At 50.7% G+C, this 55,558-nt stretch carries 60 protein-coding genes (2 of these 60 only partly in view); 25 read left to right on the forward strand and 35 right to left on the reverse strand.

Features of this window, described 5'->3' with window-relative positions:
* The 4 genes from lpdA to RNAN_RS00285 form a co-directional block, all read left to right on the forward strand.
* On the forward strand, positions 1–1,189 hold the 3' portion of the coding sequence (lpdA, locus tag RNAN_RS00270) for a dihydrolipoyl dehydrogenase (RefSeq protein WP_008217546.1). It extends 224 nt beyond the left edge of the window; 1,189 of the gene's 1,413 nt are visible here — the last part of the coding sequence; its start codon lies beyond the left edge, outside the window; it ends in the stop codon at positions 1,187–1,189.
* 182 nt (positions 1,190–1,371) lie between these two features.
* On the forward strand, positions 1,372–1,893 hold the full coding sequence (locus RNAN_RS00275) for a hypothetical protein (protein WP_008217548.1): 522 nt from the start codon (positions 1,372–1,374) through the stop codon (positions 1,891–1,893).
* A 170-nt stretch (positions 1,894–2,063) separates the two neighbouring features.
* A complete protein-coding gene (locus RNAN_RS00280; RefSeq protein WP_040551342.1) occupies positions 2,064–2,429 on the forward strand; it encodes a hypothetical protein in 366 nt (121 codons plus the stop codon).
* A gap of 112 nt (positions 2,430–2,541) precedes the next feature.
* Positions 2,542–2,871, forward strand: coding sequence for a T6SS amidase immunity protein Tai4 family protein (locus tag RNAN_RS00285; RefSeq protein ID WP_008217552.1), 330 nt, complete (start codon positions 2,542–2,544; stop codon positions 2,869–2,871).
* A 75-nt stretch (positions 2,872–2,946) separates the two neighbouring features.
* Here RNAN_RS00285 and RNAN_RS00290 read toward each other — a convergent pair whose 3' ends face one another.
* Positions 2,947–5,313, reverse strand: coding sequence for an SIR2 family protein (locus tag RNAN_RS00290; protein ID WP_008217554.1), 2,367 nt, complete (start codon positions 5,311–5,313; stop codon positions 2,947–2,949).
* A 230-nt stretch (positions 5,314–5,543) separates the two neighbouring features.
* Between RNAN_RS00290 and RNAN_RS18565 the strand changes: the two genes are divergently transcribed.
* The gene (locus RNAN_RS18565; RefSeq protein WP_008217556.1) at positions 5,544–6,587 is read left to right on the forward strand and encodes a nuclease-related domain-containing protein; all 1,044 of its coding nucleotides are present in this window, start codon (positions 5,544–5,546) and stop codon (positions 6,585–6,587) included.
* 55 nt (positions 6,588–6,642) lie between these two features.
* Here RNAN_RS18565 and RNAN_RS00300 read toward each other — a convergent pair whose 3' ends face one another.
* The 8 genes from RNAN_RS00300 to RNAN_RS00330 all read right to left on the reverse strand — a co-directional run bounded on the left by RNAN_RS00300 (position 6,643) and on the right by RNAN_RS00330 (position 11,026).
* Positions 6,643–7,233, reverse strand: coding sequence for a Fic/DOC family protein (locus tag RNAN_RS00300; RefSeq protein WP_008217558.1), 591 nt, complete (start codon positions 7,231–7,233; stop codon positions 6,643–6,645).
* Positions 7,223–7,381 (reverse strand): hypothetical protein, encoded by a 159-nt coding sequence (locus RNAN_RS19305; protein WP_008217560.1) that lies wholly within the window; start codon positions 7,379–7,381, stop codon positions 7,223–7,225. Before RNAN_RS19305 ends, RNAN_RS00300 begins: the two co-directional genes overlap by 11 nt.
* 111 nt (positions 7,382–7,492) lie before the next feature.
* On the reverse strand, positions 7,493–7,924 hold the full coding sequence (locus tag RNAN_RS00305) for a hypothetical protein (RefSeq protein ID WP_008217562.1): 432 nt from the start codon (positions 7,922–7,924) through the stop codon (positions 7,493–7,495).
* Between the two features lie 172 nt (positions 7,925–8,096).
* Positions 8,097–8,618, reverse strand: coding sequence for a hypothetical protein (locus RNAN_RS00310; RefSeq protein WP_008217565.1), 522 nt, complete (start codon positions 8,616–8,618; stop codon positions 8,097–8,099).
* A complete protein-coding gene (locus RNAN_RS00315; protein ID WP_008217566.1) occupies positions 8,618–9,493 on the reverse strand; it encodes a hypothetical protein in 876 nt (291 codons plus the stop codon). The genes RNAN_RS00310 and RNAN_RS00315 overlap by 1 nt, the downstream gene beginning before the upstream one ends.
* 206 nt (positions 9,494–9,699) lie before the next feature.
* Complete coding sequence (locus RNAN_RS00320) at positions 9,700–9,945, reverse strand: Rho-binding antiterminator (protein ID WP_008217567.1); 246 nt, start codon at positions 9,943–9,945, stop codon at positions 9,700–9,702.
* Between the two features lie 11 nt (positions 9,946–9,956).
* The gene (locus RNAN_RS00325) at positions 9,957–10,700 is read right to left on the reverse strand and encodes a PepSY domain-containing protein (protein WP_008217569.1); all 744 of its coding nucleotides are present in this window, start codon (positions 10,698–10,700) and stop codon (positions 9,957–9,959) included.
* Positions 10,701–10,804: 104 nt separating this feature from the next.
* Positions 10,805–11,026, reverse strand: coding sequence for a hypothetical protein (locus tag RNAN_RS00330; RefSeq protein WP_008217571.1), 222 nt, complete (start codon positions 11,024–11,026; stop codon positions 10,805–10,807).
* Positions 11,027–11,297: 271 nt separating this feature from the next.
* Between RNAN_RS00330 and RNAN_RS00335 the strand changes: the two genes are divergently transcribed.
* Positions 11,298–12,485 (forward strand): nuclease-related domain-containing protein, encoded by a 1,188-nt coding sequence (locus RNAN_RS00335; RefSeq protein ID WP_040551345.1) that lies wholly within the window; start codon positions 11,298–11,300, stop codon positions 12,483–12,485.
* Between the two features lie 19 nt (positions 12,486–12,504).
* Here the strand turns inward: RNAN_RS00335 and RNAN_RS00340 are convergent, their stop codons facing one another.
* From RNAN_RS00340 to RNAN_RS00360, 5 genes are all read right to left on the reverse strand, one after another.
* Positions 12,505–13,191 (reverse strand): hypothetical protein, encoded by a 687-nt coding sequence (locus tag RNAN_RS00340; protein ID WP_008217574.1) that lies wholly within the window; start codon positions 13,189–13,191, stop codon positions 12,505–12,507.
* 90 nt (positions 13,192–13,281) lie between these two features.
* On the reverse strand, positions 13,282–14,205 hold the full coding sequence (gene ctlX, locus RNAN_RS00345; protein WP_008217577.1) for a citrulline utilization hydrolase CtlX: 924 nt from the start codon (positions 14,203–14,205) through the stop codon (positions 13,282–13,284).
* 41 nt (positions 14,206–14,246) lie between these two features.
* On the reverse strand, positions 14,247–14,618 hold the full coding sequence (locus tag RNAN_RS00350) for a VOC family protein (RefSeq protein ID WP_008217579.1): 372 nt from the start codon (positions 14,616–14,618) through the stop codon (positions 14,247–14,249).
* Between the two features lie 94 nt (positions 14,619–14,712).
* Positions 14,713–15,213, reverse strand: a complete 501-nt coding sequence (locus tag RNAN_RS00355) for an LURP-one-related/scramblase family protein (RefSeq protein WP_008217581.1) — start codon at positions 15,211–15,213, stop codon at positions 14,713–14,715.
* Between the two features lie 131 nt (positions 15,214–15,344).
* Positions 15,345–15,860, reverse strand: coding sequence for an aldolase/citrate lyase/malate synthase family protein (locus tag RNAN_RS00360; RefSeq protein WP_008217582.1), 516 nt, complete (start codon positions 15,858–15,860; stop codon positions 15,345–15,347).
* Positions 15,861–16,054: 194 nt separating this feature from the next.
* On the opposite strand from RNAN_RS00360, the gene RNAN_RS00365 reads away from it, so the two are divergent.
* On the forward strand, positions 16,055–17,557 hold the full coding sequence (locus RNAN_RS00365) for a DUF3612 domain-containing protein (RefSeq protein ID WP_008217584.1): 1,503 nt from the start codon (positions 16,055–16,057) through the stop codon (positions 17,555–17,557).
* A 135-nt stretch (positions 17,558–17,692) separates the two neighbouring features.
* Here the strand turns inward: RNAN_RS00365 and RNAN_RS00370 are convergent, their stop codons facing one another.
* From RNAN_RS00370 to RNAN_RS00380, 3 genes are read right to left on the reverse strand one after another with little or no spacing between them, the layout of a single operon-like run.
* Positions 17,693–18,187 carry a GDYXXLXY domain-containing protein gene (locus RNAN_RS00370; protein WP_008217585.1) on the reverse strand — a complete coding sequence of 165 codons (495 nt, stop codon included), beginning with the start codon at positions 18,185–18,187 and terminating at the stop codon, positions 17,693–17,695.
* The gene (locus RNAN_RS00375; RefSeq protein WP_008217587.1) at positions 18,184–19,221 is read right to left on the reverse strand and encodes a DUF4401 domain-containing protein; all 1,038 of its coding nucleotides are present in this window, start codon (positions 19,219–19,221) and stop codon (positions 18,184–18,186) included. Before RNAN_RS00375 ends, RNAN_RS00370 begins: the two co-directional genes overlap by 4 nt.
* Positions 19,211–20,173 carry a DUF2157 domain-containing protein gene (locus RNAN_RS00380; RefSeq protein ID WP_008217589.1) on the reverse strand — a complete coding sequence of 321 codons (963 nt, stop codon included), beginning with the start codon at positions 20,171–20,173 and terminating at the stop codon, positions 19,211–19,213. Before RNAN_RS00380 ends, RNAN_RS00375 begins: the two co-directional genes overlap by 11 nt.
* A gap of 148 nt (positions 20,174–20,321) precedes the next feature.
* On the opposite strand from RNAN_RS00380, the gene RNAN_RS00385 reads away from it, so the two are divergent.
* The 3 genes from RNAN_RS00385 to RNAN_RS00395 all read left to right on the forward strand — a co-directional run bounded on the left by RNAN_RS00385 (position 20,322) and on the right by RNAN_RS00395 (position 26,132).
* The gene (locus RNAN_RS00385; RefSeq protein WP_008217591.1) at positions 20,322–22,400 is read left to right on the forward strand and encodes a M13 family metallopeptidase; all 2,079 of its coding nucleotides are present in this window, start codon (positions 20,322–20,324) and stop codon (positions 22,398–22,400) included.
* Between the two features lie 412 nt (positions 22,401–22,812).
* A complete protein-coding gene (gene acnB, locus RNAN_RS00390; protein WP_008217592.1) occupies positions 22,813–25,410 on the forward strand; it encodes a bifunctional aconitate hydratase 2/2-methylisocitrate dehydratase in 2,598 nt (865 codons plus the stop codon).
* A 332-nt stretch (positions 25,411–25,742) separates the two neighbouring features.
* A complete protein-coding gene (locus tag RNAN_RS00395) occupies positions 25,743–26,132 on the forward strand; it encodes a YacL family protein (RefSeq protein WP_008217594.1) in 390 nt (129 codons plus the stop codon).
* On the opposite strand, the gene RNAN_RS00400 is transcribed toward RNAN_RS00395, so the two are convergent.
* Together RNAN_RS00400 and RNAN_RS00405 are read right to left on the reverse strand one after the other, a co-directional pair.
* The gene (locus RNAN_RS00400) at positions 26,129–28,786 is read right to left on the reverse strand and encodes a sensor histidine kinase (protein ID WP_148275618.1); all 2,658 of its coding nucleotides are present in this window, start codon (positions 28,784–28,786) and stop codon (positions 26,129–26,131) included. The two genes, RNAN_RS00395 and RNAN_RS00400, sit on opposite strands and share 4 nt — an antisense overlap.
* Before the next feature lie 60 nt (positions 28,787–28,846).
* Complete coding sequence (locus RNAN_RS00405) at positions 28,847–29,479, reverse strand: ligand-binding sensor domain-containing protein (RefSeq protein WP_008217598.1); 633 nt, start codon at positions 29,477–29,479, stop codon at positions 28,847–28,849.
* Positions 29,480–29,742: 263 nt separating this feature from the next.
* Here RNAN_RS00405 and glnK point away from each other — a divergent pair, with 263 nt between their 5' ends.
* Both glnK and RNAN_RS00415 read left to right on the forward strand, forming a co-directional pair.
* Positions 29,743–30,081: a P-II family nitrogen regulator gene (glnK, locus tag RNAN_RS00410; protein ID WP_008217600.1), complete on the forward strand. Its 339-nt coding sequence runs from the start codon at positions 29,743–29,745 to the stop codon at positions 30,079–30,081.
* Between the two features lie 12 nt (positions 30,082–30,093).
* On the forward strand, positions 30,094–31,365 hold the full coding sequence (locus tag RNAN_RS00415; RefSeq protein WP_008217602.1) for an ammonium transporter: 1,272 nt from the start codon (positions 30,094–30,096) through the stop codon (positions 31,363–31,365).
* Between the two features lie 192 nt (positions 31,366–31,557).
* Here RNAN_RS00415 and RNAN_RS00420 read toward each other — a convergent pair whose 3' ends face one another.
* Positions 31,558–32,427: a MurR/RpiR family transcriptional regulator gene (locus RNAN_RS00420; protein WP_008217604.1), complete on the reverse strand. Its 870-nt coding sequence runs from the start codon at positions 32,425–32,427 to the stop codon at positions 31,558–31,560.
* Positions 32,428–32,580: 153 nt separating this feature from the next.
* Between RNAN_RS00420 and RNAN_RS00425 the strand changes: the two genes are divergently transcribed.
* Positions 32,581–33,783, forward strand: coding sequence for an anhydro-N-acetylmuramic acid kinase (locus RNAN_RS00425; protein WP_008217606.1), 1,203 nt, complete (start codon positions 32,581–32,583; stop codon positions 33,781–33,783).
* Here the strand turns inward: RNAN_RS00425 and RNAN_RS00430 are convergent.
* Positions 33,780–34,025 carry an EF-hand domain-containing protein gene (locus tag RNAN_RS00430; protein ID WP_008217608.1) on the reverse strand — a complete coding sequence of 82 codons (246 nt, stop codon included), beginning with the start codon at positions 34,023–34,025 and terminating at the stop codon, positions 33,780–33,782. The genes RNAN_RS00425 and RNAN_RS00430 overlap by 4 nt on opposite strands.
* A 175-nt stretch (positions 34,026–34,200) precedes the next feature.
* On the opposite strand from RNAN_RS00430, the gene RNAN_RS00435 reads away from it, so the two are divergent.
* Positions 34,201–35,397: an alpha/beta hydrolase gene (locus tag RNAN_RS00435; RefSeq protein WP_148275619.1), complete on the forward strand. Its 1,197-nt coding sequence runs from the start codon at positions 34,201–34,203 to the stop codon at positions 35,395–35,397.
* 32 nt (positions 35,398–35,429) lie between these two features.
* Here RNAN_RS00435 and ycaC read toward each other — a convergent pair whose 3' ends face one another.
* Both ycaC and RNAN_RS00445 read right to left on the reverse strand, forming a co-directional pair.
* A complete protein-coding gene (ycaC, locus tag RNAN_RS00440) occupies positions 35,430–36,056 on the reverse strand; it encodes an isochorismate family cysteine hydrolase YcaC (protein WP_008217611.1) in 627 nt (208 codons plus the stop codon).
* 61 nt (positions 36,057–36,117) lie between these two features.
* A complete protein-coding gene (locus RNAN_RS00445; RefSeq protein ID WP_008217613.1) occupies positions 36,118–36,978 on the reverse strand; it encodes a pirin family protein in 861 nt (286 codons plus the stop codon).
* Between the two features lie 112 nt (positions 36,979–37,090).
* Here RNAN_RS00445 and RNAN_RS00450 point away from each other — a divergent pair, with 112 nt between their 5' ends.
* The 8 genes from RNAN_RS00450 (at position 37,091) to RNAN_RS00485 (ending at position 42,746) form a co-directional block, all read left to right on the forward strand.
* Positions 37,091–37,996 (forward strand): LysR family transcriptional regulator, encoded by a 906-nt coding sequence (locus RNAN_RS00450; RefSeq protein WP_008217614.1) that lies wholly within the window; start codon positions 37,091–37,093, stop codon positions 37,994–37,996.
* Between the two features lie 178 nt (positions 37,997–38,174).
* Positions 38,175–38,978, forward strand: a complete 804-nt coding sequence (locus RNAN_RS00455; RefSeq protein WP_040551346.1) for an Ivy family c-type lysozyme inhibitor — start codon at positions 38,175–38,177, stop codon at positions 38,976–38,978.
* Positions 38,979–39,137: 159 nt separating this feature from the next.
* Positions 39,138–39,413, forward strand: coding sequence for a type II toxin-antitoxin system Phd/YefM family antitoxin (locus RNAN_RS00460; RefSeq protein ID WP_008217619.1), 276 nt, complete (start codon positions 39,138–39,140; stop codon positions 39,411–39,413).
* On the forward strand, positions 39,413–39,739 hold the full coding sequence (locus RNAN_RS00465; protein ID WP_008217622.1) for a type II toxin-antitoxin system RelE/ParE family toxin: 327 nt from the start codon (positions 39,413–39,415) through the stop codon (positions 39,737–39,739). The genes RNAN_RS00460 and RNAN_RS00465 overlap by 1 nt, the downstream gene beginning before the upstream one ends.
* Before the next feature lie 488 nt (positions 39,740–40,227).
* Positions 40,228–40,908, forward strand: coding sequence for an HhH-GDP family DNA glycosylase (locus RNAN_RS00470; RefSeq protein ID WP_040551347.1), 681 nt, complete (start codon positions 40,228–40,230; stop codon positions 40,906–40,908).
* Between the two features lie 90 nt (positions 40,909–40,998).
* Entirely contained in the window at positions 40,999–41,877 is an 879-nt protein-coding gene (locus RNAN_RS00475; protein WP_008217627.1) for a hypothetical protein, read from the forward strand.
* A gap of 169 nt (positions 41,878–42,046) precedes the next feature.
* Positions 42,047–42,382, forward strand: a complete 336-nt coding sequence (locus RNAN_RS00480) for a hypothetical protein (protein ID WP_008217630.1) — start codon at positions 42,047–42,049, stop codon at positions 42,380–42,382.
* A gap of 22 nt (positions 42,383–42,404) precedes the next feature.
* Positions 42,405–42,746 (forward strand): hypothetical protein, encoded by a 342-nt coding sequence (locus tag RNAN_RS00485; protein ID WP_040551349.1) that lies wholly within the window; start codon positions 42,405–42,407, stop codon positions 42,744–42,746.
* Positions 42,747–42,912: 166 nt separating this feature from the next.
* Here the strand turns inward: RNAN_RS00485 and RNAN_RS00490 are convergent, their stop codons facing one another.
* Genes RNAN_RS00490 through RNAN_RS19345 form a run of 3 tightly spaced genes read right to left on the reverse strand, consistent with a single transcriptional unit; the run spans position 42,913 to position 44,757 of the window.
* Entirely contained in the window at positions 42,913–43,293 is a 381-nt protein-coding gene (locus RNAN_RS00490) for a hypothetical protein (RefSeq protein WP_040551351.1), read from the reverse strand.
* Positions 43,278–43,706, reverse strand: a complete 429-nt coding sequence (locus tag RNAN_RS00495) for a hypothetical protein (protein ID WP_040551352.1) — start codon at positions 43,704–43,706, stop codon at positions 43,278–43,280. Before RNAN_RS00495 ends, RNAN_RS00490 begins: the two co-directional genes overlap by 16 nt.
* A 10-nt stretch (positions 43,707–43,716) precedes the next feature.
* Positions 43,717–44,757 carry a hypothetical protein gene (locus RNAN_RS19345; RefSeq protein ID WP_237739864.1) on the reverse strand — a complete coding sequence of 347 codons (1,041 nt, stop codon included), beginning with the start codon at positions 44,755–44,757 and terminating at the stop codon, positions 43,717–43,719.
* A gap of 137 nt (positions 44,758–44,894) precedes the next feature.
* Between RNAN_RS19345 and RNAN_RS00510 the strand changes: the two genes are divergently transcribed.
* Both RNAN_RS00510 and RNAN_RS00515 read left to right on the forward strand, forming a co-directional pair.
* Positions 44,895–45,506 carry a LysE family translocator gene (locus RNAN_RS00510; RefSeq protein ID WP_008217642.1) on the forward strand — a complete coding sequence of 204 codons (612 nt, stop codon included), beginning with the start codon at positions 44,895–44,897 and terminating at the stop codon, positions 45,504–45,506.
* A 19-nt stretch (positions 45,507–45,525) separates the two neighbouring features.
* A complete protein-coding gene (locus RNAN_RS00515; RefSeq protein ID WP_008217644.1) occupies positions 45,526–46,974 on the forward strand; it encodes an aminotransferase-like domain-containing protein in 1,449 nt (482 codons plus the stop codon).
* On the opposite strand, the gene RNAN_RS00520 is transcribed toward RNAN_RS00515, so the two are convergent.
* The 9 genes from RNAN_RS00520 to RNAN_RS00555 all read right to left on the reverse strand — a co-directional run bounded on the left by RNAN_RS00520 (position 46,971) and on the right by RNAN_RS00555 (position 55,070).
* The gene (locus RNAN_RS00520; protein ID WP_008217646.1) at positions 46,971–48,389 is read right to left on the reverse strand and encodes an NAD(P)(+) transhydrogenase (Re/Si-specific) subunit beta; all 1,419 of its coding nucleotides are present in this window, start codon (positions 48,387–48,389) and stop codon (positions 46,971–46,973) included. The two genes, RNAN_RS00515 and RNAN_RS00520, sit on opposite strands and share 4 nt — an antisense overlap.
* Before the next feature lie 3 nt (positions 48,390–48,392).
* Positions 48,393–48,707: an NAD(P) transhydrogenase subunit alpha part 2 gene (locus RNAN_RS00525; protein WP_008217647.1), complete on the reverse strand. Its 315-nt coding sequence runs from the start codon at positions 48,705–48,707 to the stop codon at positions 48,393–48,395.
* Between the two features lie 31 nt (positions 48,708–48,738).
* Positions 48,739–49,866 (reverse strand): NAD(P) transhydrogenase subunit alpha, encoded by a 1,128-nt coding sequence (locus tag RNAN_RS00530; protein WP_008217649.1) that lies wholly within the window; start codon positions 49,864–49,866, stop codon positions 48,739–48,741.
* Positions 49,867–49,969: 103 nt separating this feature from the next.
* Positions 49,970–50,929 carry a tRNA dihydrouridine(16) synthase DusC gene (gene dusC / locus RNAN_RS00535; protein ID WP_008217650.1) on the reverse strand — a complete coding sequence of 320 codons (960 nt, stop codon included), beginning with the start codon at positions 50,927–50,929 and terminating at the stop codon, positions 49,970–49,972.
* Positions 50,926–51,084: a DUF2256 domain-containing protein gene (locus RNAN_RS18805; RefSeq protein ID WP_008217651.1), complete on the reverse strand. Its 159-nt coding sequence runs from the start codon at positions 51,082–51,084 to the stop codon at positions 50,926–50,928. The genes dusC and RNAN_RS18805 overlap by 4 nt, the downstream gene beginning before the upstream one ends.
* A gap of 2 nt (positions 51,085–51,086) precedes the next feature.
* Positions 51,087–51,959 (reverse strand): HDOD domain-containing protein, encoded by an 873-nt coding sequence (locus tag RNAN_RS00540; RefSeq protein WP_008217652.1) that lies wholly within the window; start codon positions 51,957–51,959, stop codon positions 51,087–51,089.
* A 97-nt stretch (positions 51,960–52,056) separates the two neighbouring features.
* Positions 52,057–52,521 carry a hypothetical protein gene (locus tag RNAN_RS00545; RefSeq protein ID WP_008217653.1) on the reverse strand — a complete coding sequence of 155 codons (465 nt, stop codon included), beginning with the start codon at positions 52,519–52,521 and terminating at the stop codon, positions 52,057–52,059.
* A gap of 92 nt (positions 52,522–52,613) precedes the next feature.
* Complete coding sequence (locus RNAN_RS00550; protein WP_008217654.1) at positions 52,614–54,464, reverse strand: M48 family metallopeptidase; 1,851 nt, start codon at positions 54,462–54,464, stop codon at positions 52,614–52,616.
* 15 nt (positions 54,465–54,479) lie between these two features.
* Entirely contained in the window at positions 54,480–55,070 is a 591-nt protein-coding gene (locus RNAN_RS00555) for a LemA family protein (protein WP_008217655.1), read from the reverse strand.
* A gap of 174 nt (positions 55,071–55,244) precedes the next feature.
* On the opposite strand from RNAN_RS00555, the gene glpE reads away from it, so the two are divergent.
* On the forward strand, positions 55,245–55,558 hold the 5' portion of the coding sequence (gene glpE / locus RNAN_RS00560) for a thiosulfate sulfurtransferase GlpE (RefSeq protein ID WP_008217656.1). Its footprint extends 13 nt past the window's final position; 314 of the gene's 327 nt are visible here — the first part of the coding sequence; it begins with the start codon at positions 55,245–55,247; its stop codon lies off the right edge, out of view.

The following is a 55,558-nucleotide window of genomic DNA, read 5'->3' on the forward strand; positions in this document are numbered from 1 at the left end:
CTTTGGTGAGCCGAAAATCGATTTAGACAAAATCCGTAGCTGGAAAGACAAAGTCGTTGGCCAACTGACCAACGGCCTGGCCGGTATGTCTAAAATGCGTAAAGTAAAAGTGGTTACCGGTTACGGTAAATTTACCGGCGCCAACACCTTACAGGTTGGCGACACCAAAATTACCTTTGAACACGCTATTATCGCGGCGGGTTCAGAGCCGGTATCACTGCCGTTTATTCCAAAAGATGACCCACGCGTTATCGACTCGACCGGTGCACTGGAATTAAAAGACATTCCGGGCGAAATGCTGGTATTAGGTGGCGGTATTATCGGCCTGGAAATGGGTACCGTGTACCGTGCACTGGGTTCTAAAGTGTCAGTCGTTGAATTTGCTGATCAGTTAGTACCAGCAGCCGATGCTGATATCGTTAAAGCCTACACCAAGTACAACAAAGACAACTACAACATTATGTTGTCGACCAAAGTGGTTGGCGTAGAAGCGAAAAAAGACGGTTTGTATGTAACCTTCGAAGGCAAAAACGCACCGGAAAAAGCGGTACGTTATGACAAGATCTTAGTCGCCGTTGGCCGTAAGCCAAACGGCGCGCTGTTAGATGCGGCCAAAGCCGGTGTTAACGTAGACGAGCGCGGCTTTATCAATGTTGATAAGCAACTGCGCACCAACGTGCCACACATTTATGCCATCGGTGACGTTATCGGCCAGCCAATGTTAGCGCACAAAGCGGTACACGAAGGCCACGTAGCGGCCGAGGTGATCTCTGGCCTGAAGCACTTCTTCGACCCGCGTTGCATTCCATCAGTCGCCTATACCGATCCGGAAATGGCCTGGGTAGGGGTTACCGAGAAAGAAGCCAAAGAGCAGGGCTTAAAAATTGAAACCGCTACCTTCCCATGGGCAGCGTCTGGCCGTGCTATCGCTTCAGCCCGTACTGAAGGCTTCACCAAGCTGATTTTCGACAAAGAAACGCACCGTATTCTGGGTGGCGCTATTGTCGGTATCAACGCCGGTGAAATGCTGGGTGAAATCTGCTTAGCAGTAGAGATGGGTGCCGACGCCGAAGATATCGCGTTAACTATCCACGCTCACCCAACGCTGAACGAGTCTATCGGTTTAGCAGCAGAGATTTACGAAGGTTCAATCACCGACCTGCCAAACCCGAAAGCGAAGAAGAAGTAATTTTTCTGAGTTAAGTGTTTAAGTCAAAGGCCGCGAATGCGGCCTTTGTTGTTTTTGCATAACAGATATTCCAATCCACTTATCAGCACTAAAGATTCTTCTCAGCCAGTCGAAGTTAAAATGTTGTTATATGGTTTATAAAGTGTAAAATAAAACTCTTTTTGCACATTAAGGGATCTAATATGGCGACTATTCAACTACTTATAGGTGGTTCTGCCTTAGTACCAACAGTAGGTAACAGGACGTTAAAAAAATATGAGATTGCAAAGGCGTCGACACAAGACAAAACGGTAACGCTAGACCGGGTGCTGGCCGCTCGTATACGTAATGCGCTGATGCATGAAGTAGATTGGCTAGAAACAATGCCGGTGGGTGATTTTCGTAAATTGCTCGCTTTCCAAGGTTTTAATACCGCCAGATTTTCTGATGAGTCAATGGTCAGGGATCTGAAAACAGAAGCATCTTTATTAAGAGAAATTGCAATACGCTTACTGCGTGACGATGTGATTAAAGCTGAAACGCCAATTATTATTTCTGGAAATGTGTCCGGTGCAGTTGGGATGGCTGCAAAGGTTTTAGGCCCAACGGCTGTGGCAAACTTTAGTTCTGTTGGTGTTACGCTGTGGTGGGATTGTAAGTCAGACTGTCGCATCGAGAGTATCCATGTCACGGATAAAAAGCTGCATAAGGTTATTAAGCCATGAAGAGAATACTAGCCGTTGTATTGTTAATTTCAGCCTGCAGTACATCAGCAACCAATTATCCTTACCTTGGCTGTCAGTGGTTTATTCCTGCAGAGTATAAAAAGATTTCAGATAACGAATACCGTAGACTGCCATCTGCAAATGAGCCAGAACGCTCATTTAGCTCTGTGATGTTTACCAGCGTTACGCCACAACATCTGGATACTTATGTTGAGCTGGAGAAGCTTGCAGATACCGAGGTTCTGGTGGTTTCACACCCGGCTACAAGCAATCTAAGTTTTAAATCACTGTTCGTTAATCGCAAAACCAGGCTTGGCAGCACTCTTAAAAGCGATACTCTATTAGTATCGAAAGACGGCTTAGCAGTATCAATGCTGGACGTGGCGTCAACGGATAGCTTTCACATGACCAGCGCTTGTGTACCCGCACAGGTAGTCGAGCAGCATTACGCTGTGCAACAGCAACTGGCACAGGGTATTAAGCCGTTTCTTGAAACTGATCATGGCCTAAACATCTTAGTGCCGGCGCAAAACTGATTTTGATGAGAAAAAGCTCGCCAAGCTGTTATTCCTAAAACGGAATATAAGAGCCGCGCGAAATAAACAGGCTTTGGTTATTTTTATCGATTTTTTCATTTCAAGCGGCGTTATGGCTGAGATGGCATTTAAGCAGCAAAACGAGCTAAAGCTGTTTCAGTACTATGCACAGGCCAGCTGTTTAGCCACCGCCTTTACTGAGGGTGAAATTTACGACCAGGCAGTAAGTGCGCTAAATGGTTACCGCGAGTTTGGAGCTATGCCGCTGGAAGCCTATGAAGAGTTGAACGAGCCGATACAGCAATGGTTGAAAAAGGACTATGCCACCCAAGCGGGTAAGCAAAATAACCTGATGAAATGCATTGATTTTGCCGAGTCTGAGGTCTTAACAAAGATCTATCAGGGCTCCGCTGCTGAATCGCCGTGTAAAAGTAAAAAGTAAGTTCTTTTCAAGTAAAACCATCAAAAAGTCGCTTCCACGACTTTTTGATTTTGTTAGGGGGGGGTAAGTCCTAATTTAATCGTTCTTATTGGATTTTAAAAACTGAAGTATATTATTGAAATGCTGCTTTGACTCTCCAGTAAATGGCATAGATGTAGAAAGTATGTTCTTCATCAACTTATGAAGATGACCTTTATTTTTTACTGTGTTGTCAAGTAGTGAGTTAACATAGTTTTGGTTGAAATTATATTTGCTTATTGATGAGTTATACCAGAATAAGGCTTCTTTTATAAAATCGATATTGGAGTAATTAGTAGTGAAACATAGTTTTCCATACAGGTTAGCTATAGTAAATTCCGCATTCATTGTTGTTTTATCTCGAGTGCTATCAAAAAAAGCTTTCTTTGCATAGTCAATGGCATTCATTAAGCTTGGTTGGTCTTTTAAAATTCTATCCATTGCTTTTGCTCTTTGCAGCCAATAATCTGGGTCATTGCTAAGAATGCTCTCTAAATCACTATATAGACCTATTAATAATTTTCCTGCGCCCTCTCTCCTGAAGAAAAACTGATTAATTGTATCAAACATGATCACTTTTTTCGCAATTGGATTGAGGTCAATATTTCTGTAAAACTCCGAGATTAGTTCAATAATTATATTTTTTGTTTTCTCTGCGCCATTTTTAATAGAAAATCCGTTTATGGCGTTGAATAGCCAGACTTTTGAATTTACCACAATTTTAAACTTAGACTTGTGATTTCTCTCTGAACGATCTGTTTCTATTATCTCAAGTAAGGGATTAAACTTTTTTGCTAGAGCTGCGGACTCTGAATTGCCAAACCCAAGATGCCTGCTAATGCTTATATAAACTTTATCAAGGACTGCAAGAATTAACAGTAACTTTAGTTCGTTATTTTGAATATCCTCTTTGAAATGTAAAAAATCTGCTCTTATATATGGATAGTGAATCGATGAGTTGTACGTGTTGTTGAGTATTGTTTGTTTTCTTTTCCATTCAATAATCCCTAGAAGCGATAAGTTTCTATTTATATCTGAGGTTTCATGATCATCCAAGCTGTTTCGCAATTCAAAAAAATTATCTTCGAATTCTGGAGTCAAAAAAACATTTGATACATCAACTTCTGTTGGGTTGCAAGCGATTAATATTGAAACATTGTTATTCTTCAGTGCCTTAATTTCCTTGCGGAGAGTGTAGGCTTCTTCGTATGACACAACATTAGAGTCAATTAAAACAACAGAGTTAGATAGTCTGGTTAATTTATCTATGTCCTCAGAGCTGATTGATGAGTCTGAAGGGATATAGTAAACATTCCTATCTTTCACATGAATGGTTATTGTCTTTAAAAGTAAAGATTTTCCTGAGAATCTTCTCCCCTTAATTATTGTTACATTGTTTTTATTTATGCTATTTATTACATCCGGTGTGATGCTTCTTTTTGAAATGTAGTATGGTACGCCAAACCTTATTAGTTCACTGTTGTTGTCAAAGTTTTGCAGTAGAAAGTTTATGTTTTTGTTTTTATCTTTTTCAACTGTAAATATGTTTGATGATTTAAAGTTTTCAAAATCTATTTTATCGTCAAAATCTTCGCTATTAAACGCGGTGTTTACTATTTTGTATATTTCATCAAAGTCGTTTACAATAATCACGGTATTTATATTGTAATCTTCAAGAGAATCTAGTGTTATCGTGTCAGGAGTTTGTCTAGTGAAGAATATTCTTTTTGAACTGACGCTTTTATCTTCCTTTGCGCCAGATACTGCATGGATTATATCTATTTCCCGATCAAGGCTGCAGCCTATATAAATAATGTTGCTTTCAGATATGTCGTTTTTTAAAGCGTTAAGTATAGATTCATTTTTTGTTAGGCTTCTAATGTACTGCGCATCGGAAAATATTAAAGAGTCAGATTCTGAGTATGTTATTTCTTCAGTTGCGCATCCATGTATTTTATAAAGTAAATGGTGGTCTCTAATTCTGTGCTGTAGTTTCTTGTATGGTAATACTTTTTTAATTTTCTTATTTTCTCGCTCTATAGCATCATCTATGTTTAACGTGTAGATGTACTTCCAATCATTATTGATAAAATCTTTTTTTAGTTTATCTAATTTTACTTCAGTGAAGTATGAGGTTAGATCCTGTATTATTAGTTCTTTTTTAGAGTGTTTGAGATATGACTTTGAAACTTTTTTTAGATCGGAATCTTTCAGGGCTGCTATTAGGTTTTCGTCAGCACTACTCTTAATAAGGGTTCTAATCATTATCTCTTTGAGCTGTTTTCCATCAGGAACTTTTGCGTTTTTCGCTTCACAGTTTCTTGTGAAACCAGATCCTAAAATAGGAATTAATCCAGAGCTTAAAATGCAACTTTTTATTATTTCGACTGATTTATTAAATTCTTTATCTATTATGTTTATCACTTATTGCCTCTTAGTCATTAAATGGCTTATATTTTTGAATCGATAAGTATAAATACGAAATGCATTTCTTTACTGTCGTTGAGTTTTAATTATCGTGAAGATTGTTAACTAGATTACTTAAAATCGTATACAGGTCAAGTAATTAGTTGTCTAGTTTAAGTCTTTCGAAATCCTTATTGCCGTCGGTACCTTGTCTTTCTTGAGTATCGTTTTTAATATTAGGACGTTTTATGCGCTGGAAGCGTTTTACTTTACCGCTATTACTGCTTTTCTCCCCGCTAGCCTTGAGCCAGAAGCAATATACCGAAGCGGCGTGTTTGCTGCTGCAGCACCAAATAGTGCAATTTGCTGCTCAGCCAAATAGCCATAACTACCTAAGCGCTAAGCGTGAAGTGGATAACCACTGCCTAAACCCGATACCGGCACCGGTAAAAGATGTGGTGCTAACTAATATTCCTGCCAAACCCGTAACCGTTAGCAGCGTTAAAAACACCGTCACCACCAAGCCGGTTAACACTGCAACTGCCACTAAAGCCACAACACCGCCGCCGGTTAAGCCTGCGCCCGCTGCAGCACCAAAACCAGCTGATGTACTAAAGGGCTATTTTGCCCCGGTAGCAGCACTTTTTGGTGCCATATTGGCACTGCTTGGCGGTATGCTGGCAATGCTGTTGTTGCTAGTTATTGTTGTCGTCTTGATAGGATTTATTGCCGCCCGCTACGGCGCACGTATTAAAGGTGCTATGGAGGAGCGGGCGCTGCATAAAGTGCTGGTGAAAGAGCTGCCGGCCAGTTATCAGCATTACCGTAACTTGGTCATACCCACTGCCAAAGGCGATTTTACCGAGGTAGACCACCTGGTGCTTAGCCCCTTTGGTATTTTTGTCATTGAAGTAAAAAACTACCGCGGCTGGATTTTTGGTGGCGAAAAGCAGCCGCAGTGGACGCTACAGCGCTTTCGCAGCAAGCACCCGTTTATGAACCCGCTGCACCAAAACTACAAACATACGCAGGCGGTAAAACAGCTGCTGGGGTTAACTGGTAAAGATGCCGATAGCGTGCAGTCTATTGTCGCCTTTGGCCGACATGCCGAGTTTAAATTTCAAATACCGCCAAACGTAATGTATACCTCGCTGGTGGGAGACTACATTAACGATTTTTATCAGCCCTGCTTTAGTGACGAGCAGATGCGCATGTTTAGCGCCCGGCTAAATATGGCCAAAGCCGGTAAAAAGGTGCTGCGCAAACTGCATATGCAGCAGTTTGGTGCTTAGCTTTGATTATTCGGAGTAGGGTAAGATGTAATCGGTTGGCTTCGTCGGTTTGATGTTAGAACATCAGTGCTTGTCTAAATATCTGCTTTAGAGGTTCAAGGTTCAGGTTAGCACCGGCAATATTTGCATTTACCCATTGTTGCTGCGATATGGGCGGCCAGAGAATTTCGTAGCCCAGCAGAAATGCCATTTCTTCGAAAAAGAAGCGTTGCGCCCGCCCGTTGCCGTCTCGGAAGGGGTGCAACATGTTTAGTTCGCAATATAAGTCAGCCATTGCATCGGCCATCATGTCTTTGCTGCTAATCTGCTCAAGGGCAGGGATAAGCGCTATCAGTTTGTCAGCCTCTGGCTCTATGCGTTGACAGTTACAGAATCGAGTTGTGCCTTTGCTAATGTCTACGGTACGAAGTTGACCTGCCCAGGCGTATATATCCTGAAAAAGCTGATAATGCAGATGTTGTAAGTGTGCCAGTGTCAGTTGTTCTAACGAGGTAAGTGCTGATTGGTAGTTTCGATATCGGGCTAAGCTTAAAGCAGCCTCTGCTTCGGCCAGTTCTTTTGTATTGCGGATATTCAACAGATTAACTAGGACATCGCTGGCTGGGTAGCAATACACATCCTGCAAAACGCCATATTTATCGCGCATACTGACGGCGTAACTGCTCGATAGTTTTACCCTTGTTTTCTTGTTTCAACCGCATACCTTCGTATTGCAGGCTGGTTTCATAGTTTTGCGGATTAGGTATAAACTTAACCGGCTTTTCTTTAACGCTGTGGGGATAGGGCTTAGTCATATTTCCTCCTGACAGTGGCTAAAGTTTACTCTGTTAATACCGTTACTGCCAGTTTGTGGCTATGTCTCAATTGCAACTGAACTGCCTGAATGTGACGAAACTGCAATGTTTTTACTCATACCGCTGGCATTCAAATACCAGCTGACCCGTTGGATAAGGTTCTGCTTTATCGCCATAATGCAGCAGTTCCAGCCTGCTGTGATGTTTGCCTGTGCCAGGGTTGAAATAAGATGCGCTGTAAGCTCTTACCGGCGCAGCCGGCGCCGGTGGCTGCACTTGCAGATAAAAATCCAGAATATGCGGTATGTCGGTAATGTCGGTGCGGTTAACACTCACTATAAACGTATGGTCTTTTACAGTGAATAGTGGCTTGGCAGCAGGGTTTGCTGCATCCAGCATTACTGTGCGCTCTTGTATGTCGTCCAGACTAAAGCCGGGATAATCAAGCGGGATCAAGTTACAGCTGAGTTCCAGTTGAGTCAGGCTGGCTTGTGATGCGGTGCTAAACACAGCGGCAAGCATAGTGATCAGAATTTTGGACATCGCGCGAAATCCCTACCGCGAATATGGTATTTCGCGCTGGGTTTGCCAGTCACTTTGCAAAATCCACAGCATGCCAAGCGCGAACAGGACGCAAAATGCACTAATGCCTGTGCCGAACAATAAGGCTTTGGGTTTATGGATAAACATATGTAATTAAGCGTTGCAGCTACCGTTAGTGACGACTTTGCCTAAATTGCGGCAGCAGTTTACATTTTTGCAGTGATGGATCCTCTGCGCAGTCTGCAACCGCCAGTTCAACACAATGCTCAGCCGTAATGGTAAAAACCATGACTTTGTCATGCAGCCATTGCCGTGATTGAAGTTCGCACTCGCTGTAACCTGATGCCTGCAGGTAGCTTGCAGTTGGGTAGTGGATAAGCTGCGGCAGTATTATGGCACTGGCCAGACCGCCAAAAAAAATCAGGCTGGCGGTTTTGTTTTGACTGGCACTCACCGTTTTACCCTGCAGTTTTCGGATGCCAAAATACACCAACATACAGCCAATAAGTGCGGCACCAAAACAGTAAAAAGCACCTTTGTTAAGCGTGACCGCTGCTGAATGGTTCAGCAACCCCTGAAACAGTAAAGACAGGTAATACCCGAAGTAGACAAAACCAAAACCTGTTAATAAAGCGAATACTGCCAGCCCGGCAGCTAACTGCCACCGAGCTAATTCATTTTCATCTCTTTGCATTAAAACAGCCTTGGTGACAGAAAACGGTCTAACTGGTGTTTGGCAGTATCAATAATAATGCGCCTGGCCGAGTCAACAATATAATCCAGTACTGGCTTAGCCGCTTTGGCTGCTGTTCGGGCGGCTCTGTTCTGCATATCTTGTTTCAGTTGCTGTGCATAGCTCTGTGTTCTGTTAGATAGCTCTTCTAAACCTTGTACAACCTTGTCGGAAATCCCGTACTTTTCATCCAGCGAGTTAAGTGCAGGTGTTAATAGCAAACCTACCAATACCACCGCGGCAATAGGTCCTACAGCTATACCTATTGCTGCGCCAACCGCAATTGCTCCCCAGGCTACGCCGGCAGTAATGGCAATTTTCACCACATCAACCGCTAAATTACCAATTAACTGGGTAAGTGTTGCTTCATCGCGTAAAAAATAATCGGCAATTCGATAAGCGCCGACCAGAAACAACGTAAGGATGCCCCCGGCTCTAACGGATGCTTGAGCAGCATGTTTACCTAAGCCAAGTGCCATTACCTGAGTGTTGTTTGCCAAATAACGGGTGCCAGTTAATGTCCTGCGAAGACCTGCACGACCTTTAAGAATGATGTACGATTTACCGTTGTAGGATTTTACGTAAGCCTGACCCATGCCACCTAGTGCATAACCGAGCTGCGCGAGTTTAGAAACGTCACCACCTAAGGCCAGATAGTTAGCGCCGAACTCTACAGTCCCACGCAACTGCTCCCATAAAGACTTTGCCTGCGGCTTACCTTTTGCTGCTTGATCATTAACGATTTCAGTCATCATCTCGGGTGAAATGACACAGACTTCGTGTTGATTTTCCTGAATGACGCGCTGCATATTACGTTTTTGGTAATCCGTTAGCATGGTATGTCCTTTCGCTAAGTATTGAAAATATGCGCTCAAGTTTAAACATCGAATTCTTTTTGTTCAAATTTAATTTACATTTTGTTTAACGTGGCGAAGGTGTTCTCTGCCTGATTATCTTTGGTAGGTTGGGCAAATTGTGTTTGATTTCTTGTGCGCCTGTGGTGCACATAGCAAACTAAAAATGGCTTAACTTACGCTAAAGCTTACTTAAACCTCACCTGCTGCAAATGCGGATTTTGCACCGTGACTTCCAATAGTGCTATGTCTTCCAGCAGCACTAGCTGCTCGGCTTGATGCTGCTGGATAACTAAACATTCCTGCCGCTGGTCGTTGTAGCGGGTGATGAGCGCCGTGCCGGTGAACACGGCGCCTGAGCTTAGTGTGAGCTTAAGCGGGTAGTGGTACAGACACACTATTTCAATATAGTCATGTAAGTCACATTTGAGCATAAGGCCCCCGATTAGTTTGCCGGTAAGTTACTAACGGCCAGTTTACGCCTGGGCCGGTAGCGCTGCCATAGCAGCAGTATGCCGGTGAGGGTAAACAGCAAAGACGCGCCAGCGGTGGTGATAAGCAGCGGGTTATTAAAGTCGCTGCGGGTGTCGTAATCCATAATATGCAGCATCCAGAAAAAGTCGAACCAGCGCCAGCTGTCGGTGCGCACCCTAAGCACAGCGCCGGTGGCCGGGTCGAGATAAAAATGTGTGTTGTCACTGTCGTTAAACTGCAGCTGCCATAGTGGCGTGGGTAAATGGCGCACTTCGGCGGGCGCTTGTTGCAGTAGTGTGATGCCGCTGAATGCGCCATCGCCCAGATACTGTGCCTGTGCCAGTTGGGTTATTTGCTGCTCAGATAGCGGCGTTAATAACCGGCCATCAGCACTGCTGTAACGATACTGCTTACCGGCATCGTCAACCAGATACACCGGCATGGCGATAAGCTGCTGCTGATTGCTATTCGGATTATTTAAGCTTAGTTGTTGGCTAAAGCTTAGCTGTGCCTTGGTGCTATGCTGTGCCAGCACCGACGCCGGGCTTACCTGTGCCTGCTGCCAATTCACCACAGGCTGCTGGCGTAAATGTTCGCCGCGTACCTGTTCAATTGGCAAGATTGCCATTATCAGGCCACTTAAAAACCACAACAGGATTTGCACGGCAAGAATCAGCCCCAGCCAGTTGTGCAGACGGCGACAGCTTTTCAACATAACAGATTATCTCTTTAGCATAATCTGCCTATAACAGCAGAAACTGGCGGCCAAAGTAAAGCGGCAAAATGCCGCTTTGTTGGGTCAGTAAACTGCCAGTGTAACTAGTACTGGCGGCTGCGGCGGTTGTCGCGGACAAGCCACCAGATTAAATAGCCGACAATAATAACCGGCAATATGGTGACTGCCAGGCTGATAACCACACCCAAAATGGCGCCGAAAATGCCGATCGCAATACCAAAGGCGGCGGCCAGTATGGCTAATAAGGTGGGCAGGCAGTAAATGCCGACAATGATTAATAATACGATGGCAACTGTTCTGGTCATCTTGAGATCCTTTATAACGGTGAGTGTAATTACCATGTTGTAATCAATAGCCGTGCCATTATTTATTTTGTTTTAAATCATGCATTTAAATTCTGTTTCGTTCTGCGCTAAACGGCTGGTCTGCACGATTTGGCGAAATTAACTATTTATTGGTGAAAACCCTAAAAGTAAACAGCCGTCGCGTTGTTAACCCGTCGTGCTGTTAACATTAAAGGCTGTTAATTTTTGCGGTTGCTGCTAGCATAGAACCAGATTATTTCAGGGATGACCCATGCGCGTTGTAGGACTAAGTTGCTTATTACTCTTGTTATTGTCGCCGCTGCTGTATGCCCAGCAGCGTTTAAGCGAGGGCGCCTGTATTTTGCTGCTGCAGCAAATAGACCGCTTTAGCCAGCAAAAACAGAGCAGTAACTACCGCAACGCCAAACGCGAGTACGATTTATATTGCCAGCCAGTGGCACAACCGCCAAAGCCGCAGGTGGCTGCGCCGGTGGCAAAGGCGCCGGTGCCGACAGCACCCGCGCCTCAAGCGCAAGGGCCCGAAGCAGCAAAACCAAACCCGGCAGCGCAGCCAACAGCGCAGCCAATACAGCCGCAAACAGCAAAAGATCTTGATACCGCGCCGCAAACCGCCGCACAGCCAAAGCCGGCCACGGATGCTGCAGCGCCAACACACGCTAAGGCCGAAACCACAACAGGTGTGGCCGCCGATAACCCCTCTGAGGCAGGCCAAACGGCAGACGCAACACCGCACCCTGAGGAGGCGGCGCAAGCCCTGCCGGCACCTGCGCTAACAGCAGCAGCTGCCAGCACTGATACGCCAGCAGCGAACCTCAGCGCTGATGCGCTACTGATGCGTATTCTCACCAGTATTCCGTTGATTGCCGCCAACCTGGTGGCGTTGTTACTGCTGGTGTTTTTAATTACCTCCTGGTTTGGCCTTAACTTACCCGGTTTTAAAGGGGTGTTTGCCGAATACAAGCTAAACCGGCTGTTACGCTGGCGCTTACCGGCGCAGTATCAGCATTTTCGTAAACTGAAATTGTTCACCAGTAAAGATGAGCCGGTCGTGGTTGATCATCTGGTATTAAGCCCCTGCGGCATTTTTGTCATTCTGGTAAAAAGTGATCGTGGCCGCATTTGGGGCAGTGACACCCAGGCGAACTGGGTAAGGCAGTATTTTGGCCGCAAAAGCCAGTTAATGAATCCGCTGCATCAGAACTTTAAAAACACCGAAGCGGTGCGCAACTTGCTGCAAATGTCTGCTTACGATGCCACCGAGCAGTTGCACTCGGTGGTGGCGTTTAACCGGGTGGCCAGGTTTGAGTCGGCCATGCCGGTCAATGTCTGTTATGTCGATGGTGTGGCCGCTTTTATTAAAAGCTTTACCCAGCCGTGCTTAACTGACGAGCAACTGCAGCGCTTTGCTGCGGTGCTCAAGCAGGCCAGCACCGGCTAAGGTCAGATTGTGACTAAGGCTACAGCTTGGTAAAGTAAAGTTCTACCTGCTGATAATACAGCCGGGTGAGCCCTTCAAAGCCGGAGTCGGTGCCAATAAATACCCAGATACTGCCATCACTGTTGCTGGTAAATTGCAGTGGTGTGCGTCCGGCCCCCACCACGGTTTTGCTGGCAAAACCCAAGCCATCACAGCTTAAGCCGTTAGCGGCAATGTCGCCGATAACCCGGCCATGGCTGCCATCCTGGCTCTGCTGGCCTTTGTCGACGTTTAAATAATAGCCATCTTGCAGCGGTTGCTGCTCGGCATAGCCAAACTTCAGGTATACCGCCTCACCGGGCGCGCCGCCAATGCCAACACAGCCGGCACCGGCGTTAGTGAGCAGCTGCACCGCGACCGACAGCTGATAACGGCTGGAGGGCTCAAGGCCGGTGATTTGCCGGCTGATGTACATAAATAAATCATCACTGCGGTTCATGCCGGCCAGATAAAAGCCTTTGCCAATAAAGCCTGCTGGCAGGTCACGCAGGCCGCTGTCTAACTCGTAGATCTCGGCGTTGTCGCTGTCATAGTCGGCAAACCCGGCTTGCCACTGTTGGGTGCTTTGGCTGAAATTGTAATATTGGCCGTTTAGCGTGTTGCTGTCATTGTTGCAGCCGCTAAGCAGCAAAACACTGCCTGCCAGCACCGATGCACGAAAAAGCATACTGTTGCTCCTTGCTTGGGGAATGCAGCAAGCTTAGTGCGGCAGCGCCGGCCAAAGTGTAATTGATTGCAACCAATTTGAAGCGAAGTGTTAAGCCGGCTTTTGGCGTGGTTGCAGGTGAAGGCCGGCAATCATGCAGCGCAGTGAGCCGCCGGCGCTTTCAATACTGCTGACATCAAGCGGCAGCAGCTTGGCACTTTGCTCAATCTGGGCCTTTTGCTCTGTGGTTAGCGCAGTAAAGGCGGTGGTTGACAGTGCCAGCAGATTGCCATTTTTGCCTTTTAGCTCAATAGCATTGCCACAAAACTGAGTTATCTGCTGCTCAGTGAGCCGGATCACGGTTTTACCGCTGGCGGCAAAGTGTGCCAGTAACATGGCGTGCTGTGTCTGAGGCACCATATCCAGGCCAATCAGCACAAAGTGCTCGGCGACACACATCAGTACATTGGTATGGTATACCGGCTGGCCGGTTGCATCGCGGGCATCAAACAATACCGGCTGCAAGGCCAGCGCCTGACAACACTGGTTAAACAGCGCGGCGTCGGTGCGTTTAGAAGCCACGGCATAGGCAATGCCTGCCTGCTGATCCAGCACCATAGAGCCGGTGCCTTCTAAAAACCGGCCTTGCGCGGCTTCGCCGGTGAAATCCAGCTGCCGGCTTACCTGGTATTGCGCTTTAATAAAGTCGGTAATATCGCTACGCACTTCCAGCCGCCGGTTCGGTACATACATAGGATAGGTTACCAGCTCGCCGCTGCAGTGCGTGCTAAACCAGTTATTCGGAAACACCGAGTCGGGCGTCGTGGTGCCGGTATCGTCAAATAAATGCACGGTGATGCCTGCTGCGCTGAGTGCATCAGCCGCGGCGCTGACCTGCTGGTAAGCCAGCAAACTTAGCTGTTGGCCACCGGCAGCAACCTGAAAGGCATTGTCGGCCAGGGTGTCGGGGTTAGACATAAAGTGGTGCGGCCGGATCATGACAATCTGGCTTGGGGTAATGGCTTTTGCGTTCATTTTTATAGCTTTATGTAGGGTTTGTTAAGCGGCATTCAGGCTTAACCAAAGTGGCAGAAACACAGCTTGTTGCCGTCTGCATCTTTAACGTAAGCGCCATAAAAGGTATTTTCAATGCGCTGGCCTGGCGCGCCATCGCAGGTTGCACCCAGCGCTAGGGCTTTATGGTATAGCGCATCGACTTTTTCTTTACTGCCCGGCTGAAACGACACCATATTGCCGTTCCCCGGATGTGCTGGCTGCTTGTTAAAAGGTTCGCACACTGCCAGCATCGGCTGCGCCATGCTTTTACCAAAAAAAGCAATGCGGCCCATATCCAGCAGGCTTTTGCTGCCCAGCTCGCCTAACAATGCACCGTAAAAGGCTTTGGCGGCGGTTAAATTGTTTACACCCAGAGTGACGTAACTGATCATGGTGAAGCTCCGTTAATTAAGCAAAAATACATACGCCCGCACTATACGCGTAGGGCCGGGCTTTGGTGTAGTAGAAAGTTAACTAAATAAGCGTTTAGTTGTCACCCAGGCTGGAGTTTTTATCGCTGTGCTGCATGCGGTCAATCACAATAACGGCGGCCAGTAATTGGGCCGTCCACTGCGGCGCATAGATATCGACGCCATAGCTGTCAGACCAGCTGAACCACTTTTTTGAAATGCCGGCCAGTAGCTTACCCTGTTGGCGAATTTCATATTCGTGCTGCCAAAAGTTGCCGGTCATTTCAAGCTGGCCTTCTGGCGTGCTGATGCTAAAGCGGCTGGTCCAGAACGGCCAGAATTTTTTGCGGATCAGCCACTCGCTGCCATCGCGGTTAAGTAAACGGCAGGCGGGCAGTAGCGTCAGGTACTTGCGTTTGATTTTTAACAGCTCACTGCCGTTGTGGTCGAACAGGGTTTGGCTGCTGGATAAGCTAAACAGCTTGCCCTTGGCGGTGTAGGCAATGCGGCCCTGCTCGTCTTCAATATTAAAACTGTCGGTCAGGCTGAAGATTTTCTGTTTAAGGCGGTATTTCATGTTGGCTAACAGCTAGTTAACGTGACTTCTGATACTAAATTAGCCAGCACCAAACACAATATAGAAAATGTAACCGGGTATGTCGTGCTAAGGCTTAGCGGCAGCTTGTCTGGCTGCCGCTAAGTTGTTGCTTAGGCCAGTGGGTAGGGCAGACCATCTTTGCAGGTAAATTGTTTATTGCCTTTATGGGCGCAGCTTACCTGACGGCCACTAATCATGCTAAACCAGGTGCAGTCTGGCTCTGAGGTTTGCAGCTGAATATCGTCAATGCTGGCTTTATCCTGACAGCCGTTAATGCCACCGCGGTTTAATATCAGCTCTACGTGGCGGCCGTTGTTATTCAGCACAATAGAATTAGGTGCTTCGCGGTGGCCGCTTAGGGCAACAAACTGCGCCGGGTTTTGTAAACCGCTGGTGCTGCCGTCGGCAAAAAACGCCAGTAGCTGCTGGTAGTACACTACATAGCTGCACACATCTTTGTGCGAACCTTGCTGCAGTGGGAAGGTTTTGTCTAAAAAGCCTTTAGAGTAATCCATCACCTGCTTAACATGGCGCTGATTCAGCTCGTTAATCACGCTAAGCTCGGTCGCCATCCAGGCAGTTGGGCTCTGTGATGGGGTGCTGTGTTGTTGGGCCAGTGTTGTCATGATGTCATCCTCGTCTGTTTTGTCGGGTACTTTGTTGTACTACTGATATTCAGCTACTGCCCCTGCGCTGTCAGTGTCTGAATATCTGTTTACTTAGTCTAAACGTCAGACCAGTTGCTATCGGTTAAAAACTAGTCTAGGCTAAAAATCAGCATAATTTCACAATAGAAATTTTACAGTGTGAATTTTACAAAATGAAAAACAGCAAAAGCCTGCTACGTAAATCGCATTTTCTCGGCACTAAGATCAGAAACTTGCGTAAACGCAATAACTTAACCATGGAAGACTTGTCGACCCGCTGCATTCGGGTAAACCCGGAGTACGCGCCGTCGGTGTCGTACTTGTCGATGATTGAGCGCGGCAAACGCACGCCGGGTATTGAAATGCTGGAAGTGATTGCCGAAGTATTTCAAAAAGATCTCGACTGGTTTTTAGACGGTGAAGATGCCGGAGAAGACTTAACGCCGGAAAAAGGCAGCCGCGGCGGTATTAGCGGTATGGCGCTGGAGCCGGGCTTTTTATTCTCGAATGACATTTTACAAATTGCCATACCGGAGATGTTGTCGCAAACCGGTACCAGCGGTAAGCAGTTTGCCCAGCTGTTAATTCGGGCGCATCAGGAGCATCATCAAAACCACTTTCCCGAGCTGGAGCGTGCGGCCGAAGAGGTGGGCCAAAAACGTATGCCGCTTGGTGTCGATGAGCTGTTAGCCATTACCAAACAACTGGGGCTAAAAATAAGCTGGTTTGACGAAGCACCAAAAGAGCTGTTGGATGAGCTGGGCGTCTTGTCAAAAAACGTGGCGACCTCGTTTTTTACGCCGCCTAACACACTGCATTTAAACAGCCTGCTCAAGGCCTTTCCCACCCGGTTAAAGTACGAGCTGGCCGTGCATATTGGCCATAGCGTGCTGCACAATAAAGACGGCGTAAAAAGCAGCATGACGGTGGGCGGTGCCCATGATGATGAGTTATCACATTCAACTGCCGTGCAGCCGCAGGATATTTTGCATGCCTGGCGCGATTTTGAATCGAGCTTTTTTGCCGGCGCGCTGCTGTGCCCCAAGTTGCCGTTCCGGCAGTTATTAGACCGCAGCGGCTATGAGATCAGTAGCCATCAGCAGGCCGGGGTGTCGGCCTCAGTGGCAATGCGGCGCATGACGGCGGTATCACCTTATACCCATTGGCATTATTTTGATGCCTATACGCCGGGCAAGCTCAAGGCGGTATATCGTGGTAATGGCATACCGCTGCCGTGGGGCAATATGCGTAAAGTGGAAGACCCTTGCCAGCACTGGGCAGTGTTTCGCATGTTTGATGTCGATGGTGTGGCCAGCAGTGCACAGTTATCCTTACTGGATGTAAACGGCGCGCCGCGTATTTATTGCTGTGAGTCGACCAAAGTCAGCGATCTGGCCGGTAATAATCACGTACTCTGTGCCGGTATCGATTTAAACCCGGCGCTGCTGGCGCAGGGGGTAGATGCCGACAGCATGGCGGCGCAGCTTAAGCAGCTCTGTGTCGGCAGCAGCGGCGGGGCTAAGGTGCCAAAAACCATACAAACGGCCCTGACCAGTGTGGCGAATATTCTGAACATTAACTGGGTAGCACGCAGCTTACAAAAACCGGCGCAGCTGATTTGTGCCCGCGGCAATAGCTGCCCGCGGCAACCCAGTTGTTATCAGTGTAATGGTTGAGGCACAAACTCCCAGCGAGAGCCGGCTTGCTCTAAGCTAACCGTTGCAGGCCAGGATGGCCGAATCGAGCCTACAGGGACGTATTTACGGCGTGTTAGCGTGGGCAAACCGGCTCGATGCCGGAGCGACAAACCGTCAGCGTAAATTCTCACCCAATAACTGCAGGTTTTCATCCAGTAAGCCGCTCAGCAGCGCTTTGCCGCTGCGGTCTACTTTAAACAGGCCATAGCGTGCTTGCTCGTATACGGCGGCGCTGCCCTCAGCAAAGAAAAACGCATTCGGCCCCACACTGGTGATGCCGTCCCGCTGGCGCAGCAACAGGGCGATAACGCCAGCCTGCTCGGGTAAGGTATTGCTCAGGCTGTGCAAACTGGCAACACCTTGCTCGGTTAATGTAAGCCAGACATAACGATACTGGCCAGCATCATCCGGCAGTTCACGGTCAATGGCAAAGGCCAGCGCCATATAGTCGCCCTGCATAATAGAGCGCGGATCTACCGGTGCCAGCTGCAGTATCACGGTTTGGCCGGTGGCCAGGGTTTGCTCAAAGCGCCATACTGTTAAGGCGCTGAAGCTTAGGATCAATAGCACAGCGGCGGCTATCGCGACTTGTCGCAAACGTGGGCTCATACCAACCTCCGCTGATAACGTTTTAGCAGCAACCAGGCTGCCAGCACGGCCAGGCCGGATAGCGCCAGCAAGCCGGATTTATGCAGCAAATTCAGCTGAAGGCTGTAGTAAAACTGGCTCAGTGCAAACAGCATGCTGAGCAAACACAGTACAGCCCAGCGCCGGCTGCAGCCATAAAAACACGCCAGTAGCAGCGCGGTAGAAGCCAGTAAAGCCGACGCCGGATACAGCAAAATACACAATACCGCTGTTAAGCTAAGTAGCGCCAGCCGGCTGGGCACTGTGGCAAGCTTGCTAAGCCAAAACACCGTACTGAGCAGTATGACACTGCTAAGTGCACTGTACAGTGCCTGTGCCAGAGTAAGCTTATGATCCAGCCAGTGGCTGCTATCAAACAGCAGTAAGCATTGCCCCAGCAGACTCAGCGCCAACGCCGAGAGGGTCGCAATTTCCAGCAGGCTTTTAATTCGCCCGGCATAGCTTAATACCGCCCAGCGCGGCCGGTTGCACCACAGCCAAACCGACAGTGCACACAGCAACGCGCTAAGCACGGCCAGTAGCACAGCAGACTGTACCAGTGATAACAGACAAACGGCAGCAATGGCTAAACTGACCCGCTGATGCAGCTGGTTTAGCGGGCTTGCCAGTAATATCAGCGTGACCAGCGCGCAGGCGTAACGCGGTACTTGGTCGTTCTGGCCGCTTAGCTCGTACAGCGCATACAGCAGTAAGCCCTGGCCGGCTAAGGCGATGGCTACTGACATCTGCTGCACAAAGTCATGTGCTTTTGTTGCCAGCCACAGCGATGCGGCTAATAACATTACCGCGGCCAGCAGCTGCAGCAGGGGGTTGTCAGCCAGCGCCAGTAATGGGCCCAAAAAGGAGCTGATAATTAATAGCGAGGCGATCCAGGCAGCCAGGCCCAGCAGCAGCTGTAACCACCAGGGGCTGCTGTTAGTCAGTTGTGCGGCCTGTTGGCTTGTCACTATACCCTGTTGCTGCAAAACTGCAGCCAGCGCCGACTTAACCGACATGTGAGTGCTCCTGTAACAGGCGTTTCAGCCAAATGGCGGCGCCGGCGCTGCAGCCAATCACATACAAGGCCAGCAGGTTAACAATAAAAAAGTCGTCGGCACCGTCCAGCCCTTTTGCCAGCAGTGCGGTGCTAAACGCGATAGCGCTAAACAGCAGCAAGCCAAACACCGGAATATCAGCTTTAAGCCGCCAGTAGCGGATACTTAGCAGCACCATTAGCAGCAGATAACACAGCAGGTTCGGCTGGTAGGGTTTTTCCCACACGCCAAACAGCGCGCCCAGCGTCAGCGGTATCAGCAGCGCCAGCGCACAAAGCCGGCGCAGCGCCGCTGGTTTTGTTAGCCCTAAACGTGGCAGGGCAAACTCGGCAAAGGTGAGCAGCAGTAAATTACCCAGCGTAAGTAACAGCAACTGGTTAGTACTGCCTGACAGCCAAAAGTGAGCTGACGTATCCAGGTAACGCCACAGGCTAGTTTCAATCAGCAAAAACCACAGCAGATAACTGGCACGGCTTTTACTAAGCAGTACCAAAGGCGTTATAAGCAGTGCCCAGGCGGCGAACAGTTGCCAGATATCGGCACCGGTTTGATAGGTTTGGCCTATTAATGCCAGTAAGGCACCCGTTAGCAGGCTGCAGCTAAAAAGCGCCGCGCGTTGTGCCGCGCTGTCAGGTGTGCTGAGCATCGCCCCCACTGCTGTTATCAGCACGGCACTGCCAGCCAGCGCCAGTTTGCTCAGGTGGTGCATCAGTGGCCAGTTATGGGCAAAAAAGAACACCACAGCGGCAAACAGCAGCAGGCCAGCGACAAACAGCAGCAGTGTATTGGCTAACGCCAGCCAGTCATCAACGCTGGCGTGCAATGGCTGTTGTGCCTGTTCCAGCTGCATAGCATTAAGTTGCTGCTGCTCTGCCCATTGCAGCAGCTGATCGGCCTTAGGTAAAGATGACATAAGCGCCTGTAATGGTTGTGTTAAGTTATTAGCATCATAGCGTTTTTATAACTTGTTACAACTTCATCGCTAGGGTAGTTTGGGTTACGGCTTGCAACAGCGTAGTATGGTGCGGCTAACCCCCGATAACACAATCAGGATAACGATAATGAAAAAACTTACCCTTGCTGCCGCCTCTGTGGCGCTGGCACTTGGCCTGACGGCATGTAACAAACAGGATACCACGCAAACCCAAACTGCAGCGCAAAGCGAAGCTGCCGCCGTTAAAGCACCATTGGTATCGGGTGTGGATACGCAGTATTTTGATCCGGCAGTAAAATTCTCTGAAGATTTCTTCCTGGCAATAAACGGCAAATGGCTGGCAGAAACCGAAATCCCGGCCGATAAAGCCTCTTACGGCTCTTTCCATATTTTGGCCGATAACTCGCAGCAAGCGGTAAAAGCCATTATTGATGAAGTATCGGCCCGTACCGATTTAAAACCCGGCTCAGATGAGCAAAAATTAGGCAGCTTCTATAACAGTTTTATGGATGAAGCCACCATTGAAAAACTGGGCTTAAGCCCGTTAACCCCGCAACTGGACGCCATTAAAGCTATTAGTGACAAAGGCCAGCTACCGGCCTTATTTGCCCGTTTGCAACGTGACGGCGTAGGCATTCCGTTTGGCTGGTTTGTTAATAACGATGCGAAAAACTCGACCGAGTATGCGGTGTATTTAGGCCAAAGCGGCTTAGGTCTGCCAGATCGTGATTACTATTTTAAAGATGACGAAGCGTCGCAGAAAATTCTGGCCGACTATCAGCAGTATTTAACCGATATGTTCAGCCTGGCTGGCTACGCCGATGCAGAAGCGGCGGCACAGCGCGTGTTTGCGTTGGAAAAAGCCTTAGCGGAGCATCACTGGACCCGCCTGGAGAGCCGCAACGCGGATAAAACCTACAACAAAATGTCCGCTGCCGAGTTAAACAGCAGCCTGGGCAATTTTGACTGGGCCGCTTTTGCCCAGGGCGTCAAGCTGGATGGCGTCAGTGATATTATTGTGCGTCAACCCAGCTATTTCGAAGGCTTTGCCAAAGTGCTGGACGCCACTGACTTACGAAGCTGGCAGGATTATTTAAGCCTGAAAACCATCCACGGTTATGCTGACAAATTAAGCAGCAACTTTGCCGATCGCCGCTTTGCTTTCTACGGCACTACTTTAAGCGGTATTGAAGAGCAGCAACCACGCTGGAAGCGCGCGGTAGATGCGTCGGATCAGGTATTAGGTGAACTGACCGGTAAGCTGTATGTCGAGCGGCACTTTAAACCTGAAGCCAAAGCGCGGATGGAACAGTTGGTGGCTAACCTGATTAAAGCCTACGAAATCTCGATTAACGAGCTGGAGTGGATGACCGAAGAAACCAAAAAAGCGGCGCAGGAAAAACTGAGCAAGTTTACGCCGAAAATAGGTTACCCGGACAAGTGGAAGGACTACAGCAGCCTGGAAATTAAAGCCGATGATTTAGTGGGTAACTTCGTGCGTGCCAGCCACTGGGGCTACGACGAAATGGTGGCTAAGCTGGGCAAGCCCATCGACAAGAGCGAGTGGTTTATGACACCGCAAACCGTTAACGCCTACTACAACCCGGTGAATAACGAAATCGTGTTCCCGGCCGCTATTTTACAGCCACCGTTCTTTAATATGGACGCCGATGATGCGGTAAACTACGGCGGTATCGGTGGTGTTATCGGCCACGAAATCGGCCACGGTTTTGACGATCAGGGCGCGAAATACGATGGTGACGGCAACCTGCGTAACTGGTGGACAGAGCAGGACAAAGGCCAGTTCCAGGCCCGCGGTGCTAAGCTAGTTGGCCAGTACAACAAGTTTGAGCCACTGCCAGGTGTGAACGTGAACGGTGCGGTAGCACTGGGCGAGAACATCGGTGACTTAGGCGGTATGACAGTTGCGCTGAAAGCCTATCAGTTATCGTTAGACGGTAAAGATGCGCCGGTAATGGATGGCTTTACCGGCGAGCAGCGGTTCTTTATCAGCTGGGCGCAAGTATGGCGTGCCAAGTTCCGGGAAGAAGCACTGCGCCGTCAGTTAAGCACCGGCCCGCACTCACCGGCGCATTATCGCGTTATTGGTGTGCTGCCGAATATTCCGCAGTTCTATACCGCTTTTGATATTAAAGAAGGCGATGCGATGTATTTACCGCCGGAGCAGCGCGTTAAGATCTGGTAATCACTGGGTAATATTTTTCTGCTACACTGCACAGGCTGAGTGGGTCACTACTCAGCCTGTTGTTTTTAAAGATGACTCTGCCTGATAGAGGTTGGAACCCCGTTTTGGTCGCCACAGAGTGTCTGAGCCCTGCCGTAGGCATTAGGGCGAGTTGCTGTGGCGAGCCAGGGCGGGTGTTGCAACCGGTATCGTAAAGCAATTCCAACCTCTGTCATTAGCAGCGAGGTCTGACCACTATAACAAAGAATATATAACTTTGGGTTTTGTATTCACCATATTTATAACCACTATAACTTGGGTGGTTAACAGCCGGATGTCATTCTGGCCCGAATTTTCATATAATTGCGCCCATTCATTCTAAGAATGACGCTGCAGTGGCAAGGCTGCAGCCAACGACCAAGAGGATCATACTGTGCTACAACAATATCGCGAACATGTGGCCGAGCGCGCCGCGCAAGGTATCCCGCCAAAGCCGCTCAATGCCGAGCAGGTAGCCGCTTTAGTTGAACTGTTAAAAAACCCGCCTAAAGGCGAAGAAGACACCCTGGTAGACTTACTGGTTAACCGCGTACCACCAGGTGTAGACGAAGCCGCTTACGTAAAAGCCGGTTTCTTAGCCGCACTGGCCAAAGGCGAAACCCGCTGCAGTTTAATCAGTGCCGAGCGCGCCACAGAATTATTAGGCACCATGATGGGTGGCTACAATATCGAGCCGCTGATCAGCCTGTTAGACAATGAAAAGCTGGCGCCTATCGCGGCTAAAGCCTTGTCACATACCTTACTGATTTTTGATGCCTTCCACGATGTGACCGAAAAAGCCGATGCCGGCAACAAGCACGCTAAACAAGTGCTGCAAAGCTGGGCCGATGCCGAGTGGTTTGAAGCCAAGCCCGCCTTAGCGGAAAAAATCACCGTTACGGTATTTAAAGTATCGGGTGAGACCAACACTGACGATTTATCACCGGCACCGGATGCCTGGTCACGGCCGGATATCCCGCTGCATGCGTTAGCCATGCTGAAAAACAGCCGTGAAGGCATTAACCCGGATCAGCCGGGCACCGTTGGCCCGATTAAGCAACTGGACGAGCTGAACAAAAAAGGCTTCCCACTGGCTTATGTCGGTGACGTAGTGGGTACCGGTTCATCACGTAAGTCCGCCACTAACTCAGTGCTGTGGTTTATGGGTGACGACATTCCGTACGTGCCAAACAAGCGCGGTGGCGGTTTCGTATTAGGCGGCAAAATTGCCCCTATTTTCTTCAACACCATGGAAGACTCAGGCGCGCTGCCAATCGAAGTAGACGTCTCTAAGCTGGAAATGGGCGATGTGATCGACATTCTGCCGTATGAAGGCAAAATCGTGCGTCATGGCTCAAGCGAAGTGCTGGCAGAATTTAGCCTGGCAACCGACGTGTTAATTGACGAAGTACGTGCCGGTGGCCGTATTCCGCTGATCATCGGCCGCGGTTTAACCGACCGTGCGCGTGAGTTCTTAGGCCTGGGCCACTCTGACAAATTCCGCCGTCCTAAAGCCAAGGCCGATTCTGGCAAAGGCTTCACCCTGGCGCAGAAAATGGTCGGTAAAGCTTGCGGTGTCAAAGGTGTGCGTCCGGGCACTTACTGTGAGCCGAAAATGACCACCGTAGGCTCGCAGGATACTACCGGCCCGATGACACGCGACGAGTTAAAAGACTTAGCCTGTTTAGGTTTCTCGGCTGATTTAACCATGCAGTCATTCTGTCACACCGCGGCGTATCCGAAGCCGGTTGACGTTGACACCCACCACACCCTGCCGGATTTTATTATGAACCGCGGCGGTGTATCACTGCGTCCGGGCGATGGTATTATCCACAGCTGGTTAAACCGCATGTTACTGCCCGATACCGTAGGGACTGGTGGCGACTCTCACACCCGTTTCCCGATTGGTATTTCATTCCCGGCCGGCTCTGGTCTGGTCGCGTTCGCTGCGGCAACCGGTGTGATGCCACTGGATATGCCAGAATCTGTACTGGTGCGCTTTAAAGGTGAAATGCAGCCAGGTATTACGCTGCGCGACTTAGTACACGCTATTCCGTACGTGGCGATTCAAAAAGGCCTGTTAACGGTAGATAAGAAAGGTAAGAAGAACATCTTCTCTGGCCGTATCCTGGAAATAGAAGGCTTACCAAACTTAACGGTAGAGCAGGCGTTTGAGTTGTCTGATGCCTCAGCAGAGCGTTCTGCGGCAGGTTGTACTATCAAGCTGTCAAAAGAGTCTATTGCTGAATACCTTGAATCTAACATCGTGATGCTCAAGTGGATGATCGCTGAAGGTTACGGTGACGTGCGCACTATCGAGCGTCGTATTAACGCGATGCAGGCCTGGCTGAAAGATCCTAAGCTGATGGAAGCCGATGCCGACGCCGAATACACTGAAGTGATTGAAATTGATCTGGCGGACATTAAAGAGCCGGTATTGTGCGCACCGAACGATCCGGACGATGCGCGCTTACTGTCTGAAGTGGCTGGCGACAAGATTGATGAAGTCTTTATCGGTTCTTGTATGACCAACATTGGCCACTTCCGTGCGGCTGGTAAGTTACTGGATAAATTCAAAGGCCAGTTACCCACCCGTCTGTGGATTGCCCCACCAACCAAGATGGACCAGGCACAGTTAACCGAAGAGGGTTACTACGGTATTTACGGTAAAGTCGGTGCCCGCACTGAAATGCCGGGCTGTTCACTGTGTATGGGTAACCAGGCTCGCGTCGCCGAGAAGTCAACGGTAGTATCGACCTCTACCCGTAACTTCCCGAACCGTTTAGGTCAGGGGGCTAACGTCTACTTAGCCTCTGCTGAGCTGGCAGCCGTGGCCTCTATTATTGGCAGACTGCCAACGGTAGCCGAGTATATGGACTACGCCAAGCAAATCGACGCGACCGCGGCCGATACTTACCGTTACCTGAACTTCCACAAAATGCCGCAGTACACTAAAAAAGCGGACAACGTGATTATCCAGCAAGCGGTGTAATCAGCCCCTGTTGTGCTAAAGGCCTGCTTTTGCAGGCCTTTTTTCTGCTCGCTAATATACAGCGAGCGGCTACAATTTTAGCAACATCGGCTGAAAGATTATTTGCGCGGGCGGAGTTGCAACGCCCACTGGGCTCGCCACAGTAACTGTGTAAGGCTCCTGCCTTACACCCTACGGGCCAGCGAAGCTGTCCAAATTCGTTCCGGACGAATTTGTCACCCCGCTGCTTAAGTAGGCTCAGACACCCTGTGTCGCCCCATTGGGGATGCAAAGCCGCCAGGGAAAAGCTGCGCAAATAACCACCAGCCTATTTCTTCGTCTGGACTACATATATGGAATACGACTTTATTTACGACCGCAACACCTTGCAATTCAGCATTCGCTTAGCCGCTGAGCATGAGGTATTAGGCCGTTTTTTACTGGACGAATTTGGCCAGGACACCAACGCCTACGTGCCGCTGATCACGCAGCTAAGCGCGCTGCAACCGCAGCAGAGTATGCAGTATCAGGGCAAAGAGTTTTTGCTGGAAGTGGATAACGGCGAAGTGACCTTAAGCCACAATACGCTGTTTTATGTGGTAGAGCAGCCCTTGCCAGAACGGCAGCAACATAAGCTTAGTGATGATGATTTACAGTTAGATGAGCAGGGTATGCAAACCCAGTGCGGGCTGGAAGATTTACTTAAACTGCTGCGCGAATGGCAGCAGTTTCTGGCAGCTTAAGCGGCCGATACACTCAGTGGCAGCAGTAAGGTAAAGCGGGTTCCTTCGCCGGGGGAGCTGGAAACGGTGATGCTACCGCCCAGTTTTTGGGTGATCAGGTTAAAAACAATATGTAGCCCCAGGCCGGTGCCGCCCTGATGGCGATTGGTGGTAAAGAACGGATCGAAAATACGCTCCAGGTTTTCATGGCTGATGCCAACACCATTGTCGGTAAAGACAATTTCGACCATGTTTTCTTTAGCTGCACAGCTTAGGCTGATTTCACCACTGTTGCGGCCGGTAAAGCCGTGCACTAAGGCATTTTGCGTCAGATTAGTAATGATTTGGCCAATAGTGCCCGGGTAGCTATTCATCTCAATGTCATCGGGGCAACTGACTTTGAGTATGATCTGCCGGCTGCGCCACATTAAACTTAAACTTTCCAGTAATTCATCTAAGTACAGTGCCAGTTTAAATTTACGTTGGTTATCTGCAGTGCGGTCAACCGATACTTGCTTAAAGTTGGCTACCAACTGTGCGGCGCGCTGCAAATTATGCTCCAGCAAACGGCCGGCCTGCGTTAATTTTTGCAGATAATCTTCCAGCTCCTGGCGGCGAATATTGCCGCCGGCCAGCTTCTGTTGCAACAAGGCGCTCTCTTCGGTAACAACGCTGTTAGCCGTTAATGCGACGCCCAATGGCGTATTGACTTCGTGCGCTACGCCCGCTACCAGTTGGCCCAACGCTGCCATTTTTTCGGTGCGCACCAACTCTTTCATCGTTGATTCGAGTTGTTGTAGAGTTTGCTCGGCTCTGTTTTTTGATGCTTCCAGCGCTTCGGTACGCTCTTTAACTAACCAGGCTAATTGTTCCTGTTGTTTCTGCAGATGGTTTAGCCGATAAAAATGTAGCCCCAGCGGCACAAACAGTAACAAGCAAAAAAACAATAGCCGTGCCCACCAGGTTTCCCACCACAACGGCAGTACTTCGATAGCCAGCACACGTTCTTCGCTCCAGGCCGATTGCGGTAAACCGGCGCGCAATCTTAGCTGATATTGCCCCGGCGGCAGGCGTTCAAAACTGGCGGTACGGTTGGTGCCATCCTGGCTGATCCAGTCGGCTGACACAGGATCCAGCCGGTACTGAAACTGTACCTGCTCGGTTTCAATGAACTCGCGGGTAGAATAGCTGACGCTGAAACTGCGTGAGCCGACAGCTGGTATCGTCAGTTTGCGTTGCTGATGCAGTATTGCTGCCAGCATCGCTTCCTGCCCGCTGCTGCCACGCTGGGCGGCGCCATTGTTGATGTCCAGCGCTACGATAGCAGGTGTGGCAATGGACCGTGCGTTGTAGGCCAATACCTGCTCGGGTTGAAATAGCGTAAAGCCATCCATACCACCAAAGGCAATAGTGCCGTCAGCAAAGCGGGTGCTGGCGGCATTAATATAATCGCGGCGCAGGGTACCGTGGCGAAAGCCGAAGTTCCGAAATTGTGCCGTAGCCGGATTAAACACTGAAATACCAACAGCACTGCTGAGCCAGATATTGCCCTGAGTATCCAATTCTGCCGCTTTTAACTGGCCGCTGGCCAGACCTTGTGGCTCGCTATGCTGAATAAAGCTGGCTTTGGCAGGTATTGCATCCGTATCAGCCAGCACCAGCTCGAGTAAGCCGCTGCCATTGCTGGCCAGCCAGTGGCGGCCATCGGGGCTGCTAAGGTAGGCCATCGGCGCTGATGGCAAGGAGGCGACATTATTATCGCTACCACCAGCCAGTTTGTGCTCAAACAGCAGTTGGCCGCTTTCGGCGTCAAACCACGACAGGCCGCTGTACGAGCCTACCAAGACATAGCGTTGCCCGAATGGGCGGATAAAGGTTACAGAGCGACTAAATGCGTGTTGCGCTATCAGCTGCCGGCTATGTTGGTTCAGGATCACGACACCAAACTGATCTATTGCCAGCCACAGCTGTTCGGCGTTGGCCCAAATTCGCCGCACCGGGCCGGGGTAGACGTTGTCAGGCAACCTGAACTGCTGATACTGGCCGCTTTGCAGATCGAGAGTGTCAATGCCTTGGGCATGGCCAAACCAAATATGTTGTTGCCACAGCAGTGCACTGTAAAACGTCACATTTTGCTTGCTGCCAGCCACAGGGCTAAAACGGGCGTTGGCCAAGTCCAGCTGAAACAGGCCATCGGCTGTACCGGCCCATAGCCGATCTGTTGTGTTGGCCAGGCTGATGGTGGCCGGGTTGCGGGCGGCGGCCATTAACGGAATGTCGGGGGTAATGCTACTGAACAGGTTATTTGCCCGGTTCAGCCGCGAGACACCGCCGTTCCAACTGCCAACCCAGATACTGCCATCACGGTCTTGCAGCAGCGATACCACCTTGCCGCTGCCCAGGCTGGCCGGATTGTGTCGCTGATGTACAAAGCTTTGCTGTTGTTGCCAGCTGCCGTCGACCTGACTTAGCTGGCTTAGGCCATGCTGGCTGCCAACCCAGACATCGCCGTTTTGTACCGAAAGCACGCTACGGATTTCATTGCTGGCAACGCCGCCCGCGTAACTGCTGATACTGATGGCTGTCCATTGACCCGTGGTGGGGTCACGCATTAGCAGGCCGTCATGTTCCAGCCCCACCCATAACCGGCCGGCGCTGTCATGGTGCAATGCCATTACTGACGCCTGTGGCCGCGGAAAGTCTGTAGCGCCGGCCAATTCATCTGTCGCCGGGTTTTACCGGAACAGGCCTTGTGGGGTCCCTAACCATAACTGGCCGGCAGTGTCGGTCGACAGTGCTGTGATGTTGTTGTTTTGCAGCAGATCACGTTTGGCATGGGTACTCAGCGGCCACAGCATTTGCTGCGAAGCAGTGTGCCACAGGGCCAGCCCCTGATGCGTGCCCACCCAAAGTTGCTGCCGGGCATCCAGATGCAGCGACAGCACCACGTCTTCCTGCTCGTTCTGTGGCTGACCGGCCTGAGGTTGCATTGGGATAGCGTCAAAAATGCCTTGCTTAGGGTCAAACCGGTTCAGGCCATTGAGCGTGGCCACCCAGACCACACCATGCTGGTCAACCTGCAGTGCTGTAACAAAGTTGTCACTGATAGAGTGGCTGTGATGGCGGTCTGGCCTGAATACCGTCACGGTAAAGCCATCGTAACGATTCAGGCCGTTTTGCGTACCAATCCAGATATTGCCGCTGTGGTCTTGTGCCAGTGCGGTAACGGTGGCTTGCGATAAGCCGTGCTGAACGTCCAGCCGGGCAAAACGTGATACCGATGGTAACGTAGCTGCCAACAACGGTGACAATAACAGCGCCAACAGTAACAACAGTAACAGTGGGTACCTGATGACAGCCAAATACATACAAAAACCCTGATGACAGACGTGGTTAGATCTGTGCGCTAAGTGTTATAAGCTTAGTTGTATTTATCTGTGCTGCAACCGGATCGCAATGGCATTTTTGCTGCACTTCGACGGGGAAAAAACGCACCATTTAGGTGCGTTTTTTTTCGCCATCAAGTCGAGCTGTTAGTTAACGTATTGATAAATAGTAACTTTAAAAAGTTGGCACAAGGCTTCCTTAGTAAATAGTGAATCGCAAAGACGACTACTAAAGGGAACTCACTATGAAGCTTGTATGTGCCATCATCAAGCCGTTTAAACTGGACGATGTCCGCGAAGCTATTGCCGACATTGGGGTAGAAGGTTTAACGGTAACAGAAGTAAAAGGCTTTGGCCGGCAAAAAGGTCACACCGAGTTATATCGTGGCGCTGAATATCAGGTGGATTTTCTGCCCAAGGTAAAACTGGAAATTGCCACGCTGGACGATCAGGTCGACCGCTTAATTGAAGCGATTCAAAAAGCAGCGCATACCGGCCGTATCGGTGACGGTAAAATTTTTGTCTATGACCTGGAGCAGGCGGTGCGGATCCGTACCGGCGAGTCCGACGCTGAAGCCATCTAAGGAGCTGTTATCATGCAAGAGCAAATTTATCACTTACAGTATGCGATGGACACCTTCTACTTTTTGATCTGCGGTGTGCTGGTTATGTGGATGGCGGCGGGCTTTTCGATGCTGGAAGCCGGTCTGGTACGGGCGAAAAACACCACCGAAATCTTAACTAAAAACGTCGCCTTATATTCTATCGCCTGCATTATGTATCTGGTGTGCGGTTACGCCTTTATGTACGGCGGCGAGTTTTTCCTAAGCGGTATCGGCGGCGTAGATGTCGATGCCACCTTAACCAGCTTTGCCGAGCGCGAAGATGGCTTTACCGGCGGCGCAGTGTATTCCAGCGCGTCGGACTTCTTCTTCCAGGTGGTGTTTGTGGCTACCGCTATGTCCATCGTGTCTGGTGCAGTGGCCGAGCGTATGAAGCTATGGGCCTTTCTGGCATTCGCCGTGGTAATGACCGGCTTTATTTACCCGGTGCACGGTTCCTGGACCTGGGGCGCTGAGGGTATGTTTGGCGTAAACCTGGACGATCAGTTTGGTTTTTCTGACTTTGCCGGTTCGGGCATAGTGCATATGGCCGGTGCTGCTGCCGCATTAGCCGGTGTCTTGCTGCTGGGCGCACGTAAAGGTAAATACAGCAAAGACGGTAAAGTAAATGCTATTCCTGGCGCCAATATGCCACTGGCTACTCTGGGTACCTTAGTGCTGTGGATGGGCTGGTTTGGTTTTAACGGTGGCTCGGTATTAAAACTGGGCGATATCAGTAATGCTAATGCGGTTGCTGTAGTGTTCTTAAACACCAATGCCGCGGCGGCGGCCGGTGCCGTGGCTGCGCTGGCGCTGTCGGTGATTTTATTCCGTAAAGCCGACTTAACCATGGCGTTAAACGGCGCTCTGGCCGGCCTGGTGGCCATTACAGCCGAGCCTTCAACGCCAAGCGCGCTGCAAGCCACGTTGTTTGGCGCTATCGGTGGTGTGATTGTCGTCGCCTCTATTATTGGCCTGGACAAACTGAAGATTGACGATCCGGTCGGTGCCATTTCAGTGCACGGTGTGGTGGGCCTGTTTGGTTTGCTAATTGTGCCGCTAAGCAAAGAGGGCGCCACTTTCACTGGCCAGTTAATTGGTGCCGCCGCCATCTTTGCCTGGGTATTTATTGCCAGCCTGGTGGTGTGGTATGTGCTGAAGTTAACCATCGGTATTCGTGTTAGCGAAGAAGCCGAGTATGAAGGCGTAGACGCCTCAGAATGTGGTATTGAAGCCTATCCTGAGTTTGTCGCGTCGGTAAAGTAAGCAGCCTGGGAAGTGTTAGTGGCACTTCCCAGGAGCCTGCTCAGGCAGCGGCGCTGCAAAGTGCCAATGCCATGAGCTAAACCCCAGCCCACTAAACTACGTCTATCCTTGTCCTTTGTCTTTTTGTCTGACACCCCGTGCCATTTGGCGCGGGGTTTTTTATTGGCGCTGGCTTCATTGGCGTGGCAACAATTATCGCGCCAGCCGTTTGCGGGCTAAAAAGGTATCGACCGCCTGGTTAGAGGCCGCCAGCTTTTTGCGGCCTTGCGGGCAGGTTTGCGTCAGCAGAATAAACAAGGTGTCGATCACCAGCTCCTGTGCATTACGCGCCAGGATAGACGATAAACGGGCCGAGCTTTCCTCGGCCACCGTATACAAATTCAAACTGGCAAGGCGCGCCACACTATTGGCGCCATAAGCGGTAATACTGATAATACCCACGCTATTGGCGGCGGCCTGCTCGGTAATTTTTACGCTGTCGGGGGTCTCGCCCGACTCACTTATTACCACCAGCACATCCTCTGCCGTGTAATTGGCAATATTGGCCAGCTGCACATGGGTGTCGGTTTCGGCCAGCGCTGCTGTGCCCAGTTTTTGCAGCTTGTACGAGAAGTCTTTTGCCACCAGGGCCGAGCCGCCTTTACCGCACAATAGCACCCGTTTGGCATTGCGCAGCAGCATGGCTGCCTGCTCAAAACTGCCCTGGCTATTAATGGCATGGGTTTTTTGCAGCACATTTATTTTGCTGGCCAACAGTTTCTGGCTCATGGTACTAAAGCTGTCTTCCAGTGATATTTCGCCATGCAGTTTATCGCTACTTGCCGCAGGTAGCTGGTGATGAAGGCTGTCGCTGATGGCAAATTTAAAATCCGGGTAGCCTTTGTAGCCTAATTTTTGCGTAAAACGCACCACACTGGCCTGGCTAATCCCTACCGCTTTGGCCAGCATTTGTGAGGGCATATCGCGGATATGATCAGGATTGGCCAGGATATAGTCGGCCAGTTGCTGCTCGGCGCGCGGAAACTTATCGCGCAGGGCTGTTATTTTATCCAATACAGACATACCGTTATCCTGTGGCCGCAGTTAGCGTGTGATGCTGACAGAAAAACCAGCAAAGCGGCGAATTAATTGATAATCTTGCCGTATTATACACATAAATTATTCATGCTGTGCCAGGCTCGCTCAGGCCAGCACCGCCGTTTGATAGGACAGCTTATGCATGCGCATATTCAGCAGTTGTACGCCATTGCCAACAAACCCAGCCGGTTGATTATCGGCCTGATGAGCGGCACTTCGTTAGATGGCTTAGACGTGGCGCTGTGTCGCCTTCGCGGTGATGGCCTGAACACCCAGGTAGAGCTGCTGCGCTTTGCTACAGTAGATTACGACGATAACTATAAACAGCGGGTAAAGGCGGTGTTTGCCAAACGCGAGGTAGACCTGCAGGCGCTAACCTTGCTTAATCCCTGGATAGCGCTGGAGCATGGCCGCATGATTAACCAATGCCTGGCCGCCTGGCAGCTAAGCGCCGCCGATATTGATTTGATTGCCAGTCACGGCCAGACGGTATTTCACTGCCCCAAGCGCCAGCATCAGCTGGCAGCCGAGGGCAATGCCACCCTGCAGCTGGGCGATGGCGATCATTTAGCCGTGGCCACCGGCATTATTACCTTAAGTGATTTTCGGCAAAAGCATATTGCCGCCGGTGGTGAGGGCGCACCGCTGGCAGTGTACGGTGATTATTTGCTGTTTAGCAGCAAGTTCGAGAACCGCATTATGCTGAATATTGGCGGCATTGCGAACTTTACCTGGCTGCCCAAAACGCTGGACGCCCAGGCGGTATTCAGCACCGACATTGGCCCGGGTAATACGCTGATGGACGCCTATATTCAGCGCCATTTTGCCGGCCAGTATTATGATAAAGATGCCCGTATTGCCAAAGCCGGCGTGGTAAGTAAACCACTGCTTCAGGCGCTACAGCAGGATGCTTTTTTTCAGCTCAGTTTTCCCAAAACCACCGGGCCTGAGGTGTTTAATCTGGCTTACCTGAGCCAGGCCCAGCAGGCATCTGGCACCAGCACGCTAAGCCATGCCGATATTATGGCCACGCTTAACCGCTTTAGTGCCGAGATGATTATTAGCGCCATTGAGCAAACCACCAATACGCTGGATAAATTTGTTATTTACGCCAGCGGCGGCGGCATGCATAACCCGCTGCTGATGAGCCATATTCAGCAAGCCTTGCCGCAGGTAAGCATTAAAACCACCGCAGATTTAGCGATAAACCCCGATGCGAAAGAAGCAGTGCTATTTGCTATTTTGGCCAACGAATGTGTAGCAGGGGGCAAGCAGAAATTTAGTAACGCCCGCGAAGGTATACCGGGCGTGACGATGGGTAAAATCAGTTTTGCTGATTAATACTCCCACCAGCAGTCCTGCCACCAGTCTAAAAACTCGGCAAAGTCGATATAGCCATTGTTGTTGGTGTCCACCAGCTTAAAGCCTTCTTCCACATGGCTCACTTTGGTTTTTGGCGCCAGCACGGTAAGCAGTTCAATAAATTCGGGTAAATCTATGCGGCCATTGCCGTCGCGGTCGAAAAAATCAAACTCGGCTTTAATCTCGGCAATTTGTTGTTCTGTAAGCGGTTCTCTGTTCACGGCGTTACCTTGGTCTCTGTCTGTGATTTAGCGGCAGTGTACTGCGCCTGCCGCAGGCTGTCTAGAAACCGCCGTTTAACTCACTAGGGATGTGTAGCATGGCGTTAAAGCTGCGTAGCGTGTAATGTTATTCGAGATTAGCTGCTACCACAGTAAACCGAAGGAAAAAATCGTCATGCTGCGACGTCTGGTGGTCGTGCTGATAAGCGTAATCTTGCTGTTAATGTCGGCGATCCTACTGCTATTTACCGGTGCACTGCGCAGCCCCACCGACAGCCTGCATGGCATGTTAGGCTCGGCGCTGTGGACAACACTGGCACCGCACTTTTTACTGCTTAGCCTGACAGCTAGCCTGTTTAGCTGCTGGTGTTGGCGGCGTTATCCGACAACGCGCTTATCGACACTGACACTGTCGGCGGCACTTGCGGCTGCGATAAGCAGCGCTGTGGTGTGTTATCAGCTTAAGCAAACGGCGGTAACAGCCGGGGGGGACATTAACTGGCTACAGGCTCTGCAGCTTAAAAGCATCAGCGCAGCTCAGCCAGATCTGATGTTAAGTTATCACGGTTATAACGGCATAGCGCAGCCGCTGGCGCTGTTTTTACCGGCAGACACGCAAACGGCCGCGCCTGTGCTGTTGTATATCCACGGCGGCGGCTTTATGACCGGCTCTTTGCTGGAAACCAGCAACGACCTGCGCTGGTTTGCTGAGCAGGGCTATCTGGTGGTCAGTGCCGGTTATAGCTTATTTAGCAACGCCAACCCCAGCTGGCATAAAGCCGCACAGGATGTCGCCTGTGCGCTTAGCTGGCTTGGTGCCAACGCGGCCAGCTATGGCGGTGATATCAATAAGTTGGCGCTACTGGGTGACTCGGCCGGCGGCAATCTGGCGCTTAACCTGGCGTACGGCAGCGCAATACAGGCAGAGCAGGCGCACTGTGGTAGCGCCGCGCCCGCCGTCACTGCAGTAGTGGTGCAATACCCGGCGGCAGACCCTTTAGCCATTTATGAATTCGGCTACCCGATAAGCGGTTTTGAACCGAAAATGCTGGTAACAGGCTATATCGGCGGTGATCCTTATCAGCTGGCACAGCGGTTGCAGGCGGTTAGCAGTTATAGCTATTTATCTGCGCAGGCGCCGCCGACACTGATTTTATCGCCACAGCAAGACGGTTTAGTGCCGGCCTGGTCGGTACAGCGCTTTGCGCATTATGCCCGCCTGGCGGGGGTTAACGTGGAGCTGGTGGCGATTCCGTTTGCCAACCATGTGTATAATCAGCTGGCGGCTAACTCGGCCGGTAATCAGTTAAGGCGCAGTGTCACGCTGCGTTATTTGCGCCAGCAGGGGCTGCTGGTGCCAGCGGCAGGTTAAAGGGCATAGCGTACTATGCCCTTAGTTGGCGGTTATTTATTGCCCTGAAAGGTGATATAGCTGTTAATCAGGTTGCGATAATCCGGGATATGGTTGGAGAACAGCGCGCCTAACCCTTCAATGTCATTACGCCAGTCACGATGTAACTCACAGGCTGCACCGAACCAGGTCATCATTTGGGCACCGGCAGCCGACATTCTGTCCCAGGCGGCATCACGGGTCATCGGGTTAAAGGTGCCTGATGCATCGGCGATAACAAAGACATCAAAGCCTTCTTCCAGCGCAGACAGTACCGGAAATGCCACGCAAACCTCGGTCACCACGCCGGCAACAATAAGCTGCTTTTTGCCGGTGGCTTTTACGGCTTTAACAAAGTCATCGTTGTCCCACGCATTAATCTGGCCGGGGCGCGCAATATAAGGTGCATCCGGGAACATCTCTTTAAGCTCAGGCACTAAGGGGCCATTTGGGCCTTGCTCAAAGCTGGTGGTCAGTATGGTAGGTAAACCGAAGTACTTGGCCAGATCGGCCAGGGCCAGCACATTGTTTTTAAATTTGTCCGGGTCAATATCCCGCACTAAAGACAATAAGCCGGTCTGGTGATCAACCAATAGTACCGCAGCATTGTTTTTATCAAGACGGACATAGGGTTTAGTCATGATGTGTTTCCTTCTGTTGTAACTGGCAGTAGCAATCTTGCCGGGTTGCCGTTGTTTCGTCTTAGGTTAACTGACCGAACTTCCCGTTTTGGAAGTCGAGCAGTGCTTGTTTTATCTCGGCATCGCTGGTCATTACGAAGGGGCCGTAGCCGACAACAGGTTCGTTGAGCGGCTCACCGGCCAGTACCAGTAATTCACTGTCTTGCTCGGCTTCCAACCTAATGTCAGCACCTGCCTGGGATAAAATAAGGGTCTGATGTTCAGTCACTGTTTGAAAATTAACTTTTAACTTGCCGCTGCGAACGATGATCATGGCTGACCAGCCGTCAGCCAGTGACAACATATAGCTGCCAGACGCTTTTACTGCACCATCGAGCACTAACATCGGTGAGTACGTTTTGGCCGGCCCGGTCAAGCCGGCGGTTTCGCCGGCAATCACTCTTAAAAACCCTCTGTTATCCGCCAGCGCGATATGCGGGATCTGGTGTGCCAATATGGTTTGATAGCGCGGCGGTGTCATTTTGTCGCGTTGCGGTAAATTTACCCACAGCTGAAACATTTCCAGTTTGCCACCGGTCTGGGCAAACTGATCTGAGTGGTATTCCTCATGTAAAATACCGCTGCCCGCAGTCATCCATTGCACATCACCAACACCAATAACCCCTTGCTCACCGGTAGAATCGCGATGGGCCACCTCACCTGCGTAAACCAGGGTGACGGTTTCAAAACCGCGATGTGGATGGCTACCTACCCCTCGTCTGTGCGACGTAGCACTGAACTGCATAGGGCCGGCATGATCCAGTAATAAAAATGGACTAATGGCGCTGCCCTGCATCTGGTATGACAATAAGGTTTTAACCGGAAAACCATCTCCAACCCAATGCGGGTGAGATGCCGTCTGCACACTCATCACATTTTTCATCTGCGCTCTCCTGACAGTTTGTTATGATTAACTTTATATGCAGAACAGATTCTTGAGTAGTTAGCTATTTTGCGTAAGATAGTTCTATTAATGGAACGATGAGGAGTGGCTAATGCAGGATCTGAATGATTTTTACTACTTTGTAAAAACGGTCGAGCATGGTGGCTTTGCCCCCGCCAGCCGCGCACTTGGCTTGCCCAAATCCAAGCTAAGCCGCCGTATTGCCGGCTTAGAGCAGCGCTTAGGCGTAACGCTGATCTACCGTTCAACCCGGCAATTTAAGGTTACTGAAATAGGCCAGACATTTTTAACCCACTGCAAGGCCATGCTGATTGAAGCCGATGCCGCGCAGGAAGCCATAGCGTTCAGCCGCGCCGAACCTTGTGGCACCATCAGGCTTACCTGTCCTATCGCGCTGCTGCATGTGCATATAGGCCAGGCGCTGGCCGATTTTATGGTTAAATACCCTAAGGTAAATATTCATCTGGAAGCCAGCAATCGCCGGGTGGACGTGGTGGCCGAGGGGGTGGATATTGCTATCCGGGTAAGGCCTGCGCCGCTTGAAAACAGTGACTTAGTGCTACGGGTGCTGTCAGAGCGGGGGTTATGTTTAATGGCCAGCCCCGCACTTATTCAGCACTATGGCCAGCCTGCGCATCCGCTGGAGTTATCACGCTGGCCCAGTCTGGGGCTGGGTGAGCCGCAGCATCAGTACGCCTGGACCCTGTTCGGCCCCGATGGTGAGCAGGTGTCGGTGCCACATCATCCACGGTATGTCACCACCGACATGATAGCGCTGCGCAACGCGGCACTGAAAGGGGTAGGCGTGGTGCAGTTACCCTCGTTAATGGTTACCGGGCAAATTAAAGACGGCAGCCTGGTGCATTTATTGCCGCAGTGGCAGCCCAAAAGAGACATTATTCATCTGGTGTACCCATCACGACGCGGCATGCTACCGGCGGTAAGAGCCCTGGTAGACTTTTTAGTGCAGTACTATAACTCGTTTGACGAAGCATGATTTGCCACAGCGGCTGGCTGAGCCTGTATCAGCAGTGGGGAATACGTGGTAGCCACAGGCGCTAAATATATGTTGTAGCCCCTCTGCCCAACACCTGTTGGGCATGCTAGAGTGCGCGCGATCCGGCTCCGGGTCATATCACACCCAATCTCAACACCATTTCAGGTAAAACTTACTTATGTTCACTTATGTCGTAAACAAGTGCGCTGCCGCGCGCCTAAGCTTGTTGTTAGTCGCGGCGTTATTACTCAGTGCCTGTGTTGCACCAGCCTTATTGCTGTCGCCACAGGGGCAGCTTATGTGGGCCATGCTAAAACCCTTGGTTGGGCTGGATCCCAAAGAGGTGAATTTGTTTGAGCAGCCGTTAATCAAAAACCGGCTGCAGCCGCTGTTGGGCGAACATTATCAAACTGCGGTCACCTTGCTAAATACCGCCGATGCGATCAAACAGCAGGGCCCGTTGTTTTATGTTGCGTCCAATTATACGCCGATACCGCTGCTGGCGGAAAAAGCCGGTTTTGTCTGGAATGCCGACACCAACCAAATGGCGGTATTGTTAAGCACTGGCGGCGTAACGGAAGTGTTTGCCGAAGCGGCACAGCAGCAGGCCAAGGCATTGATACCCAGTTGGCCAGATGAGTTAGTGGAATATGCCAATATGGCCCGGCAGCCCGAGAAACTGTTGCAGCAAACTATAGAGCAGCAAAAGCAGCAGTTAATTGAGCAGCCACAGCAGCAACTACAGCAGGCGATAGAACAGCAAAAGCAGCAGTTAATCGAGCTGCCACAGCAGCAATTGCAGCAAGCGCTGGAACAGCAAAAACAGCAGTTAATTGAGCAGCCGCAGCAGCAATTACAGCAAACGCTGCAGCAGCAAAAACAGCAGGTAATCGAACAGCCGCAGCAGCAATTGCAGCAAACGCTGCAGCAACAAAAACAGCAAGTGCAAGACGCTGCTGCGCCGGTATCAGGCCAAGACTAAGGTTTAACCCATCACATCCGGCTGCTGGCAATAAAGCAAACCTACTGCCAGCAGCCGGGCTTCTTACCCGCACAACTGCGGGTTGCACCAATATAGCGGCTTGCGGCAGACCTGTTTGCAGACTATATTTAGTCCACTTTAGTCCGCTTAGGAGGGCGCATGAAGCTGTCGCAACAAATTAAACCTATTAGCTATTTAAAAGCCCACGCGGCGGAGATAGTGCGTAATTTAGCCGTGCAGGAAGCGCCTTTGGTTATCACGCAAAATGGCGAAGCCAAGGCTGTGCTGCAAGACATTGCCAGCTATGAGCAAACGCAGGAAACCCTGGCGCTATTAAAAATTCTGGCGCTGGGCAGCCGGCAAATTGAACAGGGTAAAGTGCAGCCGCTGGCCGACGTTATTAGTAACATCCGCCAACCAAAAACGGCGCCCTAATGGCTTTTCGGGTAATGCTTACTGACGACGCCAGTGAGGATTTAACCTTGCTGTATCGTTACATCGCTGAGCACGATGCAGCACAAAATGCCGATTATGTACTGGATCAATTAGCGCTGTGTCTTGCCAGTTTAACGGAATCACCAGAGCACGGCGCTTACCCCAAAGAACTGCTGGCAGTGGGGCTGCGAGAGTACCGCGAAATCTACTTTAAACCTTACCGTATTATCTACCGCATAATAGCTGATATTGTCTATGTGATGCTGATAGCCGACGGCCGGCGCAATATGCAAAGCCTGCTACAGCGCCGCTTGCTGGGTGGCTAAAAGCAGGTTAGTCTCGTCACACTGCTAACGATGATGGTATAGCGTTAGGCGATGCTATCGCCGGCAGCGAGTTTTACCCCTGGCGGGATATCAGTAGTTTTAGCCTAAACCCCAATAGCAAAGTGCTTAAATTCCGGGTTGGTAGCCTGGATGTCAAACAAAGGCTGCAGCTAAAGCAATTTTGTATTAGCCAGCAGCAGTTTGAGCAGTTTCAGCAGCTGGCGGGGTTAAAAAGCGAGTAGGGGAATGGCGGGGTTCTGTCAATTGCGGACGCTTCAGAGTAGAGTTACAAATAAACACTATCTCACTTCCTACGCTTTAGCAGTATCACCTGTATTACTGAGACTTCTCAGTAATACTCTATTGTAAAAGACGCGCACACGCTGTAATTTATTGAAAATAGTAACGTTTGGTCGTGAGTTCTCAGTTAATGCATGAGATGTTACTGTGAAGTCTACATAATAACTGTTAGGCCCATGAGGAGCCGTATGCCATACAGAGAAAAAGTTACTAGATTGGCTACTATCGCAAAAAATATAAACGAGCAACATTCTGGGTATCTCGACTTATTGAAGAAAGGGTACTCCGAAATTAAACGGGATGATTTTTTGTGGCATTTCCTACTTCAGAGTTTTTCAACTATGGGGAGGTCATCCGGCTGGAAGGGTCTTATTGGAAATAAAGATAACTATAACCAAGTTACTTTTGATGCTCTCTCTCGTTTGAGTAATGAAGAAAGGGAGATTGTTGTAAAGTCGGTTTGTCGAGCTGCCAAGATCAGAATGCCAGATAGAAAAGCGGATTTTATTCTTGGCTGCTTTAATGTAGTAACCGGTATGGGGGGATTGAAAGTAGCAAAGCAAAATCTTCTTTCAGCAAACGGTCGCGAAGATAAAATGAAATTTCTACAGCAGTTTCCAGGCATAGGGCCTAAATATGCGAGAAACATCATGATGGATGTCTACCATGAGGATTTCAGAGATAGCATCGCCATTGATGTCCGGATTAAGGCAATTTCTGAGGCCTTAGGCCTGAAGTTCAAAAAGTATCAAGAACATGAAGAGTTTTTTCTCGATGTAGCAACAGCAGCCGGTCTAAACGGTTGGGAGCTAGATCGGTTAATGTACAATTTCAGAGATGATTTCGAGCGAGAAATCTCAAAAGCCTAACAAGGCGCGGCTGCGGAAAATTCACTCGCTGCCGCTCCTAAATTTCCGCAGAGCGTGGCGTTATGTGTGTTCTGGAACAATGGTAGCTATATGAATCTCAGTTCGAAGTCCTTGGAAAAATTGCGCGAACTTATCAATGAGGAAACCGAATACCGTTCAGGCCCAAAACTTGTCCAGTTTTTCAATAGCTTAGGCTTCCAAGATTCATATTGCCAAGGATTTCCTTCACGTTGGATGTACACAGACCAGCGCTTAGAAGAAATAAATGGATCGCCTGAACTCGATAAGTGCATTAGGGCTGTTTTTAATCCGGCGAATTTTATCGGGAAATTGGCTGATTTAGATGCGCATATTACCTCTTTCAATCAATTCCTCACCTTCGACAAATGGAAAGTTGTCCGTAATGGAGCGGATATCAATTTCCAAAGACTCGAGAAAGTCGAAATTGACGAACCAGCACCAGATGTCAAGGCTGAAACCGAAGACGAATTCCTAAGGCGTGAATTCACCAGCGTATCTGTATCCAAGCTCGGACTAGAAGGCACCGTGAGCGGGGTTCTCGACCAACGGATTAGAGAAATTGAGAAGTGTTTCTTTGGAAAAGCATATTTGGCCGTAATCCTAATGGCCGGAAGTACACTGGAAGGCGCGTTATTGGGCCTGGCTAACAACCACCCAAAATCGTTCAACTTGGCAAAAGCAGCCCCGAAGGACGGGGCGGGCAAGGTCAAGCAATTCCACGAGTGGACGCTCAGCGCTTTCATAGATGTTGCGCATGAACTCCGTATTGTTCAGCACGACACACAAAGATTTAGCCATACGCTCCGAGATTTTCGGAACTATATACACCCATTTCAGCAAATGAGTTCTGGGTTTAGCCCAACTGAACATACGGCGAAACTATGCCTTCAGGTTTTGAAGGCTGCGATCTACGAACTAGGCGAAAATCTTGGAAGAGTACGCACATAACAAGCCGCCGTTTAGGCCACTGAAAAGCGTGGCGGGACGCGCAAAAAGCACTCGCCCCAGCCGGGAGTGAAAGACTATATTTCGCTCTTAGCAGACGCTTGATGCCATTTTGCAATGTAAAAGTATTGTGATAAATTTCGACATTAATTTCTAAGCTGGTAACAACCCCATGGATCACAACACAGATTTAGCTGATCTAACAACGGTAGTGCAACGCTGTATAGCGACCACAGACAATCCTTTTGCTGCTAAAAGGCCAGACACGCGCCAGCTGACTATACAGGCTATTGCATACTTAACCGCTCACTATCGTATTACTGATATTATTGCTGCACTTACCGCAGAAAAAGAACGTTTAAGCCGCTTTACACAGCGGTGCGGTGGTATGTTGGCGTATGAGATTTCTCTGCCATATCGTGAAGCACTGTATAACTGCGATGCCGCGCTAGTATTTTTGCAAAGTACAGCTGTCGGGCAAAACTCCGCCGATAACGCTGATGCATAAATTACCGACACAGGGACAACAGATGCCAGATTTGTCTCCCAACAAGAAGCATAGTTTAACCTTTATGGCTAACGGCGAGGTTGGCATGGGTGGGCCTATGATAGGAGCCGTTAGCGTAAACGGTCATCTGCTGGGTCACAACTTTATGGGCTGCTGGCTATGGAATGAAAACTCTGACTCAGTGCTGTTACTGGAATTTGTCAGCCGCGCACCAGACCGAACACAGCTTGTCAGTTATAACGCTGCTACCCATGCACTTAAACACCACTCGCTGCAATTTGGTTACCGCTTGCCAAATTTGTTGTTTACCGACAACTTACTAACCTTTACAGATACTAAGCAGGTTATCGCGTTAGATTGTTGAGGCTGGCAGGCTGATCCGCTAACTTGTGGTACTGGCAGCAATAACATTATTGGCCGCCCTTTGCAGCGCCTTCAGGTCCATTCACTACTTGCTTGCAAAATTAGCCCATAGCGTGATTTATTGCAGCTCAACATAAGTCGCTTTAACGTCAAACCAATTAGTCAGTTTAGGCTGTCCATCGTTTCAACAGGGACTGATTAATAGAAGGCGTTTGCCAGACATAATAAATGTGTGCCAGATAATCCTCGTCTTTATCCATCTCAGGTTCTAGCGGCACAAAATCCGGGATCTCAGCCCACCATGCCGGATAATCGATAGCAAAATCCCCAGTCGGCGATGTTATGGCAAAATGGGTTTGTCGTTTTCTCATGTCATGGTGAAAGTGTAGCTTTAATTGCGGTGCCGATAATAGCCAGATTTGACTGTCAATTTGCAGCATGAGCTGACCATCCTGCGCATAAAGTGCAATCTGATGGCCTGCAACGCAATCTGAGTTGCCTTTTACAGATAGATTGGTAGCGCTGAACTTATTTATGTTGTTGTCCACATTTGAAATATTTCACTATCATTCCGTTTGGCTGCAATCCAGCTGAACAGGTCTACCGATTCGGCATCTGACCATGGATCGAGGTCGTCCGGTGCAGGTGGTTGATAATCGGTTTTGAAAAGTTCCCTGCCATCTTGCTGTACGATAAATTGATTACGGCCGTTAAGTTTAGCTAGTGTTACAGTCCATGACTGATTAACAAATGGCAGAACAGTTTCATTAATAAACATGACCGGGCCTTTTCCCGAGGCATAGACACCAATAAATTTGCCATCATGTTTAATATATGAGGCCTTCTTTCTTGGCTGCTGACCAGGTGGTAATGCATTCACCTCAGATACGGAACCATTAATATTGTCTCTTACTAGAAAATGACCTGACAAATGCTTGTGTTTAATTATCTCAGTGCTCATCTCTGTTCTTCTATGGTTGATGTTTAATCAAATATTCAGGCGGCTGCTTTTTCAACCAATCTGCAAATCCAGCAAGTAGTTTATCTACATCAGGATTAGGTCTAGAAGCTGAGCGAATTATATCGGTATAAGATTTATCTTTCACGTTAACTAAATAATCGACGGTTGGACCTAACGGATCTCCGTCATATCGAGCTCTGTTAACCTCATAAATAAAGTCGCGAAGCGGCTCTGGAGTTGCGTTTTTATATTTAACCCCAAGTTGACGTCGAGCTTCATTAGCTTCATTAGCCAATTTTTCCAATTCATCCAACGAACTATTGGGTTTTATTGCCTCGGAGTATTTACTCAATGCTGCAACCTCCTGCTCATATTCTTGCCTTAACGGACTTTTCTTAAAGTTTTCACCGACTGATAGCAGAATGTTGTTCTCAAGCTTACTTCTGTCTGTGATTGCCTCGGTGGCTGTAGACGCTGGCTCATGGAAAACAGGCTCTTGTGAGGAGTATCCCGATGTTACCCCACCACCTTTGGTCTTGGCCGCTTTGGCGGCGCTTTTACTGCTGGTATTGCCATTGCTGGCTGGCGCTAAGCCGCCTTCGCCGATGCCGTTGCCTTCGGGTTGCTTGCCCCAGCCGTCGCTAAGTTGCCAGACGCGCATATCGCCCGCAGCAAATATTTGCAATAAAGCATCACGCAACTGAAAATCAGTAAACTTCGATAAATCAAAAGCCCAAGGTTTGGCGTGTTGATACATTTCCGTCCAAATTTGGCGTAAGTTCCATGATGGCTCTAAATCGTGCAGAAAATAGCGGCCATATACCTTGTCGTTTACGTCAGTAATATAACCTTCACCTAAATCTGCATAAGCCAGCAAACAACTGCTGCACAGATAGGTTTTACCCCATTTATCTTCCAGAACTACGCCGTTGTATTGCCGGTCTTGCATCCTGCCACCTTGTTTATAAAAAGCGCTTTTTCTAAACAACAAATTTACAATTTGCGCATTTTTACAACCTGGCTGGTGAAAGTCAAACGCTGTTTTGTCCACAGTGTGATTTCACTGTACTGCTTTGGTTTAAGTTTTGGCTAATCTGTGCTGCTTTTTTGCCGTGCTTCTGTGTATATTTTCTGGCGGGCAGCGGCGTTATTATCTGTGTACTGATCAATCTCTGCGGAGCTGCCAAGATGGAACTATTCTGGACCTTAGTGTTTTTTGCTTTTGCCACCAGCATTACGCCGGGGCCGAATAATATTATGATTATGTCGTCCGGCTTAAACTACGGCGTGCAAAAAAGCCTGGCGCACCTGGCCGGTATTCAGCTGGGTTTTTTATTGATGTTACTGGCGGTGGGGCTGGGGGCCGGCTTGTTGTTACAGCAACCGCTATGGCACCAGCTGATTAAAGTTATTGGCTCCGTCTATCTGCTTTACCTGGCCTGGAAGATTGCCGCCGCCGAGCCGGAGCAAATTGAAACCGGCAGCAGTAAGCCTCTTAGTTTTACGCAGGCGGTGTTGTTTCAATGGGTGAATGCCAAAGCCTGGGTAATGATCACCGGTGCTATTGCTGCTTTTACCAGTCTGCAGGGCGTGTACTGGCAGCAGTTGGGGCTGATTGCACTGGTGTTTTTATTAGTCGGGTTACCCTGCACTGGCAGTTGGTTATTGTTTGGGGCGGCGTTAAAGCGCTTGTTAACAGTGCCACAGCAGCGGCGCTGGTTTAACCGTGCCATGGGCACCTTACTGGCCGTGTCGGTATTGCCTGCGCTGTGGCAGGCGTTAGTGGGATGGTCAGGGTAAGTTTTAACAAGGGGCTTAAGTGAGCTTTTTATATCAGCAACTGGCACTGCAACTGCAGCAGCAAATAGAACAGGGCCAGTATCGCTGTGGCGAACGCCTGCCCGCTGTACGTGAACTGGCGAAACGGCGTAACCTTAGCGTGGCAACAGTGGTAGCCAGCTACCGTAAGCTGGAAGCCGAGGGGTACCTTATGGCCAACAGCCGTAGCGGGTATGTTGTTAAAGCCCGCTATCAACCGCCGCCACTGAGCAATGCCCCCTTGCCGCAAACGTCGCCCAGCATGGTTAGCAGCCAGCAAATGGCGTTAACCTTATCTAAAGCCGCCGCAGATAGCCGCTATATGGCGTTGGGGGCTGCGGTGCCCGCACCGGCGTTTTTACCGCTGCACGCCCTGCAAAAAGCGCTGCAGCACATTGTAAAATCTGAGCCGGCGCGCTTGTTGCGGTATGAAGCCAGTAGCGGTGCGATGGAATTGCGCCAGCAAATTGCCCGGCTGATGGCGCTGCACGGCGCCGTGGTAGCGCCGGAGCAGGTGATCATTACCAATGGTTGCCAGGAAGCGCTGATGTTAAGCCTGAAAGCGGTGACCCAGCCTGGCGATATCGTAGCGATAGAATCCCCGGCCTTTTATGGCTTGTTGCAGGCGCTACAAGCAGCCGGACTGCAAGCCTTAGCTTTGCCCTGTGATGCCAGGCAAGGCCTGCAGCCGGACGTGCTGCAGCAGGCGTTGGCAAAGTGGCCGGTAAAAGCCTGCGTATTAATTGCTAACTACAGTAACCCTTTGGGCAGCCTGATGCCGGATGCACACAAACAGCAGATCGCCGCCATGTTAACCGAGCGCGGTATCCCCCTGATTGAAGATGACACTTACGGCGATTTAGGCTTTAGCGGCCCGCGGCCGGCCAGTTGTCTGGCGCTGGCGCCACAGGCGGATATTTTTTATTGCAGCACCTTTTCTAAAACACTGTCGCCGGATTTACGCCTCGGTTGGCTGATCGCACCTAAGCATACCGCCAGGCTGGAGTACCTGAAATTTATCAGCAATATCAGCACTGCGGCGCTGCCGCAACTGGCCGTGGCCAAACTGTTGCAAAATGGCCAGTATCAACGGCATTTGCAGCACGTTAAACCGCAGTATCAGGCGGCCGTGGCGGCCATCAGTAACCAGATCGGTCAGCTGTTTCCGCAAGGCACAAGGTTAAGCCAGCCACAAGGCGGCTTTGTGTTATGGCTGGAGCTGCCGAGTGCAGTAGATGCTAACCTGTTGGCGCAACAGGCGCTGGAGCAGCAGATCAGCATAGCGCCGGGCGCCATTTTCGCGCCGGCGCTGGCTGGCAATAAGCCGGCATTTGATCATTGTATCCGGCTTAACTGCGCAGTGCTGCAAGATGCCCGGCTGGGGCGGGCGCTGCAGACGCTGGCACAGTTGTGCCAGCAGCAGTTAGCCAGGCCAGGTAGCCCGGGTTAGTGGCCGCCGCCGAGTGATTTAATCGCCTGGATCATATTCACTATTACCTTTTGCGCATCGCCGTACACCATCTGGGTGTTATCGGCATAAAACAGCGCGTTTTCCACGCCGGAGTAGCCTTTACCCTGGCCGCGCTTAACCACATACACCTGTTTGGCCATATCGACATTGAGCACCGGCATGCCGTAAATCGGCGAGCTTTTATTGGTGCGGGCCGCCGGGTTTACCGTGTCGTTGGCACCAATCACGATGGCGACATCGGCTTCTTTAAACTCGTCGTTAATATCTTCCATATCAAAGATAATGTCGTACGGCACACCGGCTTCGGCCAATAGCACGTTCATATGGCCCGGCATCCGGCCGGCTACCGGGTGAATGGCAAATTTTACCTCGACATCGGCATCCTGCAGCAGTTTTACCAGCTCGAACAGCTTATGCTGCGCCTGCGCCACCGCTAAACCATAACCGGGCGCGATGATCACCTTAGACGCGTAGCGCATATTAATACCGGCATCGCCGGCATCGATCGGTTTTTGGCTACCGGCAATATCGCCTTCGGCTTCATCGCTGGCGGCGCCGAAGTTAGAAAACAGTACATTGGCGACCGAGCGGTTCATCGCTTTGGCCATCAGCAGGGTTAACAGGGAGCCGGCCGAGCCGACCACCATACCGGCGATCATCAGCGCCGGGTTATTCAGCACATAGCCTTCAAAACCCACAGCTAAGCCGGTAAAGGCGTTATACAGGGAGATGACCACCGGCATATCGGCACCGCCAATCGGCATCGTCATCATTACGCCATAAAATAGCGCCAGGGCAAAAAACACGGCAAACAACGGCCAGGCTACGGCGCCGCCGTGCCAGATAATGTAGCCGCCAATCGCCAGTAAAATAAGCAGCAAGCTGCCATTAACCAGCTGCAGCGCGCCAAAGCGCAGGGTGCCGTTAATGCGGCCGTCTAACTTGGCCCAGGCAATTAACGAGCCCGATAGCGCCACGGCGCCAATTAACCCGCCCAGTACCGCCAGGCTCAGTGCCACTGTGCCGTGGGTTTTATAGCCAATCAGCTCAATGGCGGCAATGGCCGCTGCGGCGCCGCCGCCCATGCCGTTATACAGCGCCACCATTTGCGGCATTTCGGTCATCGCCACTTTTTTACCGCTGCGCCAGGCCCAGCCTAAGCCCAGTGCCAAGGCAATCAGCGCCAGCGCGATATTGGTCGTAAGGTGCGGTTTGGCCGCGTCGTTGACATCCAGCGTGTATAAAAAGCTGGCCAGCACCGCCAGCACCATGCCCCAGCCGGCAACGATAATGCCGGAGCGGGCGGTAAGCGGTGATGACATACGCTTTAAGCCGTAAATAAACAAAAAGGCAGCGATAAAGTAGCTGCTGTCGATAAGCAGGGCAGCGTTCATGCGTTACTCCTTAGCGCTTTTATTTGACGGCTTAAACATTTGCAGCATGCGCTCGGTCACCACATAACCGCCGGCGGCATTGCCGGCACCTAACAGCACGCCGGTAAAGCCGATAATTTGCTCGGCTAATGAGCTGGCATTAATGAGCGCCCACAGTGCGCCGACAACGACGATGCCGTGAATAAAGTTAGAGCCGGACATCAGTGGCGTATGCAAAATGGCCGGTACCCGGCCGATGATCTCAAAGCCGGTAAAGGCGGCCAGCATAAAGATATACAGCGCGACAAAGCCGGTGAGTAAGGTGGTGGTGTAGTCCATAAGCTTCCCCAATAATGGTTTTTTTAGTGTATTAGTGCTGGGCCAGCGCAGTTTTTACCGCTTCGGGTTTAATTTCGCCGTTATGGGTCAGCACCGTTTTCGCCAGAATTTCATCATCCCAGTTAACTGCAATAGCGCCATCGACAATAAACAGTTGCAGCAGGTTTAACAGGTTCTTCGCGTACAGCTCAGAGGCGTGCTCGGCCAGCATGGACGGCACATTCAGCGGCGCCGCTATGGTGATCTGGCCCTGGGTCACGGTTTGCCCCGGCACGCTGTATTCACAGTTACCGCCCCCTTCGGCGGCTAAATCGATAATCACTGCGCCCAGTTTCATCCCGTCGACCTGCGCTTTGCTAATAAGCTTGGGCGAGGGGCGGCCTGGTATGGCGGCGGTGGTAATAACAATATCCGCCTGCTGAATATGCTTGGTGACGACGCTGGCAATCTGGGCTTTTTCAGCGGCGGTGAGCTCGCGGGCGTAGCCGCCTTCGCCTCGGGCATCGACGCCGGTATCGACAAATTTAGCGCCTAAGGACTCGGCCTGCTCTTTGGTTTCAGGCCGTACGTCATAGCCTTCGGTAATGGCGCCTAAACGCCGGGCGGTGGCCAGTGCCTGCAAACCGGCCACGCCTAAGCCCATTACCAGGCAGCGCGCCGGGCGGATAGAGCCCACCGCTGTGGTCATCATCGGTAAAATGCGGGCAAGGTTGGTGGCGCCTAACAGCGCGGCGTAGTAGCCGGCCAGCGCCGCCTGAGATGACAGCGCGTCCATCGCCTGGGCGCGGCTAATGCGCGGCACCTGCTCCATGGCAAAACAGGTGATCTGCTTTTCACACAATAAGCGGGTCAGTTCAGGCTCTTTATGCGGATAGATAAAACTGAGCAAAATGGTGCCGGGCTTTAGCAGCGCAATGTCTGCCGCTTTAGGCGGTTGCACGGCCAGCACGATGTCGGCGTCACTCAGTAGCTGCTGCCCGGTACCGGCGATTTCGACGCCGTGGTACGCACTGTCGGGCAGTTTACTGCCCAGGCCGGCACCGCTTAGCATGCTGATGCGGCAGCCCAGTTTACTGAGCTTTTCCGCGACGGCAGGCACCAGCGCCACCCGCTTTTCTCCGGGCCGGCTTTCCATCAGCACGGCTATTTTTACTGGCATAGGCTTATCTCCTTAAACTAACTGTTTGAGGAGTATAGTCTTTATTTAACGGCTTTTTGGATTGTGGCGGCTGATGGCTAACATTTCGCCAGTTTATACTGGTCTAACCTGTTTGGGTGCTGGTCTCGTCGCGTAATGCTTGCTCAAGCGTGGCCAGTATGTCGCTGCTTTTACGCAGCACCCTAAGCTGGCTAAACAGCGTTGCTGCCTCTGGGTATTGCAGTTTTAAATAGCTAAACCACTGCTTAATCCGGTTGCTGTAGTACTGGCTTTTATCGCCGCACATTTCAAACTCAGAGTATTGCATTAACAGTTCCAGCACCTGCGGCCAGGGCATCGCCGGCTCGCCGCTGCGGATACTTTGCGCCAGGTTAGGCATCGCCAGGGCGCCACGGCCGAGCATAATATCAGTACAATCTGATTGTTGCTGGCACAGTCTGGCATCGCTGGCTTGCCAGATCTCGCCATTGGCAATAAGCGGTATGGCCACATGCTGCTTAATTTTTGCGATCCACGGCCAGTATGCCGGTGGGCGGTAGCCATCGCTTTTGGTGCGGGCATGCACCGTAAGCATACTGGCGCCGGCGGCGGCAATGGCGGCGGCGTTATCTAAGGTTAAGCTGGTGTCATCATAACCCAGACGGATTTTGGCACTGACCGCAAATGGCTTTGGCACCGCATCACGCACGGCCTTGACAATACGGTACAGCTGCTCGGTCTCTTTAAGCAGTACAGCGCCGCCGCGGCTTTTATTCACTGTCTTTGCCGGGCAGCCAAAGTTTAAATCGACGCCGGGGGAGCCCAGCTCGACGGCGCGCACGGCGTTTTCGGCCAGCCAGTTTGGGTCTTGCCCCAGCAGCTGTACCCGCACCGGCGTACCGGCCAGGGTTTTGCCGTCGGTTAACAGCTCCGGGCAGAGCCGGGTAAACACCCGGGCCGGCAGCTTTTGGTCGACCACGCGGATAAACTCGGTGATGCATAAATCATAACCGCCAATCCGCGTTAGCATATCGCGCATTAATGCATCGACCACGCCTTCCATCGGCGCCAGGATAATCTTCATCTGTTGTGCTCACTGGCAGTGGCTTTATGGCGGCGGCAACGCTCAGAGCAGTACAGCACACTGTCCCAGTTACGCTGCCATTTTTTGCGCCAGCTAAACATCAGGCCGCACACCGGGCAGCGCTTTTGCGGCAGGGTAAGCTTATGCTGCGCCACCGTTAGACCGAATAAATGGTGCTGATCTGCTGGCGGTGCAGTAACTCGGCTAATTCAGGCAGTTGCAGCGGCTCAATGTCTAACACTTCCAGGATAGCGCCTTTGTGCTGCTCCCACTCCGGATCCAGGTTAATGTCGAACAGCTGGCGGCTTTCACCGCTGAAATGCTCGGCCAGCTTGAGCAGGGCAAACAGCTGCTTTTCTTGCTCACTGTCCGACTCCAGCATCAGGGTAGGGCTGTGGTGATAGGCAATTACGTTGTACAGCGTCGGCGTCAGGCCCCAGGACTCAGCAATTAAGTAGCCCAGCACCTCATGGCAGGTAGCAAAATGTTGCTCTTCTATTTCACTGTAACCACGCTGTGCCAGTAAACCTTGCTGCATCAGCTGCTCGTACTGCGGCGCCTGCTGGTGAATAAGCGCGATGCCGGCGTTGTGAAACAGCCCCAGGCTGTAGCAGTCGTCCTGCACTTCCTGACTAAAGTTAAAATGCTTGGCCAGCGTCATGGCGATATTGGCCGTTTGCAGCGCACTGGCCCACAGCTTTAAACTAAACTTGTCGTTTTTACCCTCGGCCAGCGTAAAGCGCAGCAGCACACTGCGCACCAGTTTAATCACCCGGCTGACGCCGAGAAATTTGCAGGCATGCTCTACCGAGGTAATTTTGCGCCGCAGGCCAAAAAACGCCGAGTTCACCACTTTTAAGGTAAAGCCGGCGATACCGATATCCAGGTTGATCAGGGCGGCAATGCGTTTGATATTGGGCTCAGGGGCGTCTAACTGCTGCTGAATATGCTGCAGAATTTCCGGTTGCGGCGGTATGGTAAAGCCGTTTAATGCCTGTTCTATGGCCGACATATTAATGGCTTGTGCCATGCTGCTACTCCGGGAAAGGGGCTTAAGTGCTGCTAATAGTAAAAGCGGCGCCTGATAAATGCAAAGGGGTTTGCTGGCCGCTACGTGCGGCCAGCGGTTAAGAGTCCAGATAAGGCCGGCCAGACATCAGTTGTTGTGCCAGCTGCTGTTCGTTTTGCTGCTCGTTAAGCTGTAAATCGTTAAATTGCACATCAAACTGAATAAGCTCTTCATCGTCCAGATGCTGCGCCACCAGGCGGTCGGGCACCTGGCCCACCTGGCGGTAGGCATTAATGGCGACCTGTGCGGCCTGCTCCATTAACAGCAAAAAGTGCCCCAGCGGAAACTGGCTAAAAATCTCGGCATCCAGATGGGCCCAGCCGAGTAAGTCACCGCTGATACTGCCATCGGCATGATCAGTAAACAGCATAGACACCGCCGGGCAGCTGGGGTTTTCCCCCGGCTGAAACTGCTCAGCATCGGTCTGGTTAAATACCAGTACATAGCCAAAGCCCGGGCTGCCTTCAGCATCCATCTCGTCAAATGACGTATCGTACAACAAAAACAAGCGATTATCGGTCATGACGTGTCCTGCTGAAACCTGCTTAAAAAATGGGCGCTAATTTTAGCTGAAAACGCGCTGAGACTAAAGGCCGAACTGCAGTTTAATCTGTGCTAGGCCGTCGCGGCGTTGTAGGGCATCTCCAGCAGCAATGCCAGTGCCAGTAGCAGCGCCTGCTCGTCATCTTGCAATAGCTTATCGGCGTGCACTGTGGCTTCCAATGCTTGCCACAAGCGGGCTTTTTGCTGCGGTGCCAGCGCCAGTAATACCGGTAGCTGTGCATCCAGCAGGCTAAAGTCGGCCCCGGGCCGGCTGTCCGCCGGGTTAAAGCCCAGTGCGGCTACGCCGGCTTGCCAGGCTTGCTGCTGTTGTTGCGCGTTGCCGGCCGCAGCACTGACCAGTGCCAATAGCTGGGCGATAGCAGCAGCGTGCTGGTTAAGCCCCGTGCTGAGGTAGCCTTTACTGATCTCGGTTGGGTCGTATTGCACTGCCAGGTTATGCGTGACGAAAGCACTGACCAGCCAGGGCGCCAGCGTCAGGCTGGGGATAGCCTGCAGCAGGGCCTGTAGCAGCTGCTCAAACACCACAAAACGGCTTTCAGGCAGCGCTTTTAGCGCCGGCATTAGCCGTTGCAGCAGCTGCACCTGTTGCAGTGCGCTGAGGCTGGCGACAGCATCGCACAGCCCATCAACCTGCTGTAGTAGCGCTGCCGAGCCCATTTCTTTAATTAGCCTTAGCTGGGCGCTACGCTGAGCGTCGCCCTGTTGCAGCAGCAGGCAGCACACCAACGCCATCGCGGGCTCAGTTTGGCGGCTGCTGTGTAATAGCAATAATGGCAGTGCCTGTTGTAGGCGCTCAGCGTAAGATGTTCCTGACGCAGCGCCTGCTTTGGCATCAGTAGTTGCCTCGCGTTGTGCTGTAGTTGCATCAGTGGCGCTGGGGAACTTGCCATTCCAGTGCGGCTCCAGCCGTTTAATACGCTGCGCCAGCGGTGGGTGGGTGGCAAAAATAGACGCCCAGCGGCTGATGGCTTCGGCAAAAAATAAATGGCTGTTTTCATCAGCATTGCCGTTACTAATGCGGCTATGCTGGCTGTGGCTGCCAATCAGCTTCAGGGCGCCGGCAATGCCACGTGGGTTGCGGGTAAACTGCACGGCACTGGCATCGGCGAGGAATTCACGCTGACGGCTTACCGCCGCTTTAATTAAGTTACCAAAAAAGGAGCCAACATAACCGATCACCACCAGGCCAAGCCCCAGCACGACTATGCCGCCGGCGCCGTTTTTGTTGTTGGATGAGCGTGAGCTGACCCGCAGTGTCGCGCCACGACTGCCGCGCAGCAGGTAATAGCCAATGTGGCCTAAAAACAAGATGCCATTGAGGATAGCGATCAGGCGGATATTCATCCGCATATCGCCGTTTAAAATATGGCTGAATTCATGGGCGATCACACCCTGTAACTGGTCGCGGTTAAGCTGCTCGACACAGCCACGGGTGACGCCTATTACCGCATCGGCCGGGCTGTAACCCGCAGCAAAAGCATTAATGCTGCGCTCGGGCAGCAGGTACACCGGCGGCACCGGCGTATTAGCGGCCAGCGCCATCTCTTCTACCACGTTCAGTAGTCGACGCTCGGCCGCATCGTTACTGTCGGGCAATACACGCACACCGCCCAGTGACTCGGCCACTACTTTACCGCCGGCTTGTAACTGTTGCCATTTGACCAGCACCGCGATGCCCACTGCCACTATTACCACCAGGCTGACGGTGCCCACCAGTGGCCAGGGCAACTGCTGCCAGCTTAAGCCCTGGTTTAACCGGCTTGGATCTAACAGGCCAAAGCTAATAAAGGCTAGCAGGTTGGTCAGTGCTAATAACAGCAGCACCGCCAGGCTGAACAACAGCACCAGAATACGGGTATTGCGCCGGGCTAAGTCCTGCTGGCTAAAAAAGTTACTGCTCATGACCAGTGGTATTGGTTAAAAGCTGACTTTCGGTGCCGCCTGAATGGCGGCGGTGTCGGCAAATTCCAGCAGCTTGGCATCGCTGGCGTGGCCGAAACTTGGGGCAAACAGCACTGGCGGGAAGCTTTGTTTGTAGCTGTTGTAGTCGGTAACCGCATCGTTAAAGGCCTGGCGGGCAAAGGCAACCCGGTTCTCGGTGCTGGTCAGCTCTTCTGACAACTGCATCATATTCTGGTTGGCTTTTAAATCAGGGTACGCTTCCATTACCACGTTCAGCCGGCTCATCGCGCTTTGCAGCGCGCCCTCGGCACCGGCAAACTGGCTTATCGCGCCGGCATCACCCGGATTATTCGCCGCCACTTTTAAGCCGGCCATCGCGGCATTACGGGCATTGATCACCGCCTCTAAGGTGTCGCGTTCGTGCGCCATATAAGCTTTGGCGGTTTCGACCAGATTAGGAATTAAATCGTAGCGGCGCTTTAGCTGCACCTCAATTTGGGCGAAGGCATTTTGAAAGCGGTTTTTAAGTTTTACCAGCTGGTTAAAAATGCTGATAACCCAAAACAGGATGGCAACCAGAATTGCCAGTAAAATCAGGCCAGTCATAACAGCTCCATGCAGGAAGTTCAGTTGCCGGTTATTGTTAACAATAGTTTAATTGCTGTCCAGTGTTATCGCGCTGAACTAACACTAAAGTAGGCCGGCTGGCTTAGTGTTACTGCTTGCTGCTAATTGCCGGCTGCTGCGTTATCATAGCCCAAACTTGGTGTAGGGGTACTTATGAGCGATTTTAAACATATTTCGGTGGCGCAAACCGCTGAGTTACAACAGGCTGGCGAGGTGGTGATTGCCGATATCCGCGATGAGCAAAGCTTTGCTGCCGGCCACATTGCCGGCGCTTTTCATTTAACCAATGGCAGTTTGCAGCGCTTTATGCAGCAACATGAGTTCGATCAGCCGGTGGTGGTGGTGTGCTACCACGGCAATTCCAGCCAGGGCGCGGCGCAGTATTTAGCCCAGCAGGGGTTTGAGCAGGTCTACAGTATGGACGGTGGCTTTGAAAGCTGGCGTGGGCAATTGCCGTTTGTGACTGG

Source organism: Rheinheimera nanhaiensis E407-8, assembly GCF_000296695.1.
Classification (GTDB): domain Bacteria; phylum Pseudomonadota; class Gammaproteobacteria; order Enterobacterales; family Alteromonadaceae; genus Alishewanella; species Alishewanella nanhaiensis.

Excerpts from the sequence above, each read along its gene's own strand:
- RNAN_RS00275 (WP_008217548.1), top strand. The coding sequence starts at position 1,372 with ATGGCGACTATTCAACTACTTATAGGTGGTTCTGCCTTAGTACCAACA.
- RNAN_RS00280 (WP_040551342.1), top strand. The coding sequence starts at position 2,064 with ATGTTTACCAGCGTTACGCCACAACATCTGGATACTTATGTTGAGCTG.
- RNAN_RS00285 (WP_008217552.1), top strand. The coding sequence starts at position 2,542 with ATGGCTGAGATGGCATTTAAGCAGCAAAACGAGCTAAAGCTGTTTCAG.
- RNAN_RS18565 (WP_008217556.1), top strand. The coding sequence starts at position 5,544 with ATGCGCTGGAAGCGTTTTACTTTACCGCTATTACTGCTTTTCTCCCCG.
- RNAN_RS00300 (WP_008217558.1), bottom strand. The coding sequence starts at position 7,233 with ATGCGCGATAAATATGGCGTTTTGCAGGATGTGTATTGCTACCCAGCC.
- RNAN_RS19305 (WP_008217560.1), bottom strand. The coding sequence starts at position 7,381 with ATGACTAAGCCCTATCCCCACAGCGTTAAAGAAAAGCCGGTTAAGTTT.
- RNAN_RS00305 (WP_008217562.1), bottom strand. The coding sequence starts at position 7,924 with ATGTCCAAAATTCTGATCACTATGCTTGCCGCTGTGTTTAGCACCGCA.
- RNAN_RS00310 (WP_008217565.1), bottom strand. The coding sequence starts at position 8,618 with ATGCAAAGAGATGAAAATGAATTAGCTCGGTGGCAGTTAGCTGCCGGG.
- RNAN_RS00315 (WP_008217566.1), bottom strand. The coding sequence starts at position 9,493 with ATGCTAACGGATTACCAAAAACGTAATATGCAGCGCGTCATTCAGGAA.
- RNAN_RS00320 (WP_008217567.1), bottom strand. The coding sequence starts at position 9,945 with ATGCTCAAATGTGACTTACATGACTATATTGAAATAGTGTGTCTGTAC.
- RNAN_RS00325 (WP_008217569.1), bottom strand. The coding sequence starts at position 10,700 with ATGTTGAAAAGCTGTCGCCGTCTGCACAACTGGCTGGGGCTGATTCTT.
- RNAN_RS00330 (WP_008217571.1), bottom strand. The coding sequence starts at position 11,026 with ATGACCAGAACAGTTGCCATCGTATTATTAATCATTGTCGGCATTTAC.
- RNAN_RS00335 (WP_040551345.1), top strand. The coding sequence starts at position 11,298 with ATGCGCGTTGTAGGACTAAGTTGCTTATTACTCTTGTTATTGTCGCCG.
- RNAN_RS00340 (WP_008217574.1), bottom strand. The coding sequence starts at position 13,191 with ATGCTTTTTCGTGCATCGGTGCTGGCAGGCAGTGTTTTGCTGCTTAGC.
- ctlX (WP_008217577.1), bottom strand. The coding sequence starts at position 14,205 with ATGAACGCAAAAGCCATTACCCCAAGCCAGATTGTCATGATCCGGCCG.
- RNAN_RS00350 (WP_008217579.1), bottom strand. The coding sequence starts at position 14,618 with ATGATCAGTTACGTCACTCTGGGTGTAAACAATTTAACCGCCGCCAAA.
- RNAN_RS00355 (WP_008217581.1), bottom strand. The coding sequence starts at position 15,213 with ATGAAATACCGCCTTAAACAGAAAATCTTCAGCCTGACCGACAGTTTT.
- RNAN_RS00360 (WP_008217582.1), bottom strand. The coding sequence starts at position 15,860 with ATGACAACACTGGCCCAACAACACAGCACCCCATCACAGAGCCCAACT.
- RNAN_RS00365 (WP_008217584.1), top strand. The coding sequence starts at position 16,055 with ATGAAAAACAGCAAAAGCCTGCTACGTAAATCGCATTTTCTCGGCACT.
- RNAN_RS00370 (WP_008217585.1), bottom strand. The coding sequence starts at position 18,187 with ATGAGCCCACGTTTGCGACAAGTCGCGATAGCCGCCGCTGTGCTATTG.
- RNAN_RS00375 (WP_008217587.1), bottom strand. The coding sequence starts at position 19,221 with ATGTCGGTTAAGTCGGCGCTGGCTGCAGTTTTGCAGCAACAGGGTATA.
- RNAN_RS00380 (WP_008217589.1), bottom strand. The coding sequence starts at position 20,173 with ATGTCATCTTTACCTAAGGCCGATCAGCTGCTGCAATGGGCAGAGCAG.
- RNAN_RS00385 (WP_008217591.1), top strand. The coding sequence starts at position 20,322 with ATGAAAAAACTTACCCTTGCTGCCGCCTCTGTGGCGCTGGCACTTGGC.
- RNAN_RS00395 (WP_008217594.1), top strand. The coding sequence starts at position 25,743 with ATGGAATACGACTTTATTTACGACCGCAACACCTTGCAATTCAGCATT.
- RNAN_RS00400 (WP_148275618.1), bottom strand. The coding sequence starts at position 28,786 with ATGGCATTGCACCATGACAGCGCCGGCCGGTTATGGGTGGGGCTGGAA.
- RNAN_RS00405 (WP_008217598.1), bottom strand. The coding sequence starts at position 29,479 with ATGTATTTGGCTGTCATCAGGTACCCACTGTTACTGTTGTTACTGTTG.
- glnK (WP_008217600.1), top strand. The coding sequence starts at position 29,743 with ATGAAGCTTGTATGTGCCATCATCAAGCCGTTTAAACTGGACGATGTC.
- RNAN_RS00415 (WP_008217602.1), top strand. The coding sequence starts at position 30,094 with ATGCAAGAGCAAATTTATCACTTACAGTATGCGATGGACACCTTCTAC.
- RNAN_RS00420 (WP_008217604.1), bottom strand. The coding sequence starts at position 32,427 with ATGTCTGTATTGGATAAAATAACAGCCCTGCGCGATAAGTTTCCGCGC.
- RNAN_RS00425 (WP_008217606.1), top strand. The coding sequence starts at position 32,581 with ATGCATGCGCATATTCAGCAGTTGTACGCCATTGCCAACAAACCCAGC.
- RNAN_RS00435 (WP_148275619.1), top strand. The coding sequence starts at position 34,201 with ATGCTGCGACGTCTGGTGGTCGTGCTGATAAGCGTAATCTTGCTGTTA.
- ycaC (WP_008217611.1), bottom strand. The coding sequence starts at position 36,056 with ATGACTAAACCCTATGTCCGTCTTGATAAAAACAATGCTGCGGTACTA.
- RNAN_RS00445 (WP_008217613.1), bottom strand. The coding sequence starts at position 36,978 with ATGAAAAATGTGATGAGTGTGCAGACGGCATCTCACCCGCATTGGGTT.
- RNAN_RS00450 (WP_008217614.1), top strand. The coding sequence starts at position 37,091 with ATGCAGGATCTGAATGATTTTTACTACTTTGTAAAAACGGTCGAGCAT.
- RNAN_RS00455 (WP_040551346.1), top strand. The coding sequence starts at position 38,175 with ATGTTCACTTATGTCGTAAACAAGTGCGCTGCCGCGCGCCTAAGCTTG.
- RNAN_RS00460 (WP_008217619.1), top strand. The coding sequence starts at position 39,138 with ATGAAGCTGTCGCAACAAATTAAACCTATTAGCTATTTAAAAGCCCAC.
- RNAN_RS00465 (WP_008217622.1), top strand. The coding sequence starts at position 39,413 with ATGGCTTTTCGGGTAATGCTTACTGACGACGCCAGTGAGGATTTAACC.
- RNAN_RS00470 (WP_040551347.1), top strand. The coding sequence starts at position 40,228 with ATGCCATACAGAGAAAAAGTTACTAGATTGGCTACTATCGCAAAAAAT.
- RNAN_RS00475 (WP_008217627.1), top strand. The coding sequence starts at position 40,999 with ATGAATCTCAGTTCGAAGTCCTTGGAAAAATTGCGCGAACTTATCAAT.
- RNAN_RS00480 (WP_008217630.1), top strand. The coding sequence starts at position 42,047 with ATGGATCACAACACAGATTTAGCTGATCTAACAACGGTAGTGCAACGC.
- RNAN_RS00485 (WP_040551349.1), top strand. The coding sequence starts at position 42,405 with ATGCCAGATTTGTCTCCCAACAAGAAGCATAGTTTAACCTTTATGGCT.
- RNAN_RS00495 (WP_040551352.1), bottom strand. The coding sequence starts at position 43,706 with ATGAGCACTGAGATAATTAAACACAAGCATTTGTCAGGTCATTTTCTA.
- RNAN_RS00510 (WP_008217642.1), top strand. The coding sequence starts at position 44,895 with ATGGAACTATTCTGGACCTTAGTGTTTTTTGCTTTTGCCACCAGCATT.
- RNAN_RS00520 (WP_008217646.1), bottom strand. The coding sequence starts at position 48,389 with ATGAACGCTGCCCTGCTTATCGACAGCAGCTACTTTATCGCTGCCTTT.
- RNAN_RS00525 (WP_008217647.1), bottom strand. The coding sequence starts at position 48,707 with ATGGACTACACCACCACCTTACTCACCGGCTTTGTCGCGCTGTATATC.
- RNAN_RS00530 (WP_008217649.1), bottom strand. The coding sequence starts at position 49,866 with ATGCCAGTAAAAATAGCCGTGCTGATGGAAAGCCGGCCCGGAGAAAAG.
- dusC (WP_008217650.1), bottom strand. The coding sequence starts at position 50,929 with ATGAAGATTATCCTGGCGCCGATGGAAGGCGTGGTCGATGCATTAATG.
- RNAN_RS00540 (WP_008217652.1), bottom strand. The coding sequence starts at position 51,959 with ATGGCACAAGCCATTAATATGTCGGCCATAGAACAGGCATTAAACGGC.
- RNAN_RS00545 (WP_008217653.1), bottom strand. The coding sequence starts at position 52,521 with ATGACCGATAATCGCTTGTTTTTGTTGTACGATACGTCATTTGACGAG.
- RNAN_RS00550 (WP_008217654.1), bottom strand. The coding sequence starts at position 54,464 with ATGAGCAGTAACTTTTTTAGCCAGCAGGACTTAGCCCGGCGCAATACC.
- RNAN_RS00555 (WP_008217655.1), bottom strand. The coding sequence starts at position 55,070 with ATGACTGGCCTGATTTTACTGGCAATTCTGGTTGCCATCCTGTTTTGG.